This window comes from Flavobacterium frigidarium DSM 17623 (assembly GCF_000425505.1).
In the GTDB taxonomy this organism is placed as follows: Bacteria; Bacteroidota; Bacteroidia; order Flavobacteriales; family Flavobacteriaceae; genus Flavobacterium; species Flavobacterium frigidarium.
This window is the reverse complement of record NZ_AUDO01000011.1, coordinates 57,672-115,342: the sequence shown is the minus strand read 5'-3', so window position 1 is coordinate 115,342 and position 57,671 is coordinate 57,672. Positions and strand designations below refer to the sequence as shown.

Annotated in this window: 51 protein-coding genes (2 of these 51 cut by a window edge); 19 read left to right on the top strand and 32 right to left on the bottom strand. The window is 34.9% G+C overall.

The features are described 5' to 3' along the window. Positions 1-1,145: the 5' portion of an aminoacyl-histidine dipeptidase gene (locus H603_RS0108590; protein WP_026708201.1), read on the bottom strand. It extends 319 nt beyond the left edge of the window; the window shows 1,145 of its 1,464 coding nt (coding positions 1-1,145); it begins with the start codon at positions 1,143-1,145; its stop codon lies beyond the left edge, outside the window. Between the two features lie 573 nt (positions 1,146-1,718). On the opposite strand from H603_RS0108590, the gene H603_RS16650 reads away from it, so the two are divergent. Both H603_RS16650 and H603_RS0108580 read left to right on the top strand, forming a co-directional pair. After that, entirely contained in the window at positions 1,719-2,969 is a 1,251-nt protein-coding gene (locus tag H603_RS16650) for an MFS transporter (protein ID WP_035675730.1), read from the top strand. Between the two features lie 139 nt (positions 2,970-3,108). Beyond that, entirely contained in the window at positions 3,109-4,170 is a 1,062-nt protein-coding gene (locus H603_RS0108580; RefSeq protein ID WP_026708200.1) for a DUF3810 domain-containing protein, read from the top strand. Positions 4,171-4,256: 86 nt separating this feature from the next. Here H603_RS0108580 and H603_RS0108575 read toward each other — a convergent pair whose 3' ends face one another. After that, positions 4,257-5,561: an NAD(P)/FAD-dependent oxidoreductase gene (locus H603_RS0108575; RefSeq protein ID WP_026708199.1), complete on the bottom strand. Its 1,305-nt coding sequence runs from the start codon at positions 5,559-5,561 to the stop codon at positions 4,257-4,259. Between the two features lie 297 nt (positions 5,562-5,858). Between H603_RS0108575 and H603_RS0108570 the strand changes: the two genes are divergently transcribed. Next, the gene (locus H603_RS0108570; RefSeq protein ID WP_026708198.1) at positions 5,859-6,353 is read left to right on the top strand and encodes an RNA polymerase sigma factor; all 495 of its coding nucleotides are present in this window, start codon (positions 5,859-5,861) and stop codon (positions 6,351-6,353) included. A gap of 5 nt (positions 6,354-6,358) precedes the next feature. Beyond that, positions 6,359-7,012, top strand: coding sequence for a hypothetical protein (locus tag H603_RS0108565; protein WP_026708197.1), 654 nt, complete (start codon positions 6,359-6,361; stop codon positions 7,010-7,012). Positions 7,013-7,095: 83 nt separating this feature from the next. Here H603_RS0108565 and H603_RS0108560 read toward each other — a convergent pair whose 3' ends face one another. Continuing rightward, positions 7,096-7,920 carry a lysophospholipid acyltransferase family protein gene (locus H603_RS0108560; protein WP_026708196.1) on the bottom strand — a complete coding sequence of 275 codons (825 nt, stop codon included), beginning with the start codon at positions 7,918-7,920 and terminating at the stop codon, positions 7,096-7,098. Positions 7,921-8,031: 111 nt separating this feature from the next. Continuing rightward, positions 8,032-8,688, bottom strand: a complete 657-nt coding sequence (locus tag H603_RS0108555; protein ID WP_026708195.1) for an NUDIX hydrolase — start codon at positions 8,686-8,688, stop codon at positions 8,032-8,034. 95 nt (positions 8,689-8,783) lie between these two features. On the opposite strand from H603_RS0108555, the gene H603_RS0108550 reads away from it, so the two are divergent. After that, a complete protein-coding gene (locus H603_RS0108550; RefSeq protein WP_026708194.1) occupies positions 8,784-9,224 on the top strand; it encodes a DUF4268 domain-containing protein in 441 nt (146 codons plus the stop codon). A gap of 73 nt (positions 9,225-9,297) precedes the next feature. Here H603_RS0108550 and H603_RS0108545 read toward each other — a convergent pair whose 3' ends face one another. From H603_RS0108545 to H603_RS0108455, 17 genes are all read right to left on the bottom strand, one after another. After that, positions 9,298-9,594, bottom strand: a complete 297-nt coding sequence (locus H603_RS0108545; RefSeq protein WP_026708193.1) for a DUF721 domain-containing protein — start codon at positions 9,592-9,594, stop codon at positions 9,298-9,300. Further along, positions 9,575-10,006: a hypothetical protein gene (locus tag H603_RS0108540; protein WP_316930258.1), complete on the bottom strand. Its 432-nt coding sequence runs from the start codon at positions 10,004-10,006 to the stop codon at positions 9,575-9,577. Before H603_RS0108540 ends, H603_RS0108545 begins: the two co-directional genes overlap by 20 nt. A 431-nt stretch (positions 10,007-10,437) precedes the next feature. Next, positions 10,438-10,857, bottom strand: a complete 420-nt coding sequence (locus H603_RS0108535) for a hypothetical protein (protein WP_026708191.1) — start codon at positions 10,855-10,857, stop codon at positions 10,438-10,440. Further along, the gene (locus H603_RS0108530) at positions 10,854-11,270 is read right to left on the bottom strand and encodes a GreA/GreB family elongation factor (RefSeq protein ID WP_026708190.1); all 417 of its coding nucleotides are present in this window, start codon (positions 11,268-11,270) and stop codon (positions 10,854-10,856) included. Before H603_RS0108530 ends, H603_RS0108535 begins: the two co-directional genes overlap by 4 nt. Before the next feature lie 87 nt (positions 11,271-11,357). Beyond that, on the bottom strand, positions 11,358-12,638 hold the full coding sequence (locus H603_RS0108525; protein ID WP_026708189.1) for a Glu/Leu/Phe/Val family dehydrogenase: 1,281 nt from the start codon (positions 12,636-12,638) through the stop codon (positions 11,358-11,360). 6 nt (positions 12,639-12,644) lie between these two features. Continuing rightward, positions 12,645-12,866 (bottom strand): hypothetical protein, encoded by a 222-nt coding sequence (locus tag H603_RS0108520; RefSeq protein WP_026708188.1) that lies wholly within the window; start codon positions 12,864-12,866, stop codon positions 12,645-12,647. 201 nt (positions 12,867-13,067) lie between these two features. Next, positions 13,068-14,405, bottom strand: coding sequence for a sigma-54-dependent transcriptional regulator (locus H603_RS0108510; protein WP_026708187.1), 1,338 nt, complete (start codon positions 14,403-14,405; stop codon positions 13,068-13,070). Continuing rightward, complete coding sequence (locus tag H603_RS0108505; protein ID WP_026708186.1) at positions 14,405-15,505, bottom strand: sensor histidine kinase; 1,101 nt, start codon at positions 15,503-15,505, stop codon at positions 14,405-14,407. The genes H603_RS0108510 and H603_RS0108505 overlap by 1 nt, the downstream gene beginning before the upstream one ends. Positions 15,506-15,722: 217 nt before the next feature. Further along, on the bottom strand, positions 15,723-16,676 hold the full coding sequence (ftsY, locus tag H603_RS0108495; RefSeq protein WP_026708185.1) for a signal recognition particle-docking protein FtsY: 954 nt from the start codon (positions 16,674-16,676) through the stop codon (positions 15,723-15,725). A gap of 125 nt (positions 16,677-16,801) precedes the next feature. Then, positions 16,802-16,954: a DUF4295 domain-containing protein gene (locus tag H603_RS17300; protein WP_084157731.1), complete on the bottom strand. Its 153-nt coding sequence runs from the start codon at positions 16,952-16,954 to the stop codon at positions 16,802-16,804. A 74-nt stretch (positions 16,955-17,028) separates the two neighbouring features. Then, positions 17,029-17,211, bottom strand: coding sequence for a 50S ribosomal protein L33 (gene rpmG, locus H603_RS0108485; RefSeq protein WP_026708184.1), 183 nt, complete (start codon positions 17,209-17,211; stop codon positions 17,029-17,031). Between the two features lie 28 nt (positions 17,212-17,239). Further along, entirely contained in the window at positions 17,240-17,476 is a 237-nt protein-coding gene (rpmB, locus tag H603_RS0108480; protein WP_026708183.1) for a 50S ribosomal protein L28, read from the bottom strand. A 72-nt stretch (positions 17,477-17,548) separates the two neighbouring features. Continuing rightward, positions 17,549-18,802 (bottom strand): CinA family nicotinamide mononucleotide deamidase-related protein, encoded by a 1,254-nt coding sequence (locus H603_RS0108475; protein ID WP_026708182.1) that lies wholly within the window; start codon positions 18,800-18,802, stop codon positions 17,549-17,551. 107 nt (positions 18,803-18,909) lie between these two features. Further along, entirely contained in the window at positions 18,910-19,254 is a 345-nt protein-coding gene (locus tag H603_RS0108470; protein ID WP_026708181.1) for an Hpt domain-containing protein, read from the bottom strand. After that, positions 19,254-19,865: a fumarylacetoacetate hydrolase family protein gene (locus H603_RS0108465; protein WP_026708180.1), complete on the bottom strand. Its 612-nt coding sequence runs from the start codon at positions 19,863-19,865 to the stop codon at positions 19,254-19,256. Before H603_RS0108465 ends, H603_RS0108470 begins: the two co-directional genes overlap by 1 nt. Positions 19,866-19,920: 55 nt before the next feature. Further along, positions 19,921-20,694: a 3'-5' exonuclease gene (locus H603_RS0108460; RefSeq protein ID WP_026708179.1), complete on the bottom strand. Its 774-nt coding sequence runs from the start codon at positions 20,692-20,694 to the stop codon at positions 19,921-19,923. A 168-nt stretch (positions 20,695-20,862) separates the two neighbouring features. Then, positions 20,863-22,182 (bottom strand): dihydrolipoamide acetyltransferase family protein, encoded by a 1,320-nt coding sequence (locus H603_RS0108455; RefSeq protein WP_026708178.1) that lies wholly within the window; start codon positions 22,180-22,182, stop codon positions 20,863-20,865. A gap of 430 nt (positions 22,183-22,612) precedes the next feature. Between H603_RS0108455 and H603_RS0108450 the strand changes: the two genes are divergently transcribed. From H603_RS0108450 to H603_RS0108440, 3 genes are all read left to right on the top strand, one after another. Further along, positions 22,613-23,563: a hypothetical protein gene (locus H603_RS0108450; RefSeq protein WP_026708177.1), complete on the top strand. Its 951-nt coding sequence runs from the start codon at positions 22,613-22,615 to the stop codon at positions 23,561-23,563. 139 nt (positions 23,564-23,702) lie between these two features. Next, positions 23,703-24,974, top strand: coding sequence for a DUF445 domain-containing protein (locus tag H603_RS0108445; protein WP_026708176.1), 1,272 nt, complete (start codon positions 23,703-23,705; stop codon positions 24,972-24,974). Positions 24,975-25,199: 225 nt separating this feature from the next. Beyond that, positions 25,200-27,062, top strand: a complete 1,863-nt coding sequence (locus H603_RS0108440) for an ABC-F family ATP-binding cassette domain-containing protein (RefSeq protein ID WP_026708175.1) — start codon at positions 25,200-25,202, stop codon at positions 27,060-27,062. A 127-nt stretch (positions 27,063-27,189) separates the two neighbouring features. Here H603_RS0108440 and H603_RS0108435 read toward each other — a convergent pair whose 3' ends face one another. The 9 genes from H603_RS0108435 to H603_RS0108385 all read right to left on the bottom strand — a co-directional run bounded on the left by H603_RS0108435 (position 27,190) and on the right by H603_RS0108385 (position 38,948). Further along, the gene (locus H603_RS0108435) at positions 27,190-27,375 is read right to left on the bottom strand and encodes a hypothetical protein (protein ID WP_157510417.1); all 186 of its coding nucleotides are present in this window, start codon (positions 27,373-27,375) and stop codon (positions 27,190-27,192) included. A gap of 1,173 nt (positions 27,376-28,548) precedes the next feature. Continuing rightward, entirely contained in the window at positions 28,549-30,099 is a 1,551-nt protein-coding gene (locus H603_RS0108420; protein WP_026708172.1) for an SDR family NAD(P)-dependent oxidoreductase, read from the bottom strand. Positions 30,100-30,250: 151 nt separating this feature from the next. Next, positions 30,251-31,501, bottom strand: coding sequence for a hypothetical protein (locus tag H603_RS0108415; protein ID WP_026708171.1), 1,251 nt, complete (start codon positions 31,499-31,501; stop codon positions 30,251-30,253). 330 nt (positions 31,502-31,831) lie between these two features. Beyond that, positions 31,832-33,937: a hypothetical protein gene (locus tag H603_RS0108410; protein ID WP_026708170.1), complete on the bottom strand. Its 2,106-nt coding sequence runs from the start codon at positions 33,935-33,937 to the stop codon at positions 31,832-31,834. 82 nt (positions 33,938-34,019) lie between these two features. After that, on the bottom strand, positions 34,020-35,186 hold the full coding sequence (locus H603_RS0108405) for a gliding motility-associated C-terminal domain-containing protein (RefSeq protein ID WP_026708169.1): 1,167 nt from the start codon (positions 35,184-35,186) through the stop codon (positions 34,020-34,022). Between the two features lie 9 nt (positions 35,187-35,195). Beyond that, entirely contained in the window at positions 35,196-36,092 is an 897-nt protein-coding gene (locus tag H603_RS0108400) for an arabinofuranosidase catalytic domain-containing protein (RefSeq protein ID WP_035675725.1), read from the bottom strand. Between the two features lies 1 nt (position 36,093). After that, on the bottom strand, positions 36,094-37,071 hold the full coding sequence (locus H603_RS0108395; RefSeq protein ID WP_026708167.1) for a hypothetical protein: 978 nt from the start codon (positions 37,069-37,071) through the stop codon (positions 36,094-36,096). A gap of 125 nt (positions 37,072-37,196) precedes the next feature. Next, positions 37,197-37,937 (bottom strand): hypothetical protein, encoded by a 741-nt coding sequence (locus tag H603_RS0108390; protein ID WP_026708166.1) that lies wholly within the window; start codon positions 37,935-37,937, stop codon positions 37,197-37,199. A gap of 48 nt (positions 37,938-37,985) precedes the next feature. Beyond that, positions 37,986-38,948 carry a hypothetical protein gene (locus H603_RS0108385; RefSeq protein WP_026708165.1) on the bottom strand — a complete coding sequence of 321 codons (963 nt, stop codon included), beginning with the start codon at positions 38,946-38,948 and terminating at the stop codon, positions 37,986-37,988. A 392-nt stretch (positions 38,949-39,340) separates the two neighbouring features. Between H603_RS0108385 and H603_RS0108380 the strand changes: the two genes are divergently transcribed. Together H603_RS0108380 and H603_RS0108375 are read left to right on the top strand one after the other, a co-directional pair. Then, positions 39,341-40,024 carry a hypothetical protein gene (locus H603_RS0108380; RefSeq protein WP_026708164.1) on the top strand — a complete coding sequence of 228 codons (684 nt, stop codon included), beginning with the start codon at positions 39,341-39,343 and terminating at the stop codon, positions 40,022-40,024. A gap of 20 nt (positions 40,025-40,044) precedes the next feature. Further along, entirely contained in the window at positions 40,045-40,671 is a 627-nt protein-coding gene (locus H603_RS0108375; RefSeq protein ID WP_026708163.1) for a carbonic anhydrase, read from the top strand. An 87-nt stretch (positions 40,672-40,758) separates the two neighbouring features. On the opposite strand, the gene H603_RS0108370 is transcribed toward H603_RS0108375, so the two are convergent. After that, entirely contained in the window at positions 40,759-41,406 is a 648-nt protein-coding gene (locus H603_RS0108370) for a DUF6565 domain-containing protein (protein ID WP_026708162.1), read from the bottom strand. Positions 41,407-41,743: 337 nt separating this feature from the next. Here H603_RS0108370 and H603_RS0108365 point away from each other — a divergent pair, with 337 nt between their 5' ends. The 9 genes from H603_RS0108365 (at position 41,744) to H603_RS0108320 (ending at position 57,102) form a co-directional block, all read left to right on the top strand. Continuing rightward, entirely contained in the window at positions 41,744-42,454 is a 711-nt protein-coding gene (locus H603_RS0108365; protein WP_026708161.1) for an ABC transporter ATP-binding protein, read from the top strand. A 39-nt stretch (positions 42,455-42,493) separates the two neighbouring features. Further along, positions 42,494-45,418, top strand: coding sequence for a M16 family metallopeptidase (locus H603_RS0108360; RefSeq protein WP_026708160.1), 2,925 nt, complete (start codon positions 42,494-42,496; stop codon positions 45,416-45,418). A gap of 256 nt (positions 45,419-45,674) precedes the next feature. Next, positions 45,675-46,244, top strand: a complete 570-nt coding sequence (locus H603_RS0108355) for a cob(I)yrinic acid a,c-diamide adenosyltransferase (RefSeq protein ID WP_026708159.1) — start codon at positions 45,675-45,677, stop codon at positions 46,242-46,244. A 793-nt stretch (positions 46,245-47,037) separates the two neighbouring features. Then, entirely contained in the window at positions 47,038-47,259 is a 222-nt protein-coding gene (locus tag H603_RS0108350; RefSeq protein ID WP_007138072.1) for a DUF2795 domain-containing protein, read from the top strand. 85 nt (positions 47,260-47,344) lie between these two features. Next, entirely contained in the window at positions 47,345-50,689 is a 3,345-nt protein-coding gene (secA, locus tag H603_RS0108345; protein ID WP_026708158.1) for a preprotein translocase subunit SecA, read from the top strand. Between the two features lie 953 nt (positions 50,690-51,642). Next, complete coding sequence (locus tag H603_RS16645) at positions 51,643-52,017, top strand: hypothetical protein (RefSeq protein ID WP_157510416.1); 375 nt, start codon at positions 51,643-51,645, stop codon at positions 52,015-52,017. A gap of 95 nt (positions 52,018-52,112) precedes the next feature. After that, a complete protein-coding gene (locus H603_RS0108330; RefSeq protein ID WP_026708157.1) occupies positions 52,113-54,269 on the top strand; it encodes a TonB-dependent receptor in 2,157 nt (718 codons plus the stop codon). A gap of 6 nt (positions 54,270-54,275) precedes the next feature. After that, positions 54,276-55,805, top strand: a complete 1,530-nt coding sequence (locus tag H603_RS0108325) for a PepSY domain-containing protein (protein WP_026708156.1) — start codon at positions 54,276-54,278, stop codon at positions 55,803-55,805. Positions 55,806-56,004: 199 nt separating this feature from the next. Beyond that, a complete protein-coding gene (locus H603_RS0108320; protein ID WP_051219244.1) occupies positions 56,005-57,102 on the top strand; it encodes a hypothetical protein in 1,098 nt (365 codons plus the stop codon). A 54-nt stretch (positions 57,103-57,156) separates the two neighbouring features. On the opposite strand, the gene H603_RS0108315 is transcribed toward H603_RS0108320, so the two are convergent. Continuing rightward, on the bottom strand, positions 57,157-57,671 hold the 3' portion of the coding sequence (locus H603_RS0108315; RefSeq protein WP_026708154.1) for a TrmH family RNA methyltransferase. Its footprint extends 148 nt past the window's final position; the window shows 515 of its 663 coding nt (coding positions 149-663); its start codon lies beyond the right edge, outside the window; its stop codon occupies positions 57,157-57,159.

Here is a 57,671-nt window from a genome sequence, read left to right as displayed (position 1 = left end):
CGTAAACTGTTGGCTAAATCAAATTTTGCAGTTTCAACAGACGAACGTGTTAAACACTGCACTGATAGATTTCCACTACCTAAACCTACTTTAGCAATATTATTTGAAGTTTCAACCAAATCATCAAAATCAGCACTCATGCTGTAAACACCATTATGTGCAGCATACATTGCTCTAACAAAATAGAATTGCGCAATTGAAGGCATCACATTAGCAGGAGCGGTATCTAATTTTTCAAAAACAACCTCTAAATTTGGCTCAGTTGTTTTTAATTCAGTTTTTACCTCGTTGACTACTTGTTGCATATCATAAACAAAGGCTTCGTCATAAACCTCAGCAATAATTACTGTAGCCACACTTTCTCTTGGAATTGCGTTACGCAAACTTCCACCTTGAATTTTAGAAATTTGCAAACCAAAATTATCAAAACCATCAAACAACAGGCGGTTCATAATTTTATTAGCGTTCCCTAAACCTTTGTGAATATCCATTCCTGAATGTCCACCTTTTAAACCTTTTACAGTAATTTTATATCCAACAGATCCTTCTGGAGTAGCTTCTTCGTCATATTCAGCAGTAGCTGTCACATCAATACCTCCTGCACAACCAATGTCTATTTCGTCATCTTCTTCGGTGTCTAAATTCAATAAAATATCTCCTTGTAAAATACCGCCTTTCAAATTCAAGGCGCCCGTCATACCAGTTTCTTCATCAATAGTAAACAACGCTTCGATAGCAGGGTGAGGAATATCTTTACTCTCAAGTACCGCCATAATTGCAGCAACACCTAAGCCGTTATCAGCACCAAGAGTCGTTCCTCTAGCACGTACCCAGTCAGCGTCAACATACATGTCGATTCCTTGTGTATCAAAATCAAAAACAGTGTCTCCATTTTTTTGATGCACCATATCTAAATGCCCTTGCATCACAATTGCTTTGCGGTCTTCCATTCCGGGAGTTGCTGGCTTACGAATAATCACATTTCGAATATCATCTTCAAATGTTTCTAAACCTAAGCTTTCGCCAAAGTCCTTCATGAATGCAATTACTCTATCTTCTTTCTTTGAAGGTCTTGGTACCGCATTTAAATCGGCAAACTTATTCCAAAGTACTTTTGGTTCTAAATTTCTTATTTCTTGACTCATTTATGATTATTTGATGTTTAACAATTTTAAAACTCAAAGTTACAAAGTTTAAATTCGATTTCCTGACTATAACGCAATTTATAAACTCGAAAACTCAGCATTTTTGAACATTTTTCAAATAGCTTACAATTTTTATATTCGAAAATAAATGCCTTTTAAATAATGACTTTCTATATTAAAAGCGTTAAAAATTTTATTGCTTCAAATATTGGATTACTTGCATGACTAAAACATTCGTTATAGCGAGCCTCCTTCGAGTACAAGCGGGTAGTAATATCACTATGCGAAACTAATTTGTGTTACAATCCTAAGCACAGATAGCAATAACAACTTATGAAGACTCAAACCAACATTATAATATCACAGAAAAATTAAGATTTTTTGGCAAAAAAAATTTAGAAATAAGGATAAAAAAAACATATCAAATTTTTAAATCGCCTGAAGAGATAAAATAAAGTAAATCGAACGTCGCATTATTATATTGCAAACTGTATTTGTAAATTTGGAATACTCATTACTTATTGCGACCCAACACTACAAACAAGACGTCGCAACGAGCTTTTTCATATTATTATGCAAACAAATACCACTGTGGTTCCTAGAAACCCGTATATATTAGCCTGGGCTTTTGGATTAATTTTTTATTTATTAGAATATGCTGTGCGCTCTGCTCCTAGCGTAATGATTCCAGAACTTTCAACTGCATTCACGACTTCGACAAATGGAGTAACATCTGTAATAGGAATGTATTACTTGACCTACTCTGTGACTAGTTTAATTGCTGGAATAGCACTAGATAAATTGGGCGCAAAATATCCTTTATCGATAGGAACTATCGTCGTAGGCTTGGGTTGTATACTATTTACAATTGCGAGCATTTATGATGGCTATATTGGTCGTTTATTACAAGGTGCTGGTTCGGCTATGGCTTTTCCTGCTTGTGTATATCTTGCAGCAAGAGCTTTTTCCCCTAGAAAATTAGCTACTGCTATTGGTGTAACACAATGTCTAGGAATGCTTGGTGGATCTGCTGGCCAATTTTTGATAGGGCCTGCAATAAGACAAGGCTTTAGCCTACACTTTATTTGGATTGGATTAGGAGCTTTAATTATTATAATTGGTGTTTTCATCTTGTTTGTAACTCCTAAAGACGAAAACATATTAAAGAACGATAGCGGTAGTAAAACTGGACTACTCGATCCTTACAAAATTGTATTCACAAACAAACAAAGTTATTTATGTGGTGCTATTTCTGGATTATTGTTTGCACCAACAACAATTTTTGCCATGACTTGGGGTGTCGCTTTTTTTCAAAAAGACCGCAATATGGACTTTGAGGCCGCAACCTTAGCAAGTGCATTTGTGGCTTTAGGATGGGTTGTAGGTTGCCCATTGATGGGATGGATCGCCGATAAAATAGGAAGAAGAAAACCTGTATTAATTGTAGGTGCTTCATTAATGATTGCCAGTTTGCTACAATTATTGTATTTACCCACATTGTATCCAGCGTATGTAAGCACCTTTCTACTGGGAGTAGCTTCAGGGGCAGCAATGATACCATATTCTATTATTAAAGAAAGTAATCCTGACAGCGTGAAAGGAAGCGCTACCGGTGCTATAAACTTTTTGACTTTTGGTGTTACGTCATTACTTGGCCCTTTATTTAGTTATTTATACGGAAATACTTTATTAACAGCTGCTAATAAAGAGACTCACTTTCAAAATGCTGGAATGTTTTGGGTTATCTGTATCAGTATATCTATCGCTTTTGCTTTGTTACTAAGAGAAACGGGTAAGAAAAAATCAGAAATAATTGTAAGCTAGAAATTCTTGATTGCATGATGTACAGGAATTATTCCTCGAATATCAGTTCGTTAAATTGCAATAAAGTGACTTGTAGCGAACTGATTTTTGTAGAATCTGATTATATTTACCTCTCACAACTTTATAAATTTAGCTTTAAGTGAAGTCAAAATATTTTCTTGCATTTTTTCTCGTTTTCCAGATACTAGCCTTAAAAATACTAGCCCACTTTCCTGAGTTCGTGGAGCAATATTATAGTAATGGTTTATTCCCTATTTTATCTGTATTTTCAAGAACTGTGTTTAGTATTTTTCCGTTTTCGGTTGGAGATGTTGCTTACATAGCGCTAGTTGTATTAATTATCCGTTGGTTTTGGTCAAATAGAAAATCTTGGAAAACAGCTTGGCGTGATCACTTTCTAAGCATGGTAAATTGTATTTCTATATTTTACTTTTTATTTCATTTTTTATGGGCTTTAAATTATTATCGCCAACCCTTATCAGAAAAAATGCAAATTGAAACTGAGTACTCTGATGAAGATTTAGTCCATTTTACCGAGAAACTAATTGTAAAAACCAACGCTATCCATAGACAACTTGTACTAAATGACATCTCAAAAGTTGCGGTACAAAACAGCACAGAAAGTATTTACAAACAAACCTTGAATGGTTACAAAAAAATAGCAAATCGTTATCCTTACTTTCAATTTCAAGAATTGAGTACAAAAAATTCCTTACTACGAGTTCCGTTATCTTATATGGGATTTAGCGGTTATTTAAATCCTTTTACTAATGAAGCACAATTAAATAACTTAGTACCTAAATACAATTTACCCAGCACGGTAACCCATGAAATGGCGCACCAAATAGGATATGCTAGTGAGAGCGAGTGTAATTTTATAGGTTTTCTATCTGCTATAAATAATGATGATTTATACTTTAAATATTCCGGATACAGTTTTGCTTTAAAATACTGCTTGAATAGTCTTAAATTAAAAGATGAGCAAGCATTCGAAAAAATCATACCCAAAGTTCACAAGGGGATACTACTAAACTATCAAGAAAGCCAAGATTTCTGGGAACAATATCAGTCACCTATCGAAATCGCTTTTCATTTATTCTATGATAATTTTCTAAAGCTTAACCAGCAAAAGGACGGTATCGATAGCTACAGTAAATTTGTCGACTTAATGATTAACTATTACAAAACAGAAGAACTTTAAGTAAGTCGCCGATATCGAAAATCGGTTGTAGTACGGTGATTACAATTTATTTTAAAGTTTCTCTTTTATTAATGGACTTGAAAAAATTAAACCTCATCACTTGTAAATGTGGTGAAACTTTTCTTTTTATAAGGTCTAATAATCAGTCGGCCTTCGCGATCAAAACGTATGTAATTGTACACCCAATTTAAGAAAACTACTGCTTTATTTTTAAAGCCTATTAAAGAAAATAAGTGAACAAACATCCAAACAAACCAGGCAAAAACGCCATGAAAATGATAATTAGGCAAATCTACCACAGCCTTGTTGCGACCTATGGTTGCCATGGAGCCTTTATCATTGTATTTAAAAGGTTGCATTTTTTTATTTTGAACTAGCTTGATTAGGTTTTGCCCTAATAATTTTCCTTGTTGTAATGCAGGTTGCGCCATCATACGATGTCCCTGAGGAAAATCCTCTGACTCCATCGAAGCTATATCTCCTACAGCAAAAATATCATCGTAACCACGTACTTGACTGAATTCATTAACGCGAATCCGGGCTGCTCTTGCTACTAATGACTCTCCATCAAGTCCCGCAACAAGCGCACCTTCTACCCCAGCAGTCCAGATCATGGTAGCGGTTTCAAAACTCATATTAGCATTTGTAGTTACTGTTTTTCCATCATAGTTAGTAACACGCACATTTTTCCAAATAGTCACCCCTAAACTCTCTAAAAATTCTTCAGCAGCAGCCGAAGCTTTTTCACTCATCGTGTTTAAAATGCGATCACCACTTTGAATTAAATTGATTTGCATTCTAGCGATATCTAAATCGGGATAATCTTTTTGTAGAATGGCCTTTTTCATTTCAGCCAGTGCTCCTGCTAACTCAACTCCTGTAGGACCTGCACCTACTAGAACAAAGTTAATTAAGCTGTTTTGCTCTGCAGTATCACGAGTTAGAACAGCTTGCTCAAAATTTTCTAAGATTAAGCTGCGAATGTTCAATGATTGCGGAATCGTTTTCATTGACATACTGTATCTCTTGATATCGCTGTTTCCAAAATAATTTGTCTTTGAACCAGTAGCAATGACAAGATAATCATAAGATAGATTGCCTATTTCGGTAATAATTTGCCTATTTTTTGTGTCTATTTCTTGCACAGATGTGAGACGAAAATAACAATCATCATACTCTTGTATTACTTTACGAATAGGGTATGCAATTGATCCTGCTTCAAGTCCGCCCGTTGCTACTTGATATAACAAGGGCTGGAATGTATGGTAATTGTGCTTGTCGAGTAGAACCGTTTGCACGGCTTGATTTTTAAGTTGTTTTGCTAATGCAATTCCGGCAAATCCTCCTCCAATAATTACAATTCTTGGTAAAGCTGAATCAGGTATATTCATAAGTTGTAGTTTGATAATTCCCAAATATACAATCTTATTGATTTATTCTATAATTAATGAATCTCAAACGTACTTTTTTATACTTCTTTATGAAACGATCTTATAGCAATTGGTCGCACTAAAATAGCCCCGATGGCAGTGAAAATCCTCCCGGTTTTCTGGGAGATTGTAACGTACAGCGGGACTAAACGCTGTTGTAAACGGATAGCATCTGCTTCAAAAAATTAAAAGAATTTATTTAGCCAAAAAAGGGTTATATATTGTAACAAAATCTACTTTTAAGTAACTAACGTATATATGACTGAAAATCTCGAACATTCTTTTGTGCAGCAGCTGCAAGCAAATCAGAATATAATCCATAAAATATGTCGATTATATACTGATTGCGAAGACTCGCATAAAGATTTGTTTCAAGAAATCACGATTCAGTTATGGAAAGCTTTCCCCAAATTTAGAGGCGAGAGTAAATTTTCCACATGGGCGTATCGCGTTGCCTTAAACACTGCCATTACTTTATATCGAAAAAATAAACGAACTATTGCCACAGTAGAATATGAAAGCAGGCAACATTTCACCAAGGAGATAGAATACAATTATGAAGAGGAAGAGCAAATCAAGCTCATGTACAAGGCAGTTTACCAATTAAATGACATTGAAAAAGCGTTAATATTCATGTATTTAGAAGACAAGGATTACCGCGAAATTGCAGAAACCTTAGGTATAAGCGAGGTGAATGCAAGGGTTAAAATGAACAGAATAAAGGGAAAACTAAAGAAAATTTTAAATCCTTAAGAATTATGAAAGAGCTGGATTTATTAAAAAAGGATTGGAAGAGGAATGAAAATTCTTTTGAGCAGGTATCAGAGACAGAAATATACAAGATGATTCACAAGAAATCATCTTCGATAGTAAAATGGATTTTAATTATTAGCATTATTGAATTTAGCTTAAGCACATTTTTAAATATTTTGTTGTCATTTACAGACATCGATGAAAATAATACCCGATTTATTAAGAGCCTAGGGATTTACAATTATTATCAGGGATTCACCATATTTCTATATGCGGCTATTATATATTTCATTGTGTTGTTTTATAAAATGTATAGACAAGTTTCTGCAACAGACAATACGAAGCTATTAATGAAAAATATTTTGCGAACAAGGAAAACTGTTCACAATTATATTTTATTTAATTTGGTCACCATTGCAGTATTTTTTATTGCGTTTTTGACTTTTGGATTGAAAAGTGCTCTGTTGCACCAAACAATGGAAAACGGAAAACACTTAGCCGAGATATCTAACAGCATTTATATTGTTTCATTCCTAGTAATCATAGCAATTACAGCGCTTGCTATAGGAATTATTTGGTTATTCTACAGACTTTTATATGGTTTGTTGTTAAGAAGATTACTCTTAAACTATAAAGAATTGAAGAAGATAGACTTGTAGTAGTGGTACTAATTTTTTTCAAGTAAAAAACCCAGCAATTATAGTAGTTGCTGGGTTTATTTTTTAAAGCTTTTGATAAAATTTTAGCTCTTATTTTCTTTATAACTGTAACGCCTTCTTGAGTTTAATTTTTCTTCTTCGTCTAGAATTTCTTCAGGAATCACCTTTAAAAAAGAGGGATGTTGCTCAATAGCATATTCTACCTTTTCTACAATCTCGTCAATAGTATCGTTATCGTAGTCAATTTGTAAAGGCTCTTTTATAATAAATGATTGTAAGATTCCCTTCTTTTTCATTCTCAAACCTTTTTTATCAAATGAACGTCTAAAACCATCAATTACAATAGGCACTACAATAGGGCGGTGTTCCTTAATAATATGGGCCGTTCCTTTACGCACTGGTTTAAAAGCTTTTGTTGTTCCTTGTGGAAAAGTGATGACCCAACCATCGTCAAGTGCTACCTTTATGCTTTCAGTGTCGTTAGGGTTTACGTCTTTTTTATCTACTACATCAACTCCTTTTTCACGCCAAGTACGCTCTACTGATATTGCTCCAGCATAAGCCATAATACGCGTCAATAGACCTGCTTCCATTGTTTCTTTGGCAGCGACATAGTACATGTTCATTTTAGGATTCCATAAATAGCCTATGTTCTTGATATTGTTCTCTCTTCCTTTTAGACTGGCGTTAAAAACATGAAACATAGCCACAACATCAGCAAAATAGGTTTGATGATTAGATATAAAAAGCACATTGCGGTCTGGCAAATTTCTGATAATTTCAGAACCTTCAATTTGTAATTCATTAAAACCGCGGTAACGTCTGTGCGTTGCTGCACCAAACGCTCTAATTAACCATCGTTTTAAGAATATGATATGACCAAAAGGATTTCTCTTCAATAATCCCATAAAATTGTGTTTTAATTTTCTAAATTCGAACTACAAACTTACAAAATTTATTCTTGTAGTAATTTGCTTTAACAGTAGTCATACGGTGAATATACAAGAAAAGAAAGCAATTTATAGCTTTATAGTTGTCTCGTTTTTAAGTACAGTCTTGATGACCTCTTTTAACTCGCTTAACATCATAGCAGTAGCTCCCCAAACTATTTTTCCTTCAATATTAAAAGCAGGAACAGTAATATCGACAGCATAAGAGGTGGTCATTGCAGTAGCAACTACAATTTCGTCGCTTAAAAATACAGCCAGTGGCAACTCAATAATTGCAGCCACTTCGCTTGGATCAGCTGTAAATTTCAATGGTTGTTCAGCCACTCCAAGAAATGGGTACACCATGAAGTTGCTAGGCGGAATATACATGGGAGTAAATGCTTTAATTACTTCTATTTTATCTGGAGAGACACCTACCTCTTCATGGGTTTCTCGCAAAGCAGTACATTTATAATCTACATCCTCATTTTCATATTTCCCTCCAGGAAATGCTATTTGTGCAGAGTGCACGCCTTTGTAGGTGTTTCGTACAATTAAAACCAAATGTGTTTCCTCCTCTTTAGGATAAAATAACATCATGACTGCGGCTTTTTTTGCGGTGCTTTCCTCTTTGGGTTGCAAGCTCTCAATGCGTTCTAAAGGTGCCATGAGACGGTGTGCAGCAACTCCAGGCAATTCGGTTTCAGCTAATAAAGGAACATATTTTAAAAAAGATTGAAAATCCATAATCAAAGTCTATTTTTGTACTCTAAAAAAGAATATAAATATAGTTTAGAAAAGAGTCGTGCGCAAATTTTCTAAAATCTAAATCCAGTTTACAAATGTACAGCAGAGAAGAAACTCAAAAATTAAAAAGAGAATTCTGGGTAACATTCGCAGATAAATATCCTAGCAAATGGGTATTGTATGATACTAAAATTAAAGATTTTTCTTTTAAATTTTATGTCGATAATAAAAAAGCGCAGGTAATTATTGATATCGAACCCCGCAATGATGAGATGCGCAAGGCCTACTTTGACAAATTAGTGGCGCTTAAAAATATTCTTGAAGAAGAGTTTATTAAAGACCTTGTTTATGAAGAAAACCACACTCTTGAAAGTGGTAAAACAATTAGTCGTATCTGGGTTGAGAAATTAGGTGTTGGCGTGAGTAATAGAAACAATTGGGATGCTATATTTGATTTCTATAATAAAAACATGCACGCACTTGAATTATTTTATTTAGAATATGACGAGTTCATAAAAGACATTCATAAAGGTTAAAATACATCATAAAAAAAGCGGTCCAAGATATTTTTCTCGATCGCTTTCTTATTAATTAAAATGCTTTTATCAGTTATCTTAAAACAACTGCAGTAACCACATCACGTCTTAATTCTTCATTAATCATTTTAATAATTTTACTTTTTCCATGACTTAGCTCTTCCCTTAAAACAGATGAAGTTAACTCTACATATAAGGTTCCTCCTTTTAAAATCACATTGCGAGTGTAACTATTCACGCCATTCCCCATCAAGTTGCTCCATGCGTCTTTCACATCAATTTGATCCATTCCTGGCTGTAGCTTATTGACCTTAATAATTTGCTGCAATACATCCCCCACCGTACTTTGATTATTTAGTCTCTTTGCCATCTCCTGTAATATTTATTGGTCCTGCTTTTTTATAATGATATTCTTTCTCTTCAGTATTTTTAAATACTAATTCCGTATCTGATATTTTGATTAATTCTTCTGTCCATTTTGCATATTCTGTCGCATAATCAAGATATACTTTTTCATCTTCAAACCGCACAGTGAAATTTTCAAAGGTATCATTCACTAAAAAAGTTCCGTTCAATTGCGGCATAACCTTTTTTCTAATCCCTTTCTTATCTTTGATTGTAAAATAATCAAAAGACTCATTCATTTTATAATCCTTATCTTCTCCCTTGTCAAAAACCACTTTTTCTATTTCCCAATAACCATTTATTTTAGCGAGATCAGTAGGTTCAATTTTTTGACCACAACTAACAAATACTAGAGAAAGTAACAGTATTTTGAACATATTTTTCATAGCTATACAATAATTTAAATTTGCTTATTAATTTATTTTTTCAGGAGCAAGTTCCTGCTGTACGCTGTATCCTCGCATTAATTATTTCATTCTTCCATAATTAATCCTCGGGATGCCGCTTCCATCAGGGCTAGGCTTTAGTGCTTCTATTGACTTAAAGTTCCAACGACAAAGTTAACTTATAAAAGGGCAAACCAAACAAAAAACGACTTCAGTTTTTACAAATTTTACTATTCGATAAAATGATTTTTTAAAATGAATCAACTATAATATATGATGTTTTTGACTGCTGAATTCTCGATTATTTTAGCAACTCTTAAATTACCATTATTTTAATTTTCAAAAAAAAAAAAAGACAGCAACTCTACAAGAGAGCTGCTGCCTTAAGAATCACAATAACGAAAACCATGACACTCTATATTTTACATTTTTTCTTCTAAGCAATTATCAAAAAACAATATCACATTGATTTTATAGTAGCGATATGCCGAAAAATGATTTTCTATATCTACACGATATTTTGTGTGATTGTTTAGATAAAATGTTTCACACTGCACATCTTCGCATTCTTTAATCATTTCTAACTTATTAATAAACGAACTCAAACTGTTATGATAATTTTCATTAATCTCTTTTACGTTATCTAGATCTTTCAGTAAAGCTACTTTTTGTTTTCGATCACAATTAAATCCTTTAAAAATTGGCGAAGTCAAAATACGCTTAAAAAACAAAAGCTCAATTCGTATAGTTGCAATCTCCTCTTTCCAGAATGCAATATCTTTATCCATAAATTTCATTTGAATTTCATCAATCGTTTCGTGTTCGTAAATTAGCTCTTTCATACTTGCTCATTTTTTAACTGATTATATTCCTGCTCAACAGCGAGAATTTCAATGGTATTTTCACCTGAAGGAAAGTGCCACACAATTTTGTCTCCCACAGCATATCCAAAAAGTGCTAACCCCATGGGAGAAAGGATCGAAATCTTACTCTTTTTAATATCGCTTTTATCTGGAGTCACAATTTGGTAACTGCGGGTCACATTATAAGTCGTACTTATACTAACCACCGAGTTAAACCGAATAACATCTTCTGGCATTGTACTGTCGTCAACAACCTTAGCGGTAAGCAATTCCAACTTTAATTTTTTTAACGACTCGCGATATATTTTATCTTCTTGACTTTTAGAATCGGCTATGCTTCTCATGAGTAAACCGTATTCTCTTCTATCTAGGATGAGTTGACCGTATTTCATAATGGTGATGTTGCGTTTAAGAATAAGCCTTTATAGCAATGGGTGGTAACTATAAAGGCTTTTGAATTAAAAAAGAAATGACAAATATTAAGGAAAAATACCGCGCTGGATATAAGCAGTTTCAATTCGTTTAATCGCCAGTATATACGCTGCTGTCCTCCAATCGGTCTGATTTTCCTTCACTACAGTTTCTACTTTTTTAAATACCTCAGTAAGTTTTTTATCAATTTTAAACATTACTTCGTCAAGTTGCCATAACTCTCCGTTTCTATTTTGTAACCACTCAAAATAACTTCCTATTACACCTCCAGAATTACACATAATATCTGGAATAATTGTAATTCCGTTTTGCAATAAAATAGCTTCTCCTTCTGTATCTATTGGTCCGTTTGCTCCTTCCGCAACAACTTCTGCTTTAACTTGGTATGCATTTTCAGCAGTAATTTGATTTCCTAAAGCTGCTGGGATCAAGATATCACACTGTAATCCAAAAAACGCAGCAGGCTCCATTTCGACCGCTCCATCAAATCCTTGAATAGACCCTTTGCGAGGTTTTGAATGTTCGAATAAATCATCAACTGCAATTCCGTTTTCATTGATAATTGTAGCGTGTGCATCTTGAACTGCTAATAATATAGCTCCGTCATTTGTCAAAAAATGAGAGGTCCAGTAGCCTACGTTTCCAAAACCTTGAACGATGAATTTCTTTCCTGCTAATTGCTCTCCCCTACTTTGATACAGTAATTTAATGGTTAAATACACCCCGTATCCTGTAGAGCGATTGCGGCCTTCAAGTCCGCCTGAACCTACAGGTTTACCAGTCACTACGTGTTGGTTTTTAGAGCGTTCTGATGAAGATTTAGTTGACATAAATGTATCTGCCATCCAAGCCATTGTTTGCTCGTTTGTATTTACGTCTGGCGCTGGAATATCGTGCTCTGGTCCTATATTTTCTCCTAGTGCATAAGTAAAACGTCTCGTAATACGCTCTAGCTCTCCTATAGAATATTCTCTTGGATCAATTTGGATTCCTCCTTTTGCGCCTCCATAAGGCAAACCTGCCAATGATGTTTTCCAAGTCATCCACATCGCTAGTGCCTTAGCATCTTCAACATCAACTGTTGGGTGGTAACGCAATCCTCCTTTATATGGTCCTAACGCGTTGTTATGTTGTACACGATAACCGGTAAATATTTTCACCTCACCAGTATCCATTTTCACAGGAAAATGAAGGATGATTTCGTTGTTAGTAATAGATAATATATTTCTAATGTTTGGATTCAACATAATAGTATCTGCAGTTTTGTTAAACTGTTGCATTACGTTATCTAACATACTTTTTTTAGTGGCTTCTTTTATAGCTGTCATTTTTGTTTATTGATAATGTTCACAAAACATTTTGTTATTTCTTTGCCACATACAGTGACTTCTATTGTCGCAGTTTGAACACAAACCTAAATTAGCTTCGTTGGTGAGAATCTTGTCCTCAACTACAGTTGCTGTACCACTACGATCTTGCAATTTAGTATGCTGCATCGTATCTAAATCGATCCCTATAGGAACATAACCCGTTCCTTGTTTATTTAATACATTCATCTCTCTCAATTTGTCACTCCGTAAATAGTAGTGCGTTACATACCATTAGGCAAAGGACATGCCATCACCATATTGCAAGATGCCACAAATAAGTAAGCCCCTTATAAATAAGGGGCTTACAAATAATGCAGTTATTTTAATGGTAAAAAGTACTGAGGAGAAACTCCCCAGTAAGGACAAAATTCCCCGCTTTTTTATCTACTAATTTTCTATTTTCTGGCGTAATGTTTTTCTATCTATTTGTAATATTTCGGCAGCTCGAGTTTTATTATTATCGACTGCTGCAAGCACTTTTAAAATATGTGCTTTCTCTACATCTTTTAATGATTTTAACTCCTCTTTCTCTGTGGGCATAGGATATTTTAAGTATTCAGGGACGTCGCTCATCTCAATGTTATCACCACTCATGATAATCATTCGTTGAATCACATTTTCCAATTCTCTTACATTACCTGGCCAAGAATGACGAGTTAAAATAGTCAAAACCTTGTCAGTAACAAAAATAGATGGTTTACCATATTCTACTCCATACTTTGTTAAGAAAGTATTGACAAGTAATTTAATATCATCTTTCCTGTCTCTTAAAGGAGGTGTTTCGATGTTTACCACATTAAGGCGGTAGTACAAATCCTCTCTAAAAGTTCCTTTGCTTGCCATGTCATACAAATCATTATTTGTAGCAGCAATTATCCTTAATTCAATTTTCTCAGTTTTCTGTGACCCAACCATGCTCACCTCTTTTTCTTGTAAAACACGCAGTAGGCGCGTTTGCACATTGAGTGGTGCCGTACCTATTTCATCTAGGAAAATAGTCCCACCATTTGCAGCTTGAAAATAACCCGATCGCGTTTCATTAGCTCCCGTAAATGCACCTTTAACATATCCAAAAAGTTCAGATTCTAGCAAGTTCTCAGGAATTGCACCACAATTTACAGCTATAAAAGGTTTCGATTTAAAAACTCCTTGATAATGAATTGCTCTAGCGACTAATTCTTTTCCTGTACCGCTTTCTCCTTGAATTAAAATTGTAGCACGATTATCTTTTACACGTTCAATTAAATCAACTAACCGAACAATGTCTTGCGACTGTCCTACAATACCACCATATTCTGAAATAGCTTTATTTTTTACAGCAACTTTTTCTTTAGCGACTTCATTATTCTTTTGCTTGTTAGCAATTAAGTTTTGCACTGCTTTCTTCAGTTCGTCATTTGTAAAAGGCTTAGCCAAATAATCGAGAGCTCCAGATTTGACCGCTTCTAAAGCACTGTCTACCGAAGGAAATCCCGTGATAACTAACTTAGGAATTTTAGGGAAATGTTCTTGCACATATTTTATTAATTCGATACCATTTATGCCAGGCATTTGTAAATCAGTAATTAATAAATCAATAGTGCTTAATTTCAAAATTTCGATAGCCTCAACTACCGAAGATGCTTTGTAAGTATGAAAATTTTGCGCTTTTAAATTGCGGTGTAGCAATTCAAGCATGTCGTAATTATCATCAACAATAAGGATATTTTCATTTTTCAAATTCATCAGGTTGTACTTAAAGGCAAGCGAACTTGAAATATAGTTCCTTGAGGCTGGTTATCAATAGTAGTTATATCACCTCTGTGGCTTTTTACGATTCCGTGTACTACACTTAACCCTAGTCCTGAACCCTCGCCCATGGGTTTAGTCGTAAAAAAAGGTTCAAATATTTTAGCTTTAATTTTTGGATCAATTCCCGGTCCATTGTCGGCTATTTCGATAAAAAAACTATTTTCCTTACTGTAAATTTTCACTCTAATTACCGAGTTTTGAGGGGAAGCATAGATAGAATTAATCAATATATTAAATAACACCTGCATGAATTGAATGGGATCCAATTGGACTTCTAAAGCTTTGTTTTCAAATTCAGCAACAAATTCTAGACTCGCTTTTTTAAAATTGGGACCAAGCAAACTTAATGCTTCAGAGACAATAGGCACTACCTTTACAAACTTCATGTGCTGTGGCATTTCGCAAGAAAAAAACATTAATTTCTTAACGACTTCTCTCGAATAAATAGCTGCTTTAATTATTTTTGAGCTATCCATTTGAGATTGTTTCTCCTGAGATCGCTCATTAATAAATTCTGCAAAACCTAGTATATTTCCTAAAGGTGTATTGAGTTCGTGAGCAATCCCTGCCGTAATTTCGCCAAGAATCGATAATCGATCTACTCGCTCCACACTTCGCTTAAGCAATTCTTCCTTACCTTTATTTAAATGGCGCTCGTAGAACAAACTAATATCAGAAGCTACTTTATTAAGTAGCTTTTCCTCATCATTTAAGAAATGCTTTTCAGAAAATTGATTCGCTGGATAATGGACCTTTACAAAACCAAATTCTTCATTAAATATGGTAAAAACGGCTTGTTGATAAACAGTCTCCTTAGGAAGAGACGAAGTTATATGGTAGTAAGAATCTAATTTTAATTCGATTATAGAATCCTCGGAGAAGCGCCAAGCTTTTTTTAATATTGTACAAATTTGCTTTAACGTATCCATCACAGCACCTTCATTCTTAGCAATTATCGAAGACACATCATACAAACATGATAGTTCTTTTATGCGTTCTTGAAGAATTTCTTCTGGAGAGATGATATAATTCATATCGTTGAGGTATCAATTATCAGAACATTAAGACGGCATCTAAAATTAATTATTTAGCACTGATTTTTTTATACAAACCAAATAGAAAAATAACTATACCAAACCCAAGGAAAAACCCATAGGCAAAAGCAACTTTATCGCGTAGTACATTAGCTAGAACAAAACAAATCAAGCTAATAAAATACAAGAGCATAGGGCTAAGATTCTTCATAAACTCTTATTTAAAAAAGCTATCTACAAATTCAAACTTATTAAAGACTTGTAAATCTTCAATTCCCTCACCGACACCAATATATTTTACAGGAATTTTAAATTGATCAGAAATCCCTATAACGACACCACCTTTTGCAGTTCCGTCTAGCTTTGTAACAGCTAGTGACGTTACCTCAGTAGCAGCTGTAAATTGTTTTGCTTGCTCGAATGCATTTTGCCCAGTAGAACCATCTAGAACTAATAATACATCGTGAGGAGCGTCTACAGTAACTTTCTGCATTACACGTTTCACCTTTGTAAGTTCGTTCATTAAATTCACTTTATTATGAAGACGACCAGCAGTATCGATAATTACGATATCGGCATCTTGTGCTACTGCAGATTGCAAAGTATCAAAAGCAACTGAAGCAGGATCACTTCCCATATTCTGTCTCACGATAGGAACTCCTACACGATCAGCCCAAATTTGGAGTTGGTCAATTGCTGCTGCACGAAAAGTATCGGCTGCACCAAGAACCACTTTATATCCTTGTTTTTTAAACTGGTAAGCTAATTTCCCTATTGTTGTTGTTTTACCAACACCATTGACACCCACAACCATTAAAACGTACGGTTTTGTGTTTATTGGGATAACAAATTCGGTTGCTTCGCCTGTATTTGTCTCAGAAAGTAAGCTTGCAATTTCTTCTTGAAGAATTTGATTTAATTCGTCTGTACCTAGATATTTATCTGCGGCAACACGTGCTTCAATTCTATTGATTATTTTTAGGGTAGTATTCACACCTACGTCTGAAGAAACAAGTATTTCTTCTAGATTATCCAAAACGTCGTCATCTACTTTTGACTTTCCGGCAACTGCTTTACTTAGTTTAGTAAAGAAAGTTGTTTTTGATTTTTCAAGACCTTTATCTAAGGATTCTTTTTTTTCTGACGAAAATATTCTTTTGAAAAAACTCATAGTGTAAACATATTAAAATGGAGTATTAGACACAATGAACTAATACTATTTCTAATCGGTAAAGATAGAAAATAAAAAAGCTACTTCCGAATGAAAGTAGCTTTTCTATATAATGCTTTTGTTAATTATTTCTTTTTCAAGAATTCATCAACTAACTCAGGAGCTATAATAGTTTCTACGAAAGTATATGCACCAGTTTTTGGAGATTTCACCATTTTGATGGCTTTTGATAATCTCTTAGAAGAAGTTTGTAACGTTGCTACTGTTTTCTTTGCCATGATTTAAATGTTATATGTATTTTAATATACTCTCTAAATGAATCCATCTGAGAAGATATTTAAATCTCTAATTATTATTTAATTTCTTTGTGAAGAGTCACACGTTTCAAAACTGGATTAAATTTCTTAATCTCTAATCTATCTGGAGTGTTTTTCTTGTTCTTTGTTGTAATGTATCTTGAAGTTCCAGCAACACCTGTTGTCTTGTGCTCAGTACATTCTAAAATTACTTGGATTCTATTACCTTTCTTTGCCATCTTGCTATTTTTTTATGTTGGAAAAAGTTTATTTAATAAACCCTTGCGTTTGTGCTTTTTTCAAAACAGCTGCAATTCCATTTTTGTTAATTGTTTTTATCGTAGATGCTGCTACTCTAAGAGTAATCCATCTATCTTCTTCTGGAAGATAAAAACGCTTTTTCACTAAGTTAACAGAAAATTTTCTCTTAGTTTTATTCATAGCGTGAGAAACGTTATTTCCTACCATCGCTCTTTTACCTGTAAGGTCACAAACTCTTGACATTATACTTATCTTTTATCGTTATTCAAAATCAGGGTGCAAAGAAAAGAAAAATAAACCTATTAAGCAAAATATTTAAAGGACATTTTTAAAAATTTCTTTCTGTAGCATTTCTAAACTCTTATACACCGTTCTATCTATCACTTTCTCACGTGGTTGGCCAAAATTAAATTCTTCGACAATAACTTCGTCCGGAGTTGCCAATGCAATAAAAACTGTTCCAATTTCAGCATCAGAATCCCCTTTTGAAGGACCCGCATTACCCGTCGTTGCAATCGCATAATCAGATTGCATCATCTTTTGAACACTCAAAGCCATCGCCTTTGCAACGGTTGCACTCACCACCGAAAACTCTTCAATCATCGCTTCTGGAATTCCTAAAACGGCAGTTTTAATTTGAGTATCATAAGCTACAACACTTCCTTTAAAACAACTTGACACACCAGGAACAGCCGCAATTAATGAAGCAATCGATCCGCCCGAGCAACTTTCTGCCGTAGCAATCGTTTTACCCTGCTTTTGCAAAGCTGCTGCCAACATTACTTCGATGGTTTCATCCTCTTCATAACCAACAATGATGTCGCTTATAATTACTGCCAAAGAAAGCAAATGTTTTTCTAATTCAGCATCGAGAAACTCTTTATCTGTTCCGCGAGCTGAGAGTCGCAATTTAACACGACCAGGACTAGGCAAATAAGCTAGTCTCAAAAATGAAGGCAAACTGTCTTCCCAAGCCTCAATACGCTCAGCAACCATACTTTCACCCTGCCCGTAGGTCAATACCGTTTTATGAATGATATAGGGTCTACTATACTCTTTAACAATCTTTGGAACAACTTCGTTTTCGACTAAATACTTCATTTCATATGGCACTCCGGGTAAAGACACAAAAACTGTGTTTCCCTTTTTTACCCACATTCCTGGGGCAGTACCTACTTTATTATGAAGCACCGTCGCTTTTGAAGGAACTAAAGCTTGATCTTTGTTCATCTGCGTGATTGGTCGGTTATAGAAACCTTCAATCAATTCAGTTACGTGGGCCAATACTTTTTGATCAACAATTAATTCGTCTTCAAAATAATCACAAAAAGTCTTCTTAGTAACGTCATCTTTTGTTGGTCCTAATCCTCCAGTAATCAACACTAAGTCTACATTATCTTGCAATTTTTCAAAGGTATTCAGAATGTGTTGCTTGTCATCGCTTATCGAAATCATCTCAGTAATCTCAACTCCTATCCTGTCTAGCGATTTGGCTATAAACCCTGAATTAGTATCTACAATTTGACCAATTAATATCTCGTCTCCTATGGTTATTATCGTTGCTTTCATCCCGCAATTGTAAATTTAGATTTTATCATATAAAGAAAATTCAACACTCAATGCCAGCACTGAATATTGAATTTCTATTTTTTATTTTAACAAGACAACCTTAAATCTTAAAGATCAAAATCTTTTTTAATCTCTTTGATTGCTTCTTTCACCTGTGTCTTGATACTTTCAAAAGTATGCTCTATTTCTTTTTTCTTTCCCTCTGTTTTTGTCCATGCCTCTACCTGCAAGATTTCTTCAAAAGCTACGTTTAAACCAAGTAAATCTAACGTTGGTTTTATTTTGTGAGCATAAGCATATGCATGTTTATGATCCTTTTTTTTAATTCCTTCTTTAATTTGTTTTAAATCATCAGGAACTTCGGTCACAAAAAGAGTCAAAATTTCATTTACAAACTCTGGGTCGTTATCTGAAAGTGCGTACACTTTTGAAAGGTTGTAGTTTAAAGCCATTATTTTACTTGTATTCTAAATAGTTTTTGTCCTTCTAAAAATCCTTCTAATACATCATCCTCTGCTACTGCTGCTACTCCCGCGGGTGTTCCCGTGAAAATAAGATCTCCAATTTTTAAAGTAAAATATTGAGATACATAAGCGATAAGCTCATCTATTTGCCACAACATAAAACTCGAATTTCCTTTTTGAACAGTTTTATTATTATTAGTTAGTTCAAAAGTAAGGTTTTCTAGCGAACTAAATTGGGATTTATCTAAAAATTCTCCTACCACTGCAGATCCGTCAAATGCCTTTGCTTTTTCCCATGGAAGGCCTTTTTCTTTTAAGTTTGATTGCAAATCTCTAGCTGTAAAATCAATTCCCACCGTTATTTCTTCATAATATCTATGAGCAAATTTTGGCTCGATATACTTACCTACTTTATTGATTTTCACCACAATTTCGATCTCATGGTGAATATCACTAGAAAATTCAGGAATAACAAACGGATGTTGTTTTAACAATATCGCCGAATCAGGCTTCATGAAAACAACAGGCTCAGTAGGACGCTCATTCTTTAATTCTGCGATATGTTCGGTATAATTTCTACCTATGCAAATTATTTTCATTTCTTTATATTGAATTGCAATTAGTAATTATTAAATAGTCTATCTCACTAATTACTTAGTTTTTAGTATTCATTTTTCTAAGCTTAATTGCCGTTAAAACCTTCTTAGTATACAAAGGGAAATCAGCATTTTGAATCCAACTAAAATACCCCGGCTCTGACTCTAAGACTGTTTCGACTTTTGTTCCTCTGTGTTTACCAAAAGAAAAGATTTCGTTTCCATCTTTATCAAATGAAATCATTCCAGCAAAATCAGCATTTTTCTTTCGAGTAGAAAATTCAGAAAGTGATTTCATATCATTTTCTAAATCAGGATAACGGTCTAACTGCGCTAACAGAATCTCGTAAGTCGCCATTGTATCTGCTTCTGCAGAATGTGCGTTTTCTAAGCTTTTACCACAGTAAAATTTTAATGCCGCTCCTAATGTACGCTCTTCCTTTTTATGAAAGATTGTTTGCACATCTACCGAAACCTTGTTTTTCATATCAAAATCTACTCCTGCACGCAACAATTCTTCGGCCAATAAAGGAATATCAAAACGATCTGAATTAAAACCAGCCAAATCACTGTCTTTAATCATATTGTACACCTGTGGAGCAAGTTCATTAAAGGTAGGTTCGTTAGCTACTTTTTCATTTGTGATACCGTGAACCGCAGTTGTTTGCGCCGGAATTGGAATAGTAGGATTCACTAACCACGTTTTGCTTTCTTTATTCCCGTTAGGAAAAACTTTAAATATTGATATTTCAACAATTCTATCTTTTCCAATATCGATTCCAGTAGTTTCAAGATCGAAAAAGCAAATTGGTTTATTGAGTTTAAGTTCCATTTTTAATGTTTGATTGATTACAAATATAAACGATTGCAATGGAATTTAATTATGGAAACCGACATTAAATTATCGAAAATACTAAATTTCACACTCCAATACCTCAAAAGCAAAAACCCGATAGCTACAACAACTATCGGGTTTTTTATCATTATACAAAGGCATTTATTACAAATCTCTATTGACATCAAATGCTTCTAAATATTCTGCTACTCTTTTAACAAAACTACCTCCTAACGCACCATCTACAACACGGTGGTCATAACTGTGTGATAAGAACATTTTTTGACGAATACCAATAAAATCTCCCTCTGGAGTTTCAATTACTGCAGGTACTTTTCTAATGGCACCTAAAGCTAGAATACCTACTTGCGGTTGATTGATAATTGGTGTCCCAAAAACACTTCCAAAAGTACCTACGTTTGTTACCGTGTACGTTCCTCCTTGTGTGTCGTCTGGTTTTAATTTACCCATTTTAGCGCGGGTTCCTAAGTCATTTACTGCCTTAGCCATACCCACTAAATTCAACTGATCTGCATTTTTAATTACTGGAACAATTAAGTTTCCATTTGGTAAAGCAGCAGCCATCCCTAGGTTTATATTTTTCTTTTTGATGATGTAATCTCCGTCAACAGCAATATTTATTCCAGGATAATCCTTAATTGCTTTTGCAACAGCTTCCATAAAAATAGGTGTGTAAGTCAACTTCTCACCTTCTCTTTTTTCGAAAGCACTTTTATTTTTCTCTCTCCATTTCACGATGTTAGTTACATCAACTTCGATAAAGGACTGCACATGAGCCGATGTTTGAACAGAAGCAGTCATGTATCCAGAAATAAGCTTACGCATTCTGTCCATTTCTACTACTTCATCACCACCATTTACAGATACTGGTGCCGCTTTTTGTGCTACCGCTGGAGCTGGAGTTGCTTTTTGAGGCGCTACCGCTTTTTGTGGCGCAGCAACTGCTTGCGAATCTTTATTTTTTACGTAATCTAAAATATCATTTTTAGTAACACGCCCTTCTTTACCTGTTCCTGAAATTCCTTCAAGCTCAGTTACAGAAACGCCTTCTTCCTTAGCAATATTTTTTACTAATGGAGAAAAGAATTTATCTGAATCAGCATAATCAGCAGCCAGATCACTTGGACTTGCTACACTATCTTTTGCTGCATCAACTGTTTTTGAAACTTCGGCTACCGCTTCAGGAGTAACTTCTTCTTTTACCTCTGTAGTTGCTTCACCATCTTCTGTTTCTATTATCGCAATGGTCTGACCCACTTGAACTAGATCGTCTTTTCCAAATAATTGTTCTACCAATACACCTGAGACTTCACTAGGCACCTCACTATCCACTTTATCAGTAGCGATTTCAAGTACTGCTTCGTCAGCTTCAATTTTGTCACCTACTTCTTTCAACCAGTTTGTAATGGTTGCTTCTGCGACGCTTTCTCCCATTTTTGGAAGTTTTAATTCAAATCTTGCCATATTGTTAACCTAAAAGGTGGTTTTAGTTTTCAGTTTGCGAAATTACTAAATATTTTGAACATAAATTACATTTAATATAATTTTTCACTCAATTTTAGCATACTAGGTATTCTCAATATTATTTTAACTACTCATTGAGCATATTGATAAAATATCGGTCCTATAATTACATAAATCACTGTGATACAAAAACATAATTAATAATAAATAGGTCGTATTCATTAAATCAATCTGGTTTTACATGATTTTTTATTTCATTTCTTGACGAATTTACAGTATTTTCCTTGTCAATTAAAGCATACGACAATTTTTTTAGTGCAGATTAACCTTTTGTTTTTCTTTGCGCCAATCAAAACTGCAACTCATAACACTTTCTTAAAGATTGTTTTTTCTTATTTTAAATTTTTCAGAAAGCTTTACTTTTGGAGTTATGAAAATACTCTCATTGCTATTATTATTTCTTTCAGCTAGTTCCTACAGCCAAATTTCAGGTTGTACTGATCCGCTTTCAATAAATTATAATCCAGATGCTACTGTCAATGATGGTAGTTGCAACTACAAATCTGTCAAAGTAGCTACGCTTAAATCAAGCGAACTTTCTAATAAAGTAAAAGAAACTTCTGGTATATTGTATTTCGATTCCCTTTTATGGACTTTTAATGACAATGCTGACACAAGCTTGTATGGTCTCGATAACAATGGTAAAATCATAAAAACGGTCACTATAAAAGGGGTAAACAATACCGATTGGGAAGCAATTACTCAAGACAGCACTAGCATTTACATAGGTGATTTTGGGAACAATGTCTCTGGAAATAGAACCGACTTACATATTTTAAAAATTGCAAAAAACAGCTTATTCGATAGTAAACAACAAATCGATACTATTTCATTTACATATAGCGATCAAAAAAATCTCAAAGTTTCTAGAGCAAATGCAACCGACTTTGATTGTGAGGCATTCATCATCAAAGATGGCGCTATTTTTCTATTTAATAAACAATGGGATTCTGGCGCTACGACAGTTTACCAATTGCCCAACAATCCCGGAAAACAACTCGCTACAAGATTAGGTTCCTTAGATATTGACGGCTTGATCACAGATGCCAATTACAACCCTATTAAAAATGCCATTGTGTTGACGGGTTATAGTAAAACATTGCAACCATTTCTATACATACTATCTGATTTTAAAGGCAACAATTTTTTCTCTGGAAATAAACGAAAAATCAAACTGCGTCTCCCCTTTCATCAAGTCGAAGGAATTACAACTACTGATGGGATTCATTATTATATCACTAATGAACAATTTTCCAGAAAACCTTTCTTAAATAGTACACCAAAGCTACATCAGCTAGATTTGAGTACATATTTGCCTTAACATTACGATAGTTTGTGCCGCTGCTTTTCAAACTTCTATCATAGCAAAATATAAATAACCATTTCTTTGCACAAATTCAGTCGATAAATCCGTACTTTTCTAATTAGTAAATCGCAAAAGCTGTCATAAAATAGTCATCATGAAAAACAATCTCGGATCCATTTCTTTATTAATCGCCTTTGGCGGTTTGGTTTTATTCGAAAGTTTGCTACGATTTGGTATTATAAACCACCAAGCTTGGCACATTGTAACGGCAGGTTTTGAGGCTGCAACCATAGGTGGATTTGCTGATTGGTTTGCTGTAAGTGCATTATTTCATGAAATTCCGATTCCGTTTGTTCGAAAACACACTAATATCATAGCAAAAAACAGAGAGAAACTTACAGAAGGCATCGTAGATCTGGTTACCAATAAATGGCTGTCACCAGAAATTATCACCGAAAAACTACAGCAAGTTGATCTGGCAAAAACAATTTTGGATTTTTTACAACAACCAAAAAACCAACAAAATGCGCTTAGAATTATTCAGGATATTGCCATGAAATTTGTGAACGAACTCGATAATCCCGCTTTCGCGAAAGCGTTACAAAAAATAATAAAAGAACAAATTGCAACAATTGATTTAAACACGCCCGTAGGAAACTGGATGGAAAATGCCATTAAAAACGGGGATCATCATAAAATTTGGGAATTAATAATTGAAGAAACAGCACATTCAATAGCTAATCCAGAGACTAAAAATTTACTACTCGAAAAACTAAGCGTTGTTGCCGAAGAATATGGTCACAAAGGCTTTCTTAAAAAAGCGACTTTGTTCTTAGCTAAAAAAAGTGGTGGTATCGACTTAGATATAATATCGGAGGAATTGCTCGAAAAAGCTACTGAAATTTTAAAGGAAGCAAAAACAGATCCGTCGCATCCCATTCGATTAAAATTTGATACATGGATTTTGGAATTTGCACACCAACTAACAGCAGGAGATGAAAAAGCAACGCAATTAATTGACAATTTAAAAGAGACTGCAATGCAACACATCGCTTCAGAAAATGTGATTGAAAAACTACTGCAAAATTCTAAGCAAACATTAGCCTCACAACTTCAAAATGAAGAAAGTTCGTTAGTGCAATTTTTCATTTCGAATGCAAAAAAATTAATAGATGACTTAAATCAGGATGCAGCCGCACAACAAAAAATGAATAATTGGATGCGCACAACAATTTCAGAAATGCTAGTAAAATTTCACAGTGAAATTGGAAATATGGTTCGCGAGAGCATGATGAAATTAAACAATAAAGAACTAGTAGCTCAAATCGAGGATAAAGTGGGGAACGATTTACAATACATTCGATTGAACGGCGCTGTAGTTGGAGGTCTCGTGGGTGTTATTCTTGCCTTGCTTAAATTGCTGTAATCTTTAAAATATGGTAATTTGTGCTACTCAATAATGTCAAATTTGCTCTTTCTCATTAAATATCACTGCTATAGACAAAGTTCTTGTTTGCAAATAATTTTAACCTAAAAATAATAAACTACCTTTGCACGGTGGTTTTTTTTTGGCACTATGCTATAAAGTTTTTAATGGCATAAATTAGTGCTCAAACCACACTAAAAATAACAAATACATCTAGTTACACGCATGAATTACTTATCTGTTGAGAATATTTCAAAGTCGTTTGGAGAACGCACCCTTTTTAAAGACATCTCGTTTGGAATTAATAAGGACCAAAAAATAGCTTTTATAGCTAAAAACGGTTCTGGAAAAACGACCATTATGAGCATCATTAATGGCCTTGACGAACCTGATACTGGGCAAGTGGTATTGCGTAAAGGAATTAGAATGGCCTTTTTATCTCAAAACAACAACTTACAAGATGAGTTGACCATTGAAGAAAGTATTTTTGCATCAGATAATGAGACTTTAAAAGTTATCGAAGCCTACGAAAAAGCGTTAGAAAATCCAGAAGACGAAGAAGCTTATCAAAAAGCCTTTGATGGAATGGACCAACACAATGCATGGGATTTTGAAACACAATACAAGCAAATTTTGTTTAAATTAAAGTTGGAAGACTTTAAGCTGAAAGTCAAAAATCTTTCTGGAGGGCAAAAAAAGCGTTTGTCACTAGCTATCATTTTAATTAACCGTCCCGACTTACTTATCTTAGATGAACCTACGAATCACTTGGATTTAGAAATGATCGAATGGTTAGAAAGTTATTTTACCAAAGAAAATATTACGTTGTTCATGGTAACACACGACCGTTTCTTCTTAGAGCGTGTTTGTAATGAAATCATCGAATTAGACAACGGAAAACTATACCAATACAAAGGAAATTACTCTTACTACTTAGAGAAAAAAGAAGAGCGTATTGCCTCAGAAAATTCTAGTGTGGATAAAGCACAAAACCTTTTTGTAAAAGAATTAGAATGGATGCGTCGCCAACCAAAAGCGAGAACAACCAAATCTAAATCACGTCAAGATGACTTTTACGACATCAAGGAAAAAGCACAAAGCCGTCGTCGCGAAAACAAAGTCGAACTTGAAATTAATATGGAGCGTATGGGAAGCAAGATTATCGAGCTTCACAAAATCTCTAAAAAATTCAAAGACCATGTAATTTTAGATAATTTTAGCTTTGATTTTCAACGTGGAGAACGCATTGGAATCATTGGTAAAAACGGAACTGGTAAGTCCACTTTCTTGAATTTGTTAACAGGTACTTTACCTCTTGACTCAGGAAAAGTTGTAATGGGTGAAACGATTAAAGTAGGATACTACACTCAAAGCGGTATCAACCCAAAACCAGGTCAACGTGTTATTGATGTCATTAAAGAATATGGTGAATTTATACCTTTAATGAAAGGAAAAATCATCTCAGCATCACAATTATTAGAGCGTTTCTTATTTGATGCGAAGAAGCAGTATGATTTTGTAGACCGCTTGAGTGGTGGAGAATTAAAACGTTTGTATTTATGTACCGTTCTGATTCAAAATCCTAACTTTTTGATTCTGGATGAGCCTACAAATGATTTAGATATCGTTACGCTTAATGTCCTAGAAAGCTTCTTACTTGACTACCCTGGATGTTTAATGGTAGTATCTCACGACAGGTATTTTATGGATAAAATTGTAGATCACTTGTTCATCTTTAGAGGAGACGGTGTTATCGAAGATTTCCCTGGAAACTACTCTGACTTTAGAGCCTATGAAGATAGCGCTGATGTTGCTCAAAAAGAGGAAAATAAAGCAGAGAAAAAAGATTGGAAGCAAAATAATCCAACAGGAAACTTAACGTTCAACGAGCAAAAAGAATTCCAAAAATTAGAGCGCGAAATCAAAGACTTAGAAGAACAAAAAGCAAAAATTGAACTGCAATTTTCAGAAGGAACAGTAGCCGAAGACGCTATTGAGAAAAAAGGAAACGAACTGCAAAACCTCATCAATAAAATGGAGGCAAAAGAAGAACGTTGGTTTGAATTGAGTGCCAAAATGGAAGGATAGCTTTTTCAGTTTGCAATGGCTCACAGAGATTATAAATAAAATAGATTACATATAATTAACCCTAACACTTTTGGCACTACCGCTAAAAATGTTAGGGTTTGTTTTTTTTAAGTTTATCGAGGAAAATTTATCTAATATCGTGGTCAAAATTCGGGAATTTAAGCTGTAAACTAAAACAGATTTTTCTTTCATCTTCAACACAATATTCACACAATTGAAAATTATACTGCTTTTCCAATTCTTTGATTTCTCTATTCATCTCTGATAATTTTGAAATCAAATCACCTCCACTAACCGAAATATTATACTTCATCAATGTCGTGTTTTTAGCTTTTGAAAGCTCTTCTACTCTTTTTTTAATACTTTTTATCATCTTTAAGACAATTACAGAAATGACTTCATTGCCATACTTACTGTTAAAACTAAAAAAAGCATTTCTTGTTACCGAAAATTTAACTTAACTAACAAAAAAATAAATAATTATATATTTTGCCATGCCTAAAATGACTTCACTGACACAAAATTCATAAATCTAATTAGAAGCATTTTAGAACTTCAACCACGCTCCCCATTCACTCATAGAAAAGAAAACTTTTTCCGATTCTGAAAAGGTAATTTAAAACGAAGTAATAAGTCTAAGCTGTTTGGCTACAAAAATCAACTCATAAAAAAAAATCCTACTGAATTTTATAGTGCCATAGTTTTTATTTTATTAACACAAAGTGTTTAGCTCTAAATACTATTGTAGCGCTCAAAAAGAAAAGACGAACTATCTTTTTTTAGGTTGATAATTTATTTTACTCTCAAAAATACCAGCAAACACTAAGATGTGTGTCTCTTTGTTAAGAATTTGAATTTATGAGCTATATTTTATACCTGGTTTAAAATAATCTGCCCCCTAAACAACACATAAAAATTTGGTAAAACAAAAATATAAACAACAATGCTAAATTTAAGTTCGATAGATTTACTTAATTATTTTATTAAAAAATAGTTATTAAATCAATATAAATGTTAAAAAAATTTACTTTATCAGACAGGCTGCTGTTTATTGCAGCTTTCCTCTCATTAATTTTCTCGGAAATTTTATATTTTCAAGGAGATAAGGAGCAAGCAATCTTTATTGGAATTTGGGTCCCTTCCATATTAGCATTCGGCATTTATTTAAAACTGATTCAAAACAGCAAAGATGTCTGATTTAATCCCATATTTCGCAGCACTAATAACTGTATTGTTTGGGATAGGATTTGCACTTGCACTTCAATCACCAAAAAAAGATAAAGACAGTTAGTAGTCTTAAGTGTACGCTTTAGCTACCTAATATTTAGTTAAGCTAAAGTCAAATTTTATTCTTGTCAGAAGTTTAAAGTTGATACCGAAACTAGAACAACATTCAAGAAAATGGAGTTTTAGACATAAAATATGATAAAAACCACAACAGACTTAGTTCGAGTTGTGGTTTTTAATTTTATAACCTTTATAGTTTCTACCACGGAATAGGTCCGTAATCTTTTAAAAATTTTCCGCTCCAGTGTTTACCTGTGTTGATTCCGTCAAATAAAGGATCCATTACTCTCGCTGCTCCGTCTACTATGTCTAATGGAGGTTGGAAATCTTCCAGGTCTTGTTTCTTCTTAGCCAATTCAGCTGGATCTTCATCGGTTACCCAGCCAGTGTCTACAGCGTTCATTAATATTCCTGCCTTAGCTAATTCACCTGCAGCAGTATGTGTTAGCATGTTTAGTGCAGCCTTTGCCATATTGGTGTGTGGATGGCGTGCTTCTTTAAAAAAGCGATGAAATTTCCCTTCCATGGCAGAGACGTTGATGATGTGTTTTTGTCCTGTGTTGTGTTTCTTCATCACTTCTGAAAGGCGATTACATAGCACAAAGGGAGCCACAGAGTTCACCAACTGTACTTCGATCATTTCAGTAGTTTCAATTTGACCCAACTTTAATCTCCAGCTGTTTGTATTTCGTAAATCCACTTGTTGCAAGTCGGCGTCTAATTCTCCTTCAGGAAAAACTTCTGCCGCTACTAGCGCATTATCGAATGAGTACGGAATTTGAGATAATTTAGCTGATGCACGCAAACCAATCCCTGGTTCAGGACCGTGCCACGTAACCGGCATATTTTGATTAGATGAAGCGCCTGAGGTTAATACTTTTAACTCATCTAGACAATTGGTATGATCTAGTAACAAACCTTGCACTTCTAATGGTAAAGTACTCACTGCACGCTCTTCATTTGCAATCATGTGGGTATAAAACCCTGCAGGACGTCGCACTGTTTGAGCAGCATTGTTTATTAAAATATCAAGTCGGTCGTATTTTTGTTCGATAAAATTACAGAAAATTTCAACTGATGGAATGTGTCTCAAATCAAGACCATGAATTTTCAAGCGGTCGCTCCAATCATGAAAGTCAGCTTCCTTAGCAAAACGAATAGCAGAGTCCACCGGAAAACGAGTCGTAGCAATAACTGTCGCTCCACCACGTAAAAGCATTAGCGAAATATGGTAACCAATTTTTAAACGTGAACCGGTAATAACTGCTACTTGTCCTTTTACATCTGCTGTTTGAAAACGTTTTGCGTAATTTAAATCACCGCATTCGCAACACATACTATCATAAAAATGATGCATTATGGTAAATGGCGTTTTACAAACGTAGCAATTACGAGGGACTTTTAATTCCAACTGCTCTTTACTTTGAAGATCAGTTGCCAAGAGTAATTTAGGAGCTTCAAAAACGGCCGCCTCACGAGCATATCTAATTCCAGTTTCTTTACGAGCTGTTCGATCTTGCTTTTCTTTTTTGCGTTTGGCAATCGCTTTTCCATCTTTTTTACGGCGGGCTAATTCATCGCGATCAGGCCTCGACAATTGACCTGCAGCAATAAATAAAGCAGTGCGTTGTTCTTTAGGAATATCAAAAATTAGTTCTGTATCTGCATTCAGTTGCGTTAATACAGCAATGCAACGATTTATTTCTTCGAATGATAATACCGATTCATTTATTCCTACTTCATTGCCCATCTTCTGAAATTTTAATTGCTCTATTTTTAAGAGCGCAAAGATAGTTTTAAAATACTTGCAATAACGGAATTTTATAGTAGTAGAAAAGTAGTTTTATTTTCGAAAAGAAATAGAGTTAAATATTCTAATTTTGCATGAAACACCCCCTTCTCTACTTATAAGCAGTGTAGATAACTAATAAATTTTCATTGAATATCTCGTTTTTATTAGCTTCATCACCAACAGTTCCTTGTGCGTACACCGCATTCAAAGTAAATCCATCTGAATCAAAACTTTCTAACTTGACAGTAATTCTTCCTAAATCATTACCGTCTTGATCGCTATATCGCAAACCCAGACAATGATTTATCAAACTGTATCTAGAGGTGTTTCTTATTCCTATTCCATCAGAACCGCCTACATAGGAAAAATACTGAACGGTACTTGTCGCATCCTTACGTGCAAAACCCTCACTTGAACCGAAAGAATTATCTAAATCGCTACTGCCACTTTCATTATTATTAATATCGACCCCCTCAATATTAGCGTTGGCACTAAATGTGACTTGAGAAGGCTTAAATGGAAGGCCGTCTACCGCTAGAGTGTTTGAAGTCCCTGCAGCTATAGTTGTTGGAGGTGTAATTATAAAATAACCTGTATGCACATTTTCCCCATAATATATTCCACCATCTGCAGCAGTTGTAATTTGGTTTCCCGCTTCTGGACTTAGTGATAAAGACGCATGGTCAATCCAACTCGTACCTGCAGCAGTTGACGATAAAACTTGACCAACAGACCCCGGGGAATTTGAACTATCAAGCAAGGGACCCTCCAATTCTAGAGTTTGGTTGACGATTACCTTGGTGACTCCCACTGTGGGTTCGTCGATAAGAAGTGCTTCATAACCTCCAACAATAAAACTAAGTTCGTCAGCGGCAAGTCTAGAAATTCCAGTATCTATATCATTCTTAAAACGATAGGATGGCCGACCAATAGATCCATTACTGTTAACGATTCCTTCCACTGCCATCGTTCCTTCGACTTCAAGTCTATGTGTTGGCGCATTTGTCCCGACACCTAATCGATCTTTATCGCTGTCCCAAAAAAGTCTATCATTATTTTCGGAGGGATCGCCGTTTCCATCTGCATAAAATAGAGATCCTGCAATACCGCGATGCTCCATACTCACCCAAGTGAGTCCGTCATAGATTTTAATGGCACGAGGCGTAAAACTCGTATCGTACCAAACATCATTTTGATTGGCTGTAGTGGGTTCAATGTCTGTTGTAAAGATGGTATTGTTGATTATGGGAACTTTTGTACCTTTGTGGTTGATGGCAACTAGCTTTTGCGAAAAACATTTTGGCAGAAAACAGAAGCATACAATGAGCACTAGAAAAATCGAGTTCCTTTTTATTAGCATAATCTAATTTGACGTTAGTAAAATGAGATAAGAATCGCAAGCAACAGAATGTAATTCATTGATTTGCAACACCTAATTTTTATAAAATTATCTCAATTTATAAAACATCGAAGACAACTCCAAATTTTAAGTAGGATTAATTTGTATTATTAATCGCTTATCAATTTGATTTTTTCTGAGAAAATGCCGTTAGTAAGGGGGATTTGGTGGGATTTGGTGGTGATTTTTTATTTAAAAAAAGGCTTAGGCAAATAACCTATACTTTAGGATACATGCCGGAAATTATCAACTCTATTCCCTATCGTAGAACAAAATAAACTTCTAATATATCTACTTATAAGCAGTAAATAGGACAATAACATTCTCGCCTAACACCGCTGTATTACCACTAGCAGCAGCAGTGTATTTAACATTTAGGGTAAAACCATTAGCATTGAAGGAAGTCATTGACGCAGTAATTTTACCTAGATTAGCTGCATCTTGATTACCATATCTTAACCCAATACAATTTGAACTACTTGAAAATCTAGAAATATTATTTATAGATTGGCCGCTACCACCAATATAAATAACTTGCTGTGAAATTGTCGTACTGGAAGACTGTCGAGCCACACCATTCATCGTTCCAAATGAATTATTAATATCATTCAATCCACTTCCCGGCAGATCGATATCTGTACTTTCCACATTAGCATGTGCAACAAAAGTCATCTGACTTGGTTGAAAAGGTAACCCTATATAAGTTATGCTAGTGGCCGTAGTGCTAGTAGGCGCTGTCAATAAAAATGAACCAGTATAAACTGTAGAACCCAAGTAAGCGCCACCATCAGTACCAACCTCAATCTGATTGTTTGAATTAGCGCTCACTACGCGTGCTTTGCTTGAGTTTCCTTTTTCATCTTTGTATGTAATCTCACCAGTTGCTGAACTCCCAATACTTTGGGTTAAACTAGTTACTGTTTCATAGATCCCTGTTGTAACGTTTGCTTCATTTTTATAGTTGCCTATTAAGTTACCTGATGCTGCAGGTACTGTATTTGAAATTGTTGTAATGGATTCATTTCCTCCAGTAATCTGTTGCCAATTTGTACCATCACTTTGAATCCATAAGATGACACCAGAAGCAATTATCGTTGAAGCTATATTTAAATTAGTAAGATATGAAGAAGATGAAGAAAGTGAAACACTGCTACTAGTTGGATTTTTAATAATATAAATTCTTCCTTTAGAGCCACTTGCTGTTGGCAACGTTATTTGATGATTACCTCCTAAAATTATGGCATAATGATCCTCCGTTAATGTGAGAGCTCCCGTTGTTGTAAAAGTTGAGTTTGAAATAGACCCATTTACTTGTAGAGTGGAATTGGCAACCACTCCACTATCGCCAGTATCATATGTTAGCGTTGCTGCGCTAATAGGAACGCTATCTGGATTAATATTGATCCCAAACCTAGTTTTTGTAGTTGAACCATCAGCAGAAGCTTGCACTCTAAAAAATTCTCTATGAACATTAGTAGTATGTTCAAACCTTTTAAAAATCATAGGTTCTAAGCCATCGTCCCCTACTACAAATTCTAATCTTCCTTGATTGGAAGGACCTGCCGAACCAATCTCAAACATATCTGTTCCTCCAGCACTTCCTTTTAGTCTAAAACTACCATTTGCTACTGTAAAAAACATTGGTTTATAAAACGAAGCCCCTGCCGCTGCAAACTGTAAAGCAGCTCTAGTACCATCTCCTCTTACATATACTGTAGGTTGTGTTCCATCAGTATAATCATTTCTGCCAGTATTTATCAATCCTAATGTAGATCGTCGACCAAATTCTAACATTGATTGGCTATCTGAAACAATTGACATTTTTACATCATCAATGTTCCCTAAAAAATTACTCGCCGTAGTACCTGTGTTTCCAGTACTCAACCAATTCGCATTGTTAATCCAACTCGTCCCTGTTCCTGTAGAAGTCAATACTTGACCTGCAGTTCCGGCAGAACTTAATGCGTCGATTAACGTACCCTTTAATTCTAGTGCAGTATTTGACAACACTTTTCCGTTTACAGTAAGTTTGGTGTCTATATTTCCTGTAGCTCCTACTTTCAAACTTTTTGCACTGTTATCCCAAAATAATTGACTATTATCCTCTGTTGGCAAACCATTTGTTGCTGCAAAAAACACAGACCCGGTTGTCCCTTTGTGTTCCATAATTAGCCACGCGGTTCCATTATAGATTTTGACTGTAGTAGGTGCAGTGCTCGTATCAAACCAAACATCATTCGAATTTGGATTTGAAGGAGCTGTTGCTGCTGTGGTAACTTTATTATTTATAATTTCAATTTTTGTTCCTTTCTGGTCAATAGCATTCAGCTTTTGTGCAACAGTGATTTGCAAAAAGAGCAGTGTGAGTAGCGAAAGAAATAGTTTTTTGTGTGGCATTGTAATTGTAATTATATAATGGTAAATGTAACTATTCGAAAGAGGCCATTTAAAATTTGAGTAACTTTTTTATATTATCTTATCAACGTTTTACATAAACCCAACCTTGCCAAGAGATCCCTAAATCATGAAAGTCTAAAACATAAAAATAGGTTCCGTCTGGTAGTCCTAGTTCGCGCTTAACATTCAATTTATTATCTGAGAAACCTTCCCATGAGTTGTCATAGTCATTTTTTGAATAAACCAGCAAGCTCCAGCGGTTGTAGATACGTAAAGTATTTTTGTGGCTTATCTCTATATTTTTTATTACAAAAGTATCATTAACCCCATCACCGTTTGGAGAAATTCCGTAATTCCCAAAAACAATATTTTCTGCGGCTTTACCACTTCCTATGGTAATCACTTCAAATTCATCTGGTATAAAAGGCGTCGACTGGATTGTCCCATTGTTCATGTCTCCTCCTACTCCCGTGTTACCTAAATCTACCCAAAATTCAAGATCTTTACTCCAACCCACAACACGCAAATCACTCATTTTTTGAGTCAGCGTTCCTAAGTTACTGTTTTTATCCCAAGTTAATTTTATCGAAGTCACATCGCTCCCATCGAGATCCCAAAATTCCTCAGTATTGATACTTGTCAAAGTAAGGTCCTTGGCATTGGTATCAAAAGATGAGGTAAAAGTTGTAGGAGTTGCTGAAGTATTGGGAGTGTTGGGGTCCAATTTGAAATAGGCTCCTTTAAATATTCCCGTTCTAGGGGAATTAGATAAAATCATTGGTCGTAGAAATCCAGCATTACCTATTGGGAAGGTGAACTCACCACTGTTGGTCACTGTAACATAACCATCAACGTGTCTGTTATCGTCTGCTCCTACGTAGATGCGGCTGTCGATAAAATCTAAACTAACCGACTTGTCGTTTGTAGGCGTATTTACCCGACCTATGTTTAGGAGAAGATCGTTAGTAACTCCTATGGATGTCGATAAAAACAAATCATCAAAGACCTCAACAGTAATATCTTTAAATATCATTTTGTTTTTTCCCGAAACTATAATACTTTGCTCTTGGTTGTAAAAGCCAGCGCTACCGCTATTGTTATTAAAAACCCCATCGTTGATAACATTAGTATGAAAACCAACCTGAGCAGTTCCATGCATTTGTATATTTCCTTTATTATAGAACGCCGCTTGACTGTATACACAAGGTAAGGCGCCAAATAAAACAAGAAAAAATACTAGCTTTTTCATTTTTATAATTTAAATACTCCAAAAAGTTTTAGAATCTTGTTCAATTTCTAAAATTTGCGCAGTAGCAATATCTGTGTTGTACATGATAAATTCATTATAACTCGTTGTAGCATGATTATTTGCTTCACTTCCCGTGGCCCAACCTATTGCAAAAAGCTCAGTTATAGTACACCTTCCTGTGGTATGCGTTCCATTAATGCGTTCAATTAGTGTGGAGCGTGCTATAACATTCGTACTTGTTTTTATAAACGAATAGATTTCCCACTTATTCACCGCTGCAGAATTTTCAAATGAGCGTGTGCTATTACAACAAATACCTGGATCAAAATACAAATTATTGTTTCCCCAGTTAACGTGTGTAGACCAACGATCAGAACCTATAAGCACACCAAAACTATGTTGGTTTTTTACAGTAGCTTTCATAGTAGCAATGACAGTTCCTTCTACCCCTCCATTAGTTACCAGTTGAATATTCCCATTAACAACTGTTAAGTGATCATCAGAACCATCACCTTGAAAATTGGGAACAGCATCATTTGGGAAAAACTGTGGTTGTTGTGAAGCTACCGTTTGTGTGGCATTTCTACCACTTTTACTTTGATCATACCAGGTAACCATGTAAACTAAGCTTGTACCACGCCAAGTATTGATTGCTGCCACATCAACAATATCATTAGATGCCCAGCCAAAATCCATTTCGGTATTGTCGCTTGCTCTACGAAGTCGTACTAATGGCCCTTGATAATCACTTTCTAGCACACGCATAGAATACGCAAAACTAATAGTAGTTAACTTTTCATCCAGAATGTGCTGGGGTTGTAAGGTGGGGAAAAAATTATAGTTCCCTATTTGGCTAAATCCAGTTAAAGTAAATAATAGAAAGAAATGGAATACTATTTTTTTCATCTTATTTTTTTAAATCTCCTGTTAAATGAGCTGTATTAGTTGCTGTTATTAGTAAACCTACTCCAGCATCTTTACCAGCAGTTTTAAACCGAGACAATCTATTTAATATTGTTGCTCCACCAATAATAGTTACTTCTCCCAAACCTGTTTGATAAATACTTATATTAAATCCCACTGGCAATCCGGTTGGGACTGTAAGTGTCATTGCCGTACCACTGTTAAAAGTGAAGACTTTACCATTATCTGCTGCAAATAAAGTATAACTTGTTGTTTTATTAACAACTGAAACCAATTTAGGATCAACCCATACTGTCCCTGTTGTTGCTCCTGTTGAGGATAGTACTTGTCCTGCAGTTCCTGCCGAATTGCTACCATCTAAAAGTGCTCCCCCTAAACGAACATTTTTTAAAACATTTACTTGCTGTGATGCTGAAATATTTAAGGCCTCTATCCCTGCTGTAGAAAACTGTAATAAGCCGCTTGCCGTGCTAAACATACCTGTTGAGGAATCATCAGAAAATCGATATGAGGGTAGACCTGCGGTTCCTCTGGAATTAGTTAATCCAGATGTTCTAGTGCTTCCATTTACACTTAATTTATTTACAGAGGACGTAATAGGTATTCCAACATTAAGCTGTTCATCTGAGTTATTCCATGATAACTGAACATTATTATCTGTAGGCCTTCCATCGTCTCCAGCAAAAAAAACAGATCCTTTTGTACCAATAGTTTCTAATGAAATCCAACTCGTACCGTCATAAATTGATTTAAGCGGCGGCGTTACTTTAGTATTTAACCATATATCTCCTAGATAAGCACTAGTGGGTGCAGTATTATTAGTCGTAAAAACAGTGTTATTATTGACAGACGCTTTTGTCCCCTTTTGATTGATTACAGCTACTTTTTGTGCACTACTTGACTTCACAAAAAATAAACCTAGCATCATAATTAAGATAAGTGCTTGTCTTTTAATTAACATTATAACTGTGGTATTTTAAATAATGTGCCTGCCCTTGAAATGATTTTCCCTTGTTATAAAGAGTTGACTAAGTACTAACCAACTCTTTATTTTAAACAAGAATATGCTTTACAGCTGATATTTTATTATTTGATCCACTGAACTTCTATAACATCTCCAGCGTAAGCCGTCCAGTCACTTCCTGCAATTGTGCTAGGTTTTAATGTAACTTCATCTGCAGCAGTAATAGCATAATCGGTGCTAGCTCTCAATTTCGCTCCATTTCTATAAACTGAAACTTTAGAAATCGGTGTTCCCATTGCTAAACCCGCTGCAGTAACTTTTAAAACAACTGGTGTAACGAGTGTTACATCAACTGATCCTGTAGAAATGAAATCGCTGGCTAATATCTTCTGTATTTCACCACTTTGCTCATCTCTAATTAAAACAGTCCAACCAGTATTAGCAGCAACAGCTGCAGTACCAGTACTTCCCAATAATTTAGCACTAGATCCCACTGATTGGTCGGTAGCAGCAGCAGCAGCTTTAGCAGTAGTCACTAATTTCAATCCATCTAGAGAAAAAGTCTTGCCAGTTGCATCAATATACGTGTTAGAACTTAAAGTTCCTCCTAACTGCCAAGTAGAAGTCACACCACCATCAGGCGTTTGATCCGTCAATAAAGTCAAACCATTTTTAACCTGTAGAAACTTTTTTGTCCCTTTGTTATCAATTACTCTAATCGTACCATTTAGTTCTTTAGAAATACTTTTATCTTCTATCTTAGTAGAAGCTCCTGTTATTTGCTGCGCGCTAACTGCTCCTGCAGATAACATTAGAGCGACTACCGCTCCTACTTTTAACGTGTTTTGTAATGTTTTTTTCATCTTTTTTAAAATTTAATGGTTAATTTGGGTTAAAATTATTTTTACTCTTTAATATACTTGTACAATTCTAATTTTGTCTCCTGCATAGCAGGTAGCATCGGGTTCTAACTCGATAGTTGTGGTGTTGACCACGCTAAATTCTATGCGCACCCCATTGCGGTACACGTCAATTTGCCTTTTACTATTCACCGGTTTTGGTGGCGAGAACTGCACTTGGCCATTGCTCGCAGTTAGCACTACTTCCTCCTCACGCAATACATCGATAGCGGCTACTTTATTTAAAACGCCGGTTGTTCTATCGACCACTACAAAATCATGATTGTCTGCTGCAGTAGGGGCAGTCAATCCAGTAATGGCTAGTGTATTTGTGCTTGTAGTAGGCAATACTGTAGGTTTGGTCAAACTACCACCAAATTCAATCACATTGGTAGGCGACATGCTGAGTCCGTTTCCAGCTGTCACTGTAGTTGCTGCCGTATTATTTGCCCAGCTTGTTCCGTTATAAATGTAGATCGCTCCTGCAGTTTCGTCGACATAAATGTCGCCTGCTATAGGATTTAAGCCTGTTTTTGTATTGGGATCACCCGCGCCACTTTTTGGGTTGGCATTTATAGCCATCCATGACGTTCCGTTGAAAATATTTGTTACCGCTCGTGTTGTCGAAGTATTGATCCAGAAATCGCCACTTTTAGACTGCGCTATTGCTGGCGCTGTTGTGGCGGTAGTCACTTTTACTCCTGCTTCGCATAAGCTAGACCAAGTAGCTCCTTTATATAAAAAAATACATTTTTCGGTGGTGTTGTAAACAAGTGCTCCTTCAAGAGGTCGCAATGCATTCATCTCTGTAGTCGACATTCTAGTCATCACAAAAGCAAGTGATTTGCTCTCTAATTCTAGTATTGAATAGGCATTAATAGATGATGGCGAATCTCCAATCTTAACCTGTGAAAAGGCCGAGAATGAAAAAATACCTAGTAGTAGGACCAGTAAGAGTTGTCTGTTTGGGTTCATAGAACACTTCTGTTTGTTACAAATTAAGCACTTTTTAAAAAACAGTGGTAAAAAAAATTGCACTATTTTAACATTTTAACACATTAAGCACACGATTGCTGTACAGCGGTTTTTGATGCATTTCATCGATTAATTTTCCTACTTTTTAAAATCTTGATAAGAAATATATTACTTTTATAAATTTAGTTTTAACAAAAAAACGTCAGCAAATACAAAAAAGCAGGTATTTGTACGCAAATGTATTCTTATAATTGTTAAATAAATTAACAGTTATTTTGATGTTTGAATCCTATTTTGTAAGACTAAAAATTTATCCATTTCCTACAAAATAGCTTGTTCCCTTTTTGCATTTATAGTGGTATCTTTGCGCCTATAGAAAAGCAACGAATTTTATGACATTCCCTACGCTATCCTACCTCCAATTTTTATGGCATTCTAAGAACGAACATGCCGTACACTCGCCTTTTGTGTTTAGCTTGTTGACCAAATGTTTTTATGATCGAAAGCCAAAACCAGCGTACTCTTTTTTAAATGCAAGCTTGGGAGAAAATGAGAAATTGCGTTTTAATTCTTTGCTTTCGCAAAAGAATGGACAGTTTTTATACCGCTTGCACTCTTATTTTGAAAGTAAGCAAACCTTAGTTAGTGAAGCGACAGATACTCTAGCTATTCTGGCACTGGCAACTTCAAGTGCCACGAATAAAATAAAAGTTATTGCTGCAACTCCTTCTGCAACCTTACAAGAAATTGTAGCAGCCGAATCTGAATTAGATTTCACTGCGACTTCCTTAGAGGAGGCCATTCCTGCATCTGGAAACGAACTATTTGACTTTATCTACTTTGACAACTACAGTGACAGTAAAAAATTACTAGAAGATTATATAACCGCACAACCTAGCATTACTAATGACAGCGTTTGGGTTTTTAATAACTTACATCAAAATAAAGACAAAAAAGAGACTTGGGAAGCGATAAAGCAACGAGCAGAAGTATCTGTAACCGTAGATACTTATCACTTTCAGTTGGTGTTTTTTAGAAGAGAACAACCTAAGGAGCATTTTATTATTCGACAATAATTTTACCTAAATACCTACTTATGGACATCCAGAAAATTTTTGACAACAACAAAAATTGGGTCAGCAAACAACTAGCTACAGATGCTGCTTTCTTTGAAAAATTAGGACAAGGACAATCACCAGAGTTTTTATACATAGGTTGTTCTGATAGTCGCGTTACGGCCGAAGAGTTAATGGGATTGCAACCGGGAGAGGTTTTCGTGCACCGCAATATTGCAAACATGGTCCCTAATACTGATATCAATTCCATGTCGGTTATTAATTACGCGGTGGTACATCTTAAAGTAAATCACATTGTGGTGTGCGGTCATTATGGTTGTGGTGGTGTGCAAGCTGCGATGCAACAATCTGATTTGGGAATATTAAATCCGTGGTTGCGTAATATAAGAGATGTGTATCGCATTCATAATAAAGAACTGGATGCTATTACAAACGAGGAGGAAAAATACAAACGCCTTACTGAATTGAATGTTCAGGAACAGTGCATGAACATTATAAAAACTGCCGAAGTACAAAAGGCCAATCGCGAGCGCAACTTAAAGGTATACGGTTGGATTTTTGACATTCATAGCGGAAAACTGATTGACTTAAAAATTGATTTTGACGAAATCTTAAAAGACATTATGGCGATTTACAAAATTACTTAAAGTAGCCAAATCTCTTTTCGAATAAAAAAAACAAAAAAAATGACAGCCATCTCTGACTGTCATTTTTTGTTGCATTGATCCAACTAATTATTTCTTAGCTGCATCCATTTCTTCTGATTTTGCACCCATTCTATTAACGGTATACATAGGAGCAAATTTCAATTTTAATCCTGCAATTTTTCTATTATCTTCTGATGAAAGACCTTCTTTTTCAACAGTATTTTTTCTACTGTCTAAAGCTTCATACATCATTTTAATTTCATCCCAGTCTTCACGAGAATAACTATCTTTATTATCTTCAACTGTATGTACAAACTGCTGGTACACATCGTGAATGTTAGCTGCATTTACCCATGCAAAGCTCATATCATCCCCTACTTTACCTTCACCAAATAATGAATTTCTCATTGTTTGACTTTTAGTTGGCATAGCCTCTTGCATTTTAGTTTTCATCGCTTCGTATTTCATTCTAGAAGCTTCTAATTTTTCTTTTGCTTTTGCATCATCTTTTAAATCAGCAAGGGCTGTTTCTGCTTGGCTGCTTCTTAGCTCGTAATTAGCTTCGATAGTTTGCCAGTTTGCCATTGCTTCTTCTGAAGAAACATTTTCTAAAGAATCAACATATACCACGTAGTTGTCTACTGTTTTTTCTGCTTGAGTTTCTTTTTCACCTTTGCACGATGTAAGACCTAATGCTATTGCTGCTACTCCTAAAAATAATTTTTTACTTTCCATAATGATTCGATTTTGTTTTGTTAATTATTCTGAAGCAAATATATAGTCGATTGTATGTGTTTCAATGTAAACATGTTAATGTTATAAGGATTGAGTAAAATTATGAAAACGCCTATTTACGGCTTGTAAGCATGATTTTTAGGCTTTATATATAAGGTGTAAATTACTAGCTATAGTGACCTATAATCATCAATTAAACCCGGGACACTTTTGCGAAAGCGAAAACAATATTTGGCTATTTCATGTAACAAAAAATGATTTTACACTACTAATACTATAATTGACAAAGACTTTTGTACTTTTAAACTTATAATTTTATTCAAATCACCGTACACCAATGGCAAATCCATTAATAAAAATCACTGATATAAAGCGAAACTTTGCTTTAGGAGACGAAATTGTATATGTTCTTAAAGGTATTGACTTAGAGATCAATAAGGGAGAATATGTTGCTTTGATGGGTCCGTCTGGATCTGGAAAGTCGACTTTAATGAATTTATTAGGTTGCTTAGACACTCCTACATCTGGAAGTTACATTTTGAATAATAAGGATGTAAGTAAAATGAAAGACGATGAACTTGCCGAAATTAGAAATAAAGAGATTGGTTTTGTTTTTCAAACATTTAACTTATTGCCTAGAACCACTGCGCTAGACAATGTTGCATTGCCTATGATCTATGCTGGTTACTCTAAGAGTGATCGCACAGCCCGTGCAGAAGAGGTCTTGAACCAAGTAAAGTTAGGCGATCGAATGGACCACCACCCCAACCAACTCTCAGGAGGACAACGACAACGTGTTGCTGTGGCAAGAGCACTGGTAAACAAACCTTCAATTATACTAGCCGATGAACCTACAGGAAATCTAGACAGTAAAACATCTATAGAAATCATGACGCTTTTTAACGAGATACACGCTCAAGGAAATACCGTTATTCTAGTGACACACGAGGAAGAAATCGCCGAATATGCCCACCGAGTAATTAGACTGCGCGATGGTGTGGTAGAAAGCGATGTGCGCAAAGAAATGATGCCTACTAATTCAATTTAATACATACAAACCAAAAAAAATTAATTAACAAACAATCAAATGAGAAACACGATTTTTGGAATCCTAACACTCTTTGTCACTGTAGCTGGAACGGCACAAGAACAATTTGAATGGAAAAAGGAAAGCAGCAACGGCTACGATTATAAATACGTAAGCAACGATCCAGCAAAAGCCCGTTTTTATACTTTAAAAAATGGTCTAACTGTAATTTTAAGTCCTACAAATAAAGATCCTAGAATTCAGGCTTATGTAGCGATCAAAGCAGGAAGTAAAACAGATCCAGCAACACACACGGGACTGGCACACTACCTAGAACACATGTTGTTTAAAGGTACCGATAAATACGGAACACAAGATTGGCCTAAAGAAAAAGTAGAACTTGATAAAATCGCTGATTTATACGAGCAATACAACAGCACAAAAGATGATGCAAAACGCAAAATGATTTACAAGTCTATTGACTCTATCTCAGGTGTGGCGAGCAAATTATCGATTGCTAATGAGTACGATAAAATGATGTCGGCAATGGGAGCGCAAGGAACCAATGCTTTTACTTCATTTGAACAAACAGTGTATACTGATGATGTACCAAGTAGTTCCCTTGACAAATACTTAGCAGTACAAGCAGAACGTTTTAGAAGCCCCGTTTTTAGAATTTTCCATACTGAACTTGAGGCTGTTTACGAAGAAAAAAACAGAACACTAGATAGTGATAGTAGAAGAGTTTTTGAAGAGTTATTTGCTAGCTTGTTCAAGAAACACAATTACGGTCTACAAACAACGATAGGGACAGTAGATCACTTAAAGAACCCATCGCTAGTTGAAATTAGAAAGTATTTTAATAAATACTATGTTCCTAATAATATGGGAATCATTCTTTCGGGAGATTTTAATCCAGATGAGGTAATTGCAAAAATTGATCAAACTTTTGGTCAAATGCAAGCTAAACCTTTCGAAAAATATACTTTCCAACAAGAAGCGCCAATTGATGCGCCAATTATCAAGGAAATTGTAGGTCCAGATGCCGAAAACATGACATTAGGGTACCGTTTACCAGGAAACAAAGACAAGGATGTTTTACTAGCTGACTTAGTAGGTAAAATTTTAACGAATGGAAAAGCAGGTTTACTTGATCTTAACCTTGTTAAAAAACAAAAATTACTTAATGCTGGCGCGTTTACATACACTTTGATTGATCACGGGATTTTATACTTATCTGCTTCACCTACAAACGGACAGTCGCTAGAAGAAGTAAAAGAATTAGTATTGAACGAAATCGAAAATCTTAAAAAAGGAAACTTTGATGATCAATTGATTACCTCAATTATCAATAACATCAAAAAAGGTAAGATTTACGAAACTGAAAAATATTCAGATAGAGCAAGCAATCTAATGGACGCTTTTACATCAGAGTTAGACTGGAAAGATCAAGTAGCTTATGTAAATGACTTATCTAAAATTAAGAAGGAAGATATTGTGGCTTTTGCCAATAAATATTTAGGGAACAACTACGTTGCGATTTACAAAAGAAAAGGAGAAAAAGTAGCTAACGAAAAAATCGAAAAGCCAATCATCACTCCTGTAGCTACAAATGCTGACAAACAATCTACATTTGTTACTACTATTGAAGCAATGCCAAACAATGCAAGCAAACCTGTTTTTCTTGACTTTAATAAAGACATTCAAAAAACTAAAGTAGGTGCTGCAACTGTATTGTATGTTGCTAACAAAGACAACGATATTTTCCGTTTGAAATACCGTTACAAAGTGGGAACTTTAAATGACTTGAAACAAGCTATCGCTTCACAATACATTAGCTTTCTAGGTACAGATAAGAAAACATCTGAAGAAATTGCTAAAGAATTCTATACTATTGCATGTAGTTTTAATGTAAGTACAGGTGAAGAATACACTACTGTTTCTATCGAAGGTTTACAAGAAAACTTTGACAAAGCTGTAAAATTGTATGAAGAAGTTATCAATAATGTAAAACCTGATGAAGCTGCTTTAAAAGCATTAATTGCTAGAATTACAAAATCTAGAAACGATGCTAAATTGAACAAAAATGCTATTTTATCTGGTTTAACTAGTTATGCAATGTATGGTGCAGACAACAAGTTTAACAACAACTTGTCTAATGACGCATTAGCCGGAATTACCGCAGCAGAGTTAATTGAAAAAATAAAAAATATCAATAACTTCGAGCAAACAATAATCTACTACGGACCTAAGGATATGAAGTCTTTTGTATCTGACTTGCAAAAGAACCACAAAGTTCCTGCAAAATTTGCTACTCCGGCTGTAGCCAAAGATTTCAAACAAGTTGCTCAAAAACAAAACGAAGTCCTTTTTGCTGATTACGATATGGTTCAGTCAGAAACAAGATGGATTAGAAGTACTGACAACTACGACCCAAAAAGAAACACAATGGTAAATGTTTTCAACAACTACTTTGGTGGAGGAATGGGATCGATTGTTTTTCAAACAATTAGAGAAAGTAAAGCATTAGCTTATAGCACTTTTGGTTACTATGTTAGCCCTCAAAAGAAAAACGATCAATACTACTTTATTGGTTACGTAGGAAGTCAAGCAGACAAATTCAAAGATGCTACGGCAAGTATGAACGAATTATTAAATGATATGCCACAGTTAGATGGAAACTTAGCACTTGCTAAAACGCAAGTTAAAAAAGACATTGAAACAGAGCGTATCACACAAGACAACATCATTTTTAGCTACCTAGCTGCACAAGAATTAGGACTTCCTGAAGATATTAGAAAGCAAACCTATAACACTGTAGATGGGATTAAAATGAGTGATGTAGTAGCTTTTGAAAACAAAGAATTTTCAAAAAAACCGTACACTTATGCTATTGTTGCTTCAGAGAAAAACATTTCGATGGACGACCTAAAGCAATTGGGTGCTGTTAAAAAATTGTCACTAGAAGAAATATTCGGATACTAATCTGACGTATTTTATTCAATCTAAAAGCCATTCGAAAGAATGGCTTTTTTTATGAGGTGACCATAAATGTAAAATGATTTTTTTTGCATTCCCGTTCATTCGTTTATCTTTGAGGGGATTTGATCATTACCGTATGCTTATAGCAGCAACTATGTAGTATTCGATTAAAATATTTAAAGTTTTTTTTTTCGAAAATCAATGTGCCACTGCTGATAAACAATAACTGTACACACTACTAAAACGATTACAAGAAATTATGAAAGTATATACTAAAACGGGAGATAAAGGAACAACTGCATTATTTGGAGGAACGCGTGTTCCTAAAGATCATATGCGCATTGAAAGCTATGGTACAGTGGACGAATTAAATTCGCACATTGGACTTATTCGCGATCAAGAGATGGATGCGCATTACAAAACTATTTTGATCGAAATCCAAGATCGCTTGTTTACTGTAGGTGCTATTCTAGCCACTCCTCCTGAAAAAGAGGTGATGAAAAACGGAGAACTACGTTTGCAAAAATTAGGGATTACAGAGAGCGATATCGAGCTATTAGAAAACGAAATAGATAGCATGGAAGCAGCGCTTCCACCTATGACCCATTTTGTCTTACCCGGTGGCCATACAACTGTGTCATATTGTCATATCGCACGATGCGTTTGCCGTAGAGCAGAGCGTCTTGCAGTACATTTAGATCACAATGAACCCATCGCTCCTATTGCAATTAAGTACCTAAACCGACTTTCTGACTACCTTTTTGTATTGGCACGAAAGTTGTCATTTGACTTAAAAGCTGAGGAAGTGAAGTGGATTCCTAGGAAGTAGATTTGCTTTATGGTTTGCAGTTTGTAGTTTCCAGTAAACAGTCGCAGTATTCAGTTTAGTTTGATTGTGAGGATTGGTTTTCAGTAAACAGTCGCAGTATTCAGTTTAGTTTGATTGTGAAGATTGGTTTGCAGTTTGCAGTAAACAGTCGCAGTTTTCAGTTTAGTTTGATTGTGAAGATTGGTTTGCAGTTTTCAGTAAACAGTCACAGTTTTCAGTTTAGTTTGATTGTGAGGATTGGTTTGCAGACTTGTTAGAGCATGAGATTGATTGTGAATTTTTTTATTGATTATTAGATAATTATTAATATAATTATTGGCCGTTTTTATTTTTAAAGAAAACTGCGATTAATTATAGTTTGCAATAATTTGATAATAAAGTTAAAGAAGAACAATAGTAAACCGAGACTAAAAACTCTAAAGACAATCAAAGTAAACCGAGACTGAACACCGAGACTGAAAACTCTAGAGACAATCAAAGTAAACTGAGACTGAAAACCGAGACTAAAAACTCTAAAGACAATCAAAGTAAACTGAGACTGAACACCGAGACTGAAAACTCTAAGGACAATCAAAGTAAACTGAGACTGAACACCGAGACTGAAAACTCTAAAGACAATAAAAGTAAACTGAGACTAAAAACTCTAAGCACAATCAAAGTAAACCGAGACTAAAAACTCTCAAAACAAAGCATTAAAAAATAAACGTTCTTAACTTTTTTATAAAATAAATGGTTTTTTACTTGTCTTTTTCAGTAAAAAAATTATTTTTGCACAAAACTAAATTGACAAAAGATGTATTGGACATTAGAATTAGCATCGTACTTAAGTGATGCACCGTGGCCTGCTAACAAAGATGAACTTATTGATTACGCTATACGTGCTGGTGCTCCTTTAGAAGTTGTAGAAAACCTACAATCTATAGAAGATGAAGGCGAAATATACGAGTCAATGGAAGAAATTTGGCCTGATTACCCAACTGACGAAGATTATCTTTGGAACGAGGATGAATATTAAAGAATAAACAAAGAAAAAGTCTCTCAAGAGGCTTTTTTTTTGGTTAAATTTACACGAGAAAATAAATTAGAAATACAATAATAGTATGAGTTTCATAAATAGCATTATTAAAGCCTTTGTTGGAGACAAATCCGAGAAAGATGTTAAGGCACTTCAGCCTTATTTGACTAAAATTAAAACTTTTGAAAGTACCTTGATTGCTTTGTCTCACGACGAATTAAGAGCGCGTACTTTCTATTTTAAGGACCAGCTTAAGGAAGCTAGAGCCAATATCGATGAAAAAATTGCTACGCTTAAAAAAGAAGTGGAAGGAATTGAAGATATTGATAAAAAAGAAGACTTATACGTGTCTATTGATGCTTTAGAAAAAGAAGCTTATGAATTATCTGAAAAAACTTTGCTAGAAATTTTACCAGAAGCTTTTGCTGTGGTAAAAGAAACGGCAAGACGTTTCAAAGACAACTCAGAAATTAAAGTTACAGCTACTGAGAAAGATAGAGAATTCTCCGCTATCAAACCTTATGTAACGCTTGAAGGTGATCAATCGGTATGGCAAAACAAATGGAATGCTGCTGGTAAAGAAATCACATGGGACATGATTCACTATGATGTTCAGCTGATTGGTGGAATGGTTCTTCACCAAGGAAAAATTGCAGAGATGCAAACAGGTGAGGGAAAAACATTAGTAGCAACTTTACCTCTTTACTTAAATGCTTTAACTGGAAACGGTGTGCACTTAGTAACTGTGAATGACTACTTAGCAAAACGTGATAGTACTTGGAAAGCACCTTTATTTGAATTCCACGGGATGACTGTTGATTGCATTGACAATCACCAACCTAGTTCTGAAGGAAGAAAAGCAGCTTACAACGCAGATATTACTTATGGTACCAATAACGAATTTGGTTTTGACTACCTAAGAGATAACATGACGCATTCACCAAATGACTTAGTACAAAGAAAACACAACTACGCGATTGTCGATGAGGTGGATTCTGTATTGATTGATGATGCGAGAACACCATTAATTATCTCTGGACCAGTTCCTCAAGGTGATCGTCACGAGTTTAACGAACTAAAACCAAAAATCGAAAATTTGGTTGCAATTCAACGTCAATTGGCTAACGGATTTTTAGCGGAAGCGAAAAAATTAATCAAAGAAGGAAATACAAAAGAAGGTGGCGTTGTACTTTTAAGAGCATACAGAAGTTTGCCTAAAAATAAAGCGTTAATCAAGTTCTTAAGTGAAGAAGGAATTAGACAATTACTTCAAAAAACAGAGAACCAATACATGGCTGACAACAATCGCGAAATGCACAAGATTGATGAAGCATTGTATTTTGTAATCGAAGAAAAAAACAACCAAGTTGAGTTGACCGATAACGGAATCAAATTCTTGTCTGGTGATACTGATGCTGACTTTTTTGTGCTTCCAGATATTGGAACTGAAATTGCTGCTATCGAAAAGCAAAATCTTGAAAAAGATGCTGAAGCTGAAGCTAAAGAAAAATTATTCCAAGATTTCGGAATAAAAAGTGAGCGTATCCATACGTTGACACAATTATTGAAAGCCTATTCTTTATTCGAAAAAGATAATGAATATGTAATCATGGACAATAAAATTATGATTGTCGATGAGCAAACAGGTCGTATTATGGATGGACGCCGTTATTCTGACGGACTACACCAAGCGATTGAGGCTAAAGAAAATGTAAAAATTGAAGCAGCAACACAAACCTTTGCTACGGTAACTTTACAAAACTACTTTAGAATGTATAACAAACTGGGTGGAATGACTGGAACTGCAGTTACAGAAGCTGGTGAGTTATGGCAAATATACAAATTGGACGTTGTAGAAATTCCTACAAACAGACCAATGGCAAGACAAGATAAAGAAGATTATATCTACAAAACTACACGTGAAAAATTCAATGCAGTAATCGAAGATGTAACGGCACTTTCTCAAGCTGGTAGACCAGTATTGATTGGAACCACATCTGTAGATATCTCTGAATTACTAAGCCGTATGCTTAAAATGAGAGGTGTTAAGCACAATGTATTGAATGCTAAAATGCACAAGCAAGAAGCACAAATCGTTGAAGAAGCTGGTAAACCTGGAGTAGTAACTATCGCAACAAATATGGCTGGTCGTGGTACCGATATTAAATTGTCTGCCGAAGTGAAAAAAGCAGGTGGATTAGCAATTATAGGTACAGAGCGTCATGACTCTCGTCGTGTTGACCGTCAGTTAAGAGGTCGTGCAGGACGTCAAGGAGATGTGGGTAGTTCACAATTTTATGTGTCTCTTGAAGACAACTTAATGCGTTTGTTTGGTTCTGAAAGAGTTGCTAAAGTAATGGACAAAATGGGATTAGAAGAAGGAGAAGTAATCCAACATTCTATGATGACTAAGTCTATTGAGCGTGCTCAGAAAAAAGTAGAGGAAAACAACTTTGGTGTTCGTAAACGTTTATTAGAATATGATGATGTTATGAATGCACAACGTGAAGTTGTCTACAAACGTCGTCGCCATGCCTTGTTTGGTGAGCGTCTTAAATTAGACATCGCAAACATGATGTATGACACTTGCGAATTAATATTGCAAGAAACAAAACCATCAAACGACTTTAAAAACTTTGAGTTTGAAATTATCCGTTATTTCTCTATTACTTCTCCTGTTTCAGAAAGTGATTTTGTGAAGATGACTGAAATCGAGCTTACAGCCAAGGTTTACAAAGAGGCTTTAAAATATTACACTGAAAAAACAGAACGCAGTGCAAGAGAAGCATTCCCAATCATTCAAAATGTATACGAAGATCCAAACAACCAGTTTGAGCGCATCGTAGTTCCTTTTACTGATGGTGTAAAATCACTTAATGTGGTAACCGACTTGAAAAAGGCGTACGACACAAAAGGAAAACAATTAGTAGCTGATTTCGAAAAAAATATCACTTTGGCTATTGTTGATGAAGCTTGGAAAAAACACTTACGCAAAATGGACGAGTTGAAACAATCTGTTCAACTTGCTGTTCATGAACAAAAAGATCCATTGCTAATTTACAAGTTTGAAGCCTTCAATTTATTTAATGCCATGTTGAACGGTATTAATAAAGAGGTGATTTCGTTCCTTTTCAAAGGAGATTTACCAGCACAGCAAAACCAACAAATCCAAGAAGCTACAGAAGTTGCTCCAGTTGAGGACTACCAAACTTCAAAAGACGAAATTGTAAGCAGTGAAGCAGCTAATCGCGAAGCAGGAGAAACACAGCAACGTCAAGTTACAGAGACAATCGTAAGAGACATGCCAAAAATCAACCGCAACGATACTGTAACTCTAAAGGAGATTGCAACTGGAAAAACAGAAGTAATGAAATACAAAAAAGCAGAAACGTTATTAGCAGCAGGAACATGGGTGATTGTTAATGAATAATCATTTTAACCACTTTCCTAGACTGTTAAAAACAATCTGAGATATAAAAGTCCTCAATTACATTGTAGTTGGGGATTTTTTATGTCTGGATAAAAAGTTGTTTTAACGTAAATTTTCAGGAGCTATTTCCTGCTATACGCTGCAATCTTTTTCTTTTTCATTAAAAAGCAAAAGGATTTTCACTGCTATCAGGGCTAGGGACTTGTGCTTTAATTTAGTATGTTTTAAAACGACAATTACATTTTAATGAATTTTCTACCTTTTCAAAATTCTAAATCTGAAAATCAAATGCCGTTTTTTGATATCCTATAATATGAGGTTGTGTTCAAACTTGTAATGCTTAATAAAATATGCAACTATCGTAGTATTAATTTTTTCGTCGAACAAATTATACAGCTAAAATTAACGCAGGTATTGACCACTGCCAACCAAGAAAACACAAATGGTCATTAAAAATTTAGTAATAATCGTTGTCTGGGATTCTTTCAGAATGACAAGATTGCGGTGAAACTTTATGCGAGTACTTAGTATAAATGAAAATTTCAGTAAACCCTTTGTGAAATTTTGTGCTCACTTTGCGCATTTCCATGAAACGGCTTTTACTTTTATAGGCGAATTGAACAAATCAATATGTCTATAATCTAAGCTGAGGATTCTTTCAGAACGAAAAGATTGCGCTAACATCTTGTGTAATTTTGCTACACATTATTTTCTGCAATTTCATAATACCGAAAAGTCAATTAGTCCTAACACCCATTATTTTATAACTCTTGAACGATTCTTTTAGATTGTCAATTGACATGTATTTATAACTGATTCATATTTCAATCTTGAACAAAAATTAATATAGTCAAACCCTTTGTTTATCAGAGAAAAACACATAAAAAAATATGTTTACATACTAACCGAATTCCTTTTTTTCTTACATTTATACGATTTTAAATTTGAAGAAATTGAAGCTCTTTTTTGCGACCTTACTATCACTGTTCTTGATGCTCCCTACTTTAGGTAGTATTGTGATATACACGCAATTCAAGTTGGCACAAGATCAAATTTCGAAAACTATTTGCGTCCAAAGAGACAATATTAATAACAGTTGTAATGGTCGATGCGAACTTTTAAAAAGTTTGAAGAAATACGATGACAACGAAAAAAGAATGGACAATAGCAATATAAAAGAGAAATCTGAATTAGTGTACACTGCTACACCTGTAGATTATAAAGTACATGCTCTATCTGTTCCACAAAAGAGACAAAAAAACTTTGTTGGCTTGACCAAAAAGCCTAAGACAATTGCTTTTGTTTTATTCCGCCCTCCCCTCGTTTAAATTATAATAAATAAAGGTCTGTTTCAATACAGAAAACTTTCTTATGGCTTATCGCTATAAGCAATCACTTATATTATAATTTATTTTGATCTAAAATGAAAAAAATAGTCGCAATCCTAATACTATTAGGACAAATCTCCTATGCCCAAAATACTCAGAAAAAAGACAGCACATCAACAATATTAGAAGATGTTTTTATTACCGCAAATAGAACAAAAACCTTGCGTAGAGAAACTCCTGTCGCAATTAGTAAAATTACCGCCAAGACCATCGATGAGACTAAAGCCTCCTCGTTATATGAGATCGCAAATAAAGTTCCAGGAGTTGTCATGGTGAATCTAGGAAATGAGCAGCACGCTATGTCGATAAGACAGCCTATTTCCTATTCTAGCTATTACCTATACCTTGAAGATGGCTTACCTATTAGACCTTTGGGCGTTTTTAACCATAACGCGTTACTCGAAATCAATCAGTTTAACTTACAGTCTATTGAAGTGGTAAGAGGACCTGTGTCCTCGCTATATGGGCCCGAAGCTATCGGGGGAACCATCAACTTAATATCTCAAAAACCTTCATTTTATCCCGAATTTAAAGTAGGCGTTCAAGCAGACAACTGGGGTTATAAGCGAGTACAGGTTGCCGCTGGTGCTACTATAGGTAAAGTCGGTTTTCACATCGCTGGAATTTCGAGCATCCAAGAAAATTCATGGATGGCACATTCTGATTACAATAAAGACAATATTAATGTGCGCGTTGACTATGCGATTACTGATAATACACGTCTGATAAGCAATACCATGATTGGAAAATATTTTTCAGATATGAGTGGTAGCGTAAATGAAAGTGACTTTAACAATAGGAATTACACTAGTACATCTGACTTTACCTATAGAAAATCTGATGCTTTACGTACACGATTAACCTTAGAGCATGACTGGAATAGCAATTCAAATTCAGCACTAACAGTTTATCATAGAGATAATAAATTAGGCCAAAATCCATCATACGGTATTCGTTGGAGTCCAACAATCAATCCAACTACAGCTACTGGTGAAATTAACACCAATAATTTTAAAAGCTACGGAGCCTTAGCTCAACATACTCAAAAATTTGATTTTTGGAATACAACTATGGTAAGCGGTGCTTCATTTGACTTTTCGCCTGTTACTTACAATGCATATTTAATTCAATTAGAAGCTGAACTAAATCCTGGGGAGATTGGTAAACAAACAGTCAATCAATATCAAATAGTTGCTGAACTTCCTGATGTTAAACTTGCTGATTACACTGCTGACATTTATAATACAGCGTTATTTAACCAAATTAGTTTCAGCCCTATCCAAGAATTGATTGTAACGGTAGGTGGACGCTATGATGCGATGAAACTGAATTATGAGAATGCTTTAGATAATTCTGTAGGTGCAAAAACCTATGATAAATTTACTTTTAAAGCAGGAGTCAATTACAACCCGCTTAAGGAAACTGGTTTTTACGGTAATTATTCTCAAGGATTTGCACCTCCGGGAATCACCTCAATTTTTAGAGCTAAGTCTGGAACGGGCGGAGCTACAGCTGTACCCGCAGAATTTTACTATAATTTACAGCCTGCCACATTCGAAAACTTTGAAGTGGGCGGTTGGCTATCTCTATTCGAAAATAAATTTAGTTTTGACTATGCCTTATACTATATGGAAGGAACAAATGAATTGTTAAGTATCAGGCTAGAAGATAACTCCACAGATTACCGTTCTGCAGGAAAAACAAGCCATAAGGGGATTGAATTTGGTTTCAATTACAAACCCAATACACAATGGAATCTTCGCGTAGGCGGAACTGTTGCTGAGCACCGTTACATTGACTTTGCTGTGTCTGATAAAATTACTGACACACTGCAAAATTTAGGTGGGTACGAAATGCCACAGGCGCCAAGATGGGCTGGAAATTCAGAGGTGAGCTACTATCCAAATTGGCTGCCAAATTTTAGAGCTGCAGTAGAATGGCAATATATCAGCAGTTATTATCAAAATCAAGTCAACACGGTAAAATATGCAGGTTATAATTTATTTAATGCCCGTTTTGGATACCAATATAAAAATGTCGAAATCTACGGAAACATATTAAATGTAACAGATAAACTATATGCTTACAACGCCAGTAGAGGAAATTTAGAAAGTTCGCAATCAACCTTTACTGCTGCTGCGCCGCGAACTTTTTTAGTAGGATTACAATATAATTTCTCACTTAAAAAATAAGCCAAAATGATTAAGAATAAACAAAGCAAATGGGTTAAAAAACTCAAACAAAACATGTATAAATGGCATCGCACGTTAGGGATCATTACCGTAATTCCAGTGATTTTTTGGTGTTTGTCAGGATTAATGCATCCAGTAATGGCACATTGGTTCAAGCCTACTATTGCTCATGAAAAACTAGAAGAAACTCCTTTAAATCAGGAGCAAATTAATATGTCAATTCATGATGTGCTTGTTAAAAATAGCATCAAGCAATTTAAAAACTTTAGAATGGTAGCGTTTAATAATGCTACTTATTATCAAGTTAAAACGTTGGTGGCAAATGAAGTTTTGTATTTCAATGCGCTAGATGGCAAACTATTAGCAAACGGAGACACTAAATATGCCGAATGGCTTTCTCGTTACTTCATAGCCGATCAGCAAAGTAAGCTGTCTTCTATTGCAATGCAAACAAGTTTTGATGGAGAATACAAATATGTAAATCGCTACCTACCTGTTTGGAAGTTAAACTTCGATCGAAATGACGATATAGATGTTTATGTCGAAACTACATCAAGTAAGTTAGCCACCTACAATCCTACTTCTAGAAAAATCCAACTGTGGGTTTTTGACAATTTCCATAATTGGAATTTTCTTGAAGCCATTACTAACAAGACCTTACAAATAAGCGTGATGTTGTTATTGCTTACCATTATTGGATTATCTACATTGAGCGGTGTACTTATTTATGGTTTTTTCTATAAAGTATTTAAAAAAGTCCCTGTAACTGATAACCAAAGTAAGTTTAAAAAGCACCATCGAAAAATAGGAATTGCGGTCTCACTAGTTACTCTTACCTTTGTATTTAGTGGTGGTTATCACGCTACAAAAAAGTTTGAGCCATACACCTTAGACAAGATGGCCTACGCTCCTACGTTTAACACGGCTGATCTTGTTACAGCAAACGCACTAGTAAAACCAGATTCTAACTGGGCTAACTACTCGCTCATTCAATTTAGAAATACCATCTATTTGCAAGTTGGCTTACTCGAAAATGAAGATAAAGAATCTAAAAACATTTATTTTAATTACAAAACTGCTGTTCAAAAAGAAAATATTGAAATTGCCTATGCCACATTTTTAGCAGAAAAATTCACTAAGATGGTGGCCGCGCCAGAACAAGAGGCAACATCGGATTGCTGTATGATTACAAACAGTGACTCGGCAATAAAAAACGCAAAATTAGTGGAAACTGATTATTTGTACCAATTTGATAATCGAGAATACGGTTTTGTAAACAAGCGCTTGCCAGTAATTAAACTGAAATATAGCACTGATGATGATACAACAATATATATCGAACCTAGCACTTCAAGATTGGCGGCATTTGTCGAAAGTGGTGATCGTTTAGAAGGCTATAGTTTTGCCATCTTACATAAATTTCTATTTATGGATTGGGCTGGTAAAAACATTCATGATTTAGTCACTGCCTTAGCTGCACTAGGAGTTTTAACGGTTAGCTTGATGGGATTGTATTTATTTATAAAGAAAAAATAAAACAGAAATCTCACTCTTTATTTTTAAAAAATGCCACAGTTATCGATTTACTTTTCGAAAACTGTGGTATTTTGATATATACCATAGACATTCCCGATTTAATAAAATCCAACCGAAAGACCTAAGTTAAAAACATGGTGGCAGCAGTCTAATTAGTTACCTTTGAGTATCAAGAATTACCAAAATGAAATAATACCGTATGAATTCTAGAATTAAAACAATCCTCTTTATCGCTTATTTTTTACTGTTAAAGGTCAATTTACATGCTCAAAACAATGAATTGTGGACTGTATTTTACAATAAAGATTCTACTGCTGTAGGCTTCAAAGATGCTCGCCAAGTTGTACAGATAGAACCTAAATTTAACTTCAATATTCAAGCTAACTATTTTAGGAACATAATCGCTGTCGTAGAACATACTCAAGAAGGAAAGTGGAAAAGTTATTACCTCACTAAAGCTGGCAAAAAAGTGGACCAAGATAGCCTCCATATTTTTGACAACGGTTTTGATTGTGAAACAGAAGGCTTTATTCGCTTTAAAGATCATGAGCAGGATAAAACAGGTTTATTCGATAAAAACGGAGCCGTCGTTATACCTGCTACATACAATGAATTAAGTCGCGTAAGTAATGGCATGTTAATCGCTCTTAAAGGTGCTGAGAAAAAACAGTCGAGAGATGGAGAACATTATAGCTGGTCAGGTGGTCAAGAGCTATTAATAAATACTAATAATACTGTTTTAATCGAAAATTTTGCAACCAACTCAAATCTAAATTTTTTCTCGCTCCAAATTACAAATGCCGTTCCTATAGATTCTACAAGAACTTCATTTTTAGGTACAGACGGCAGCTATTATTCTTTTATTGATTATGATAAAGAATTCAAACAGTGGTTAGAAAACGACTTACTAAATGATTTAACAATAGAAAAATTGGTCGATGCCAGTAATGAAACTATCAGCTGGGAAACTGCAGACAACTGGATGAAAACAGACCGACAGTCATTTATAACTAATAATTTTAAAGTCTTAAAAAATAATTTGTTGGAGATTAAAAAGCCCAGTACAGACTATTTTATATATAATAGCGGTCTCAATAATTTTATATTTAATGAAGATAGTTTCAAAAAATATTATAATGATTGTGGTGAATCAATTGATAACAAGTATCCCACGCTTTCAGTTGTCATTTCCCATGGTAAGAAAAAAAGATATACCCAAAATAATTTCGAATTTTTAAGAACTGATGAAGGCTATAAATTGATAAGCGTAACCATAAGAAACGGCCGTTTAAAATAAAGTGATACAAAAGCACTGAATCGTATTAGGATACTTTTTAAATTATTAATGAATTTAGTTAGGGTTTTCTTCAAAATAACGCGCTTCAATACGCTTAATATCTTTTATCGAACTTTTTGCCCAGGCTAATCTTTTTACCAGCATTTCCTCTTCACTTAATTTCCAATCAATATTAGATTGTCGCAACCTATTGGTTAAATTCTGGATGATTATCGCTGCAGAAACAGAGATATTTAAACTCTCTGTAAATCCTACCATTGGTATTTTTAAAAAACCGTCGGCACGTTTTAAAATCTCTTCGGAAAGTCCGTCACGTTCAGTACCAAAAAATAAAGCACTTGGTTTTGTAATATCAAAATCTTCCATCAGGCAATCGTTCTCATGCGGTGTGGTAGCTATGATTTGGTATCCTTTACTTTTTACGGTATCTAAGCAACTAGTAACAGAATCGAAAGTGTTGATATCGACCCATTTTTGAGCTCCCATAGCTATTTCCTTATCGATACTTTTTCCGTAGCGTTCTTCAATAACATTCAATTCTTGAATACCAAAGACTTCACAACTGCGCA

Bases quoted from the DNA above. Each gene is read 5' to 3' on its own strand.
- H603_RS0108415 (WP_026708171.1), bottom strand. From the start codon at position 31,501: ATGCTAATAAAAAGGAACTCGATTTTTCTAGTGCTCATTGTATGCTTC.
- H603_RS0108360 (WP_026708160.1), top strand. From the start codon at position 42,494: ATGAGAAACACGATTTTTGGAATCCTAACACTCTTTGTCACTGTAGCT.
- H603_RS0108410 (WP_026708170.1), bottom strand. From the start codon at position 33,937: ATGCCACACAAAAAACTATTTCTTTCGCTACTCACACTGCTCTTTTTG.
- ftsY (WP_026708185.1), bottom strand. From the start codon at position 16,676: ATGAGTTTTTTCAAAAGAATATTTTCGTCAGAAAAAAAAGAATCCTTA.
- H603_RS0108385 (WP_026708165.1), bottom strand. From the start codon at position 38,948: ATGAACCCAAACAGACAACTCTTACTGGTCCTACTACTAGGTATTTTT.
- H603_RS0108325 (WP_026708156.1), top strand. From the start codon at position 54,276: ATGATTAAGAATAAACAAAGCAAATGGGTTAAAAAACTCAAACAAAAC.
- H603_RS0108330 (WP_026708157.1), top strand. From the start codon at position 52,113: ATGAAAAAAATAGTCGCAATCCTAATACTATTAGGACAAATCTCCTAT.
- H603_RS0108405 (WP_026708169.1), bottom strand. From the start codon at position 35,186: ATGAAAAAGCTAGTATTTTTTCTTGTTTTATTTGGCGCCTTACCTTGT.
- H603_RS0108560 (WP_026708196.1), bottom strand. From the start codon at position 7,920: ATGGGATTATTGAAGAGAAATCCTTTTGGTCATATCATATTCTTAAAA.
- H603_RS0108460 (WP_026708179.1), bottom strand. From the start codon at position 20,694: ATGGAACTTAAACTCAATAAACCAATTTGCTTTTTCGATCTTGAAACT.
- H603_RS0108550 (WP_026708194.1), top strand. From the start codon at position 8,784: ATGTACAGCAGAGAAGAAACTCAAAAATTAAAAAGAGAATTCTGGGTA.
- H603_RS0108440 (WP_026708175.1), top strand. From the start codon at position 25,200: ATGAATTACTTATCTGTTGAGAATATTTCAAAGTCGTTTGGAGAACGC.
- H603_RS0108545 (WP_026708193.1), bottom strand. From the start codon at position 9,594: ATGGCAAAGAGACTAAATAATCAAAGTACGGTGGGGGATGTATTGCAG.
- H603_RS16650 (WP_035675730.1), top strand. From the start codon at position 1,719: ATGCAAACAAATACCACTGTGGTTCCTAGAAACCCGTATATATTAGCC.
- H603_RS0108570 (WP_026708198.1), top strand. From the start codon at position 5,859: ATGACTGAAAATCTCGAACATTCTTTTGTGCAGCAGCTGCAAGCAAAT.
- H603_RS0108530 (WP_026708190.1), bottom strand. From the start codon at position 11,270: ATGAAATACGGTCAACTCATCCTAGATAGAAGAGAATACGGTTTACTC.
- H603_RS17300 (WP_084157731.1), bottom strand. From the start codon at position 16,954: ATGGCAAAGAAAACAGTAGCAACGTTACAAACTTCTTCTAAGAGATTA.
- H603_RS0108535 (WP_026708191.1), bottom strand. From the start codon at position 10,857: ATGAAAGAGCTAATTTACGAACACGAAACGATTGATGAAATTCAAATG.
- H603_RS0108465 (WP_026708180.1), bottom strand. From the start codon at position 19,865: ATGAAAATAATTTGCATAGGTAGAAATTATACCGAACATATCGCAGAA.
- H603_RS0108510 (WP_026708187.1), bottom strand. From the start codon at position 14,405: ATGAATTTGAAAAATGAAAATATCCTTATTGTTGATGATAATTACGAC.
- secA (WP_026708158.1), top strand. From the start codon at position 47,345: ATGAGTTTCATAAATAGCATTATTAAAGCCTTTGTTGGAGACAAATCC.
- H603_RS0108380 (WP_026708164.1), top strand. From the start codon at position 39,341: ATGACATTCCCTACGCTATCCTACCTCCAATTTTTATGGCATTCTAAG.
- H603_RS0108470 (WP_026708181.1), bottom strand. From the start codon at position 19,254: ATGGCTTTAAACTACAACCTTTCAAAAGTGTACGCACTTTCAGATAAC.
- H603_RS0108435 (WP_157510417.1), bottom strand. From the start codon at position 27,375: ATGAAGTATAATATTTCGGTTAGTGGAGGTGATTTGATTTCAAAATTA.
- H603_RS0108555 (WP_026708195.1), bottom strand. From the start codon at position 8,688: ATGGATTTTCAATCTTTTTTAAAATATGTTCCTTTATTAGCTGAAACC.
- H603_RS0108395 (WP_026708167.1), bottom strand. From the start codon at position 37,071: ATGTTAATTAAAAGACAAGCACTTATCTTAATTATGATGCTAGGTTTA.
- H603_RS0108375 (WP_026708163.1), top strand. From the start codon at position 40,045: ATGGACATCCAGAAAATTTTTGACAACAACAAAAATTGGGTCAGCAAA.
- rpmG (WP_026708184.1), bottom strand. From the start codon at position 17,211: ATGGCAAAGAAAGGTAATAGAATCCAAGTAATTTTAGAATGTACTGAG.
- rpmB (WP_026708183.1), bottom strand. From the start codon at position 17,476: ATGTCAAGAGTTTGTGACCTTACAGGTAAAAGAGCGATGGTAGGAAAT.
- H603_RS0108520 (WP_026708188.1), bottom strand. From the start codon at position 12,866: ATGAATGTATTAAATAAACAAGGAACGGGTTATGTTCCTATAGGGATC.
- H603_RS0108540 (WP_316930258.1), bottom strand. From the start codon at position 10,006: ATGTTCAAAATACTGTTACTTTCTCTAGTATTTGTTAGTTGTGGTCAA.
- H603_RS0108320 (WP_051219244.1), top strand. From the start codon at position 56,005: ATGAATTCTAGAATTAAAACAATCCTCTTTATCGCTTATTTTTTACTG.
- H603_RS0108445 (WP_026708176.1), top strand. From the start codon at position 23,703: ATGAAAAACAATCTCGGATCCATTTCTTTATTAATCGCCTTTGGCGGT.
- H603_RS0108505 (WP_026708186.1), bottom strand. From the start codon at position 15,505: ATGAATTATATCATCTCTCCAGAAGAAATTCTTCAAGAACGCATAAAA.
- H603_RS0108525 (WP_026708189.1), bottom strand. From the start codon at position 12,638: ATGACAGCTATAAAAGAAGCCACTAAAAAAAGTATGTTAGATAACGTA.
- H603_RS0108575 (WP_026708199.1), bottom strand. From the start codon at position 5,561: ATGAATATACCTGATTCAGCTTTACCAAGAATTGTAATTATTGGAGGA.
- H603_RS0108475 (WP_026708182.1), bottom strand. From the start codon at position 18,802: ATGAAAGCAACGATAATAACCATAGGAGACGAGATATTAATTGGTCAA.
- H603_RS0108420 (WP_026708172.1), bottom strand. From the start codon at position 30,099: ATGGGCAATGAAGTAGGAATAAATGAATCGGTATTATCATTCGAAGAA.
- H603_RS0108450 (WP_026708177.1), top strand. From the start codon at position 22,613: ATGAAAATACTCTCATTGCTATTATTATTTCTTTCAGCTAGTTCCTAC.
- H603_RS0108370 (WP_026708162.1), bottom strand. From the start codon at position 41,406: ATGGAAAGTAAAAAATTATTTTTAGGAGTAGCAGCAATAGCATTAGGT.
- H603_RS0108355 (WP_026708159.1), top strand. From the start codon at position 45,675: ATGAAAGTATATACTAAAACGGGAGATAAAGGAACAACTGCATTATTT.
- H603_RS0108350 (WP_007138072.1), top strand. From the start codon at position 47,038: ATGTATTGGACATTAGAATTAGCATCGTACTTAAGTGATGCACCGTGG.
- H603_RS0108455 (WP_026708178.1), bottom strand. From the start codon at position 22,182: ATGGCAAGATTTGAATTAAAACTTCCAAAAATGGGAGAAAGCGTCGCA.
- H603_RS0108390 (WP_026708166.1), bottom strand. From the start codon at position 37,937: ATGAAAAAAACATTACAAAACACGTTAAAAGTAGGAGCGGTAGTCGCT.
- H603_RS0108365 (WP_026708161.1), top strand. From the start codon at position 41,744: ATGGCAAATCCATTAATAAAAATCACTGATATAAAGCGAAACTTTGCT.
- H603_RS0108565 (WP_026708197.1), top strand. From the start codon at position 6,359: ATGAAAGAGCTGGATTTATTAAAAAAGGATTGGAAGAGGAATGAAAAT.
- H603_RS0108400 (WP_035675725.1), bottom strand. From the start codon at position 36,092: ATGAAAAAAATAGTATTCCATTTCTTTCTATTATTTACTTTAACTGGA.